This is a genomic window from Brevundimonas sp. GW456-12-10-14-LB3, from assembly GCF_059424365.1.
Genome location: NZ_JBWKZJ010000008.1, coordinates 28,207 through 84,295, shown reverse-complemented (window position 1 = coordinate 84,295; position 56,089 = coordinate 28,207). Strand labels below are relative to the sequence as shown.

The 56,089-nt window shown below is 65.1% G+C and carries 52 protein-coding genes and 4 tRNA genes (1 of these 56 cut by a window edge); 37 read left to right on the top strand and 19 right to left on the bottom strand.

The features are described from left to right. Positions 1-625, top strand: the final stretch of a protein-coding gene (locus AC07XS_RS05600) for an efflux RND transporter permease subunit (protein ID WP_221233607.1). The gene continues 2,582 nt to the left of window position 1, outside the view; only the last 625 of its 3,207 coding nucleotides appear in the window; its start codon lies beyond the left edge, outside the window; the stop codon is at positions 623-625. Positions 626-629: 4 nt separating this feature from the next. On the opposite strand, the gene AC07XS_RS05595 is transcribed toward AC07XS_RS05600, so the two are convergent. Further along, on the bottom strand, positions 630-1,133 hold the full coding sequence (locus AC07XS_RS05595; protein WP_182713833.1) for a c-type cytochrome: 504 nt from the start codon (positions 1,131-1,133) through the stop codon (positions 630-632). 165 nt (positions 1,134-1,298) lie between these two features. Here AC07XS_RS05595 and AC07XS_RS05590 point away from each other — a divergent pair, with 165 nt between their 5' ends. The 3 genes from AC07XS_RS05590 to AC07XS_RS05580 are packed head-to-tail and all read left to right on the top strand — an operon-like array spanning position 1,299 to position 4,246. Continuing rightward, positions 1,299-1,565, top strand: coding sequence for a FeoA family protein (locus tag AC07XS_RS05590; RefSeq protein ID WP_054766914.1), 267 nt, complete (start codon positions 1,299-1,301; stop codon positions 1,563-1,565). Further along, positions 1,565-3,448: a ferrous iron transporter B gene (gene feoB, locus AC07XS_RS05585; protein WP_182713832.1), complete on the top strand. Its 1,884-nt coding sequence runs from the start codon at positions 1,565-1,567 to the stop codon at positions 3,446-3,448. Before AC07XS_RS05590 ends, feoB begins: the two co-directional genes overlap by 1 nt. A 33-nt stretch (positions 3,449-3,481) precedes the next feature. Continuing rightward, positions 3,482-4,246 (top strand): prepilin peptidase, encoded by a 765-nt coding sequence (locus AC07XS_RS05580; RefSeq protein ID WP_182713831.1) that lies wholly within the window; start codon positions 3,482-3,484, stop codon positions 4,244-4,246. On the opposite strand, the gene AC07XS_RS05575 is transcribed toward AC07XS_RS05580, so the two are convergent. The 3 genes from AC07XS_RS05575 to AC07XS_RS05565 form a co-directional block, all read right to left on the bottom strand. Further along, positions 4,243-4,869, bottom strand: a complete 627-nt coding sequence (locus AC07XS_RS05575) for a TetR/AcrR family transcriptional regulator (protein WP_054765492.1) — start codon at positions 4,867-4,869, stop codon at positions 4,243-4,245. The genes AC07XS_RS05580 and AC07XS_RS05575 overlap by 4 nt on opposite strands. Before the next feature lie 140 nt (positions 4,870-5,009). Then, on the bottom strand, positions 5,010-5,228 hold the full coding sequence (locus AC07XS_RS05570; protein WP_054765493.1) for a hypothetical protein: 219 nt from the start codon (positions 5,226-5,228) through the stop codon (positions 5,010-5,012). Between the two features lie 141 nt (positions 5,229-5,369). Further along, positions 5,370-5,612: a DUF378 domain-containing protein gene (locus AC07XS_RS05565; protein ID WP_054765494.1), complete on the bottom strand. Its 243-nt coding sequence runs from the start codon at positions 5,610-5,612 to the stop codon at positions 5,370-5,372. 203 nt (positions 5,613-5,815) lie between these two features. On the opposite strand from AC07XS_RS05565, the gene AC07XS_RS05560 reads away from it, so the two are divergent. Next, on the top strand, positions 5,816-5,944 hold the full coding sequence (locus AC07XS_RS05560) for a hypothetical protein (RefSeq protein ID WP_257720131.1): 129 nt from the start codon (positions 5,816-5,818) through the stop codon (positions 5,942-5,944). Here the strand turns inward: AC07XS_RS05560 and AC07XS_RS05555 are convergent. Continuing rightward, positions 5,941-6,189, bottom strand: a complete 249-nt coding sequence (locus AC07XS_RS05555; protein ID WP_054765495.1) for a DUF6894 family protein — start codon at positions 6,187-6,189, stop codon at positions 5,941-5,943. The genes AC07XS_RS05560 and AC07XS_RS05555 overlap by 4 nt on opposite strands. 53 nt (positions 6,190-6,242) lie before the next feature. Here AC07XS_RS05555 and AC07XS_RS05550 point away from each other — a divergent pair, with 53 nt between their 5' ends. Then, positions 6,243-6,962 (top strand): helix-turn-helix domain-containing protein, encoded by a 720-nt coding sequence (locus AC07XS_RS05550; protein WP_182713830.1) that lies wholly within the window; start codon positions 6,243-6,245, stop codon positions 6,960-6,962. A gap of 3 nt (positions 6,963-6,965) precedes the next feature. On the opposite strand, the gene AC07XS_RS05545 is transcribed toward AC07XS_RS05550, so the two are convergent. Then, positions 6,966-7,772: an SDR family NAD(P)-dependent oxidoreductase gene (locus AC07XS_RS05545; RefSeq protein WP_054765497.1), complete on the bottom strand. Its 807-nt coding sequence runs from the start codon at positions 7,770-7,772 to the stop codon at positions 6,966-6,968. A gap of 122 nt (positions 7,773-7,894) precedes the next feature. On the opposite strand from AC07XS_RS05545, the gene AC07XS_RS05540 reads away from it, so the two are divergent. Both AC07XS_RS05540 and AC07XS_RS05535 read left to right on the top strand, forming a co-directional pair. Next, complete coding sequence (locus tag AC07XS_RS05540) at positions 7,895-8,464, top strand: SRPBCC family protein (RefSeq protein ID WP_054765498.1); 570 nt, start codon at positions 7,895-7,897, stop codon at positions 8,462-8,464. 28 nt (positions 8,465-8,492) lie between these two features. Then, positions 8,493-9,668 (top strand): zinc-dependent alcohol dehydrogenase, encoded by a 1,176-nt coding sequence (locus tag AC07XS_RS05535; protein WP_182713829.1) that lies wholly within the window; start codon positions 8,493-8,495, stop codon positions 9,666-9,668. 4 nt (positions 9,669-9,672) lie between these two features. Here AC07XS_RS05535 and AC07XS_RS05530 read toward each other — a convergent pair whose 3' ends face one another. After that, positions 9,673-10,365: a Crp/Fnr family transcriptional regulator gene (locus AC07XS_RS05530; RefSeq protein WP_182713828.1), complete on the bottom strand. Its 693-nt coding sequence runs from the start codon at positions 10,363-10,365 to the stop codon at positions 9,673-9,675. 289 nt (positions 10,366-10,654) lie between these two features. Between AC07XS_RS05530 and AC07XS_RS05525 the strand changes: the two genes are divergently transcribed. From AC07XS_RS05525 to AC07XS_RS05475, 11 genes are all read left to right on the top strand, one after another. Continuing rightward, complete coding sequence (locus tag AC07XS_RS05525; RefSeq protein ID WP_224762172.1) at positions 10,655-10,912, top strand: hypothetical protein; 258 nt, start codon at positions 10,655-10,657, stop codon at positions 10,910-10,912. Between the two features lie 215 nt (positions 10,913-11,127). Beyond that, positions 11,128-11,769, top strand: a complete 642-nt coding sequence (locus AC07XS_RS05520; RefSeq protein WP_156314188.1) for a helix-turn-helix domain-containing protein — start codon at positions 11,128-11,130, stop codon at positions 11,767-11,769. A 63-nt stretch (positions 11,770-11,832) separates the two neighbouring features. After that, positions 11,833-12,174 carry a hypothetical protein gene (locus AC07XS_RS05515; RefSeq protein ID WP_054765502.1) on the top strand — a complete coding sequence of 114 codons (342 nt, stop codon included), beginning with the start codon at positions 11,833-11,835 and terminating at the stop codon, positions 12,172-12,174. A gap of 48 nt (positions 12,175-12,222) precedes the next feature. Beyond that, entirely contained in the window at positions 12,223-12,669 is a 447-nt protein-coding gene (locus AC07XS_RS05510) for a hypothetical protein (RefSeq protein ID WP_182713827.1), read from the top strand. Further along, positions 12,635-12,892 carry a helix-turn-helix domain-containing protein gene (locus tag AC07XS_RS05505; protein ID WP_182713826.1) on the top strand — a complete coding sequence of 86 codons (258 nt, stop codon included), beginning with the start codon at positions 12,635-12,637 and terminating at the stop codon, positions 12,890-12,892. Before AC07XS_RS05510 ends, AC07XS_RS05505 begins: the two co-directional genes overlap by 35 nt. A gap of 398 nt (positions 12,893-13,290) precedes the next feature. Further along, a complete protein-coding gene (locus tag AC07XS_RS05500; protein ID WP_494732655.1) occupies positions 13,291-15,444 on the top strand; it encodes a type I secretion system permease/ATPase in 2,154 nt (717 codons plus the stop codon). Further along, positions 15,441-16,838, top strand: coding sequence for an HlyD family type I secretion periplasmic adaptor subunit (locus tag AC07XS_RS05495; RefSeq protein ID WP_182713825.1), 1,398 nt, complete (start codon positions 15,441-15,443; stop codon positions 16,836-16,838). Before AC07XS_RS05500 ends, AC07XS_RS05495 begins: the two co-directional genes overlap by 4 nt. Positions 16,839-16,961: 123 nt before the next feature. Then, positions 16,962-17,396, top strand: coding sequence for a hypothetical protein (locus tag AC07XS_RS05490; RefSeq protein WP_182713824.1), 435 nt, complete (start codon positions 16,962-16,964; stop codon positions 17,394-17,396). Positions 17,397-18,077: 681 nt separating this feature from the next. Continuing rightward, positions 18,078-25,136: an SPM autocatalytic domain-containing protein gene (locus tag AC07XS_RS05485; protein WP_182713823.1), complete on the top strand. Its 7,059-nt coding sequence runs from the start codon at positions 18,078-18,080 to the stop codon at positions 25,134-25,136. A gap of 21 nt (positions 25,137-25,157) precedes the next feature. After that, positions 25,158-25,601, top strand: a complete 444-nt coding sequence (locus AC07XS_RS05480) for a toxin-activating lysine-acyltransferase (RefSeq protein ID WP_182713822.1) — start codon at positions 25,158-25,160, stop codon at positions 25,599-25,601. Positions 25,602-25,674: 73 nt separating this feature from the next. Beyond that, positions 25,675-26,088: a hypothetical protein gene (locus tag AC07XS_RS05475; protein ID WP_444573039.1), complete on the top strand. Its 414-nt coding sequence runs from the start codon at positions 25,675-25,677 to the stop codon at positions 26,086-26,088. Between the two features lie 261 nt (positions 26,089-26,349). Here the strand turns inward: AC07XS_RS05475 and AC07XS_RS05470 are convergent, their stop codons facing one another. The 3 genes from AC07XS_RS05470 to AC07XS_RS05460 form a co-directional block, all read right to left on the bottom strand. Next, complete coding sequence (locus AC07XS_RS05470) at positions 26,350-26,739, bottom strand: hypothetical protein (RefSeq protein ID WP_182713820.1); 390 nt, start codon at positions 26,737-26,739, stop codon at positions 26,350-26,352. Continuing rightward, the gene (locus tag AC07XS_RS05465) at positions 26,740-27,300 is read right to left on the bottom strand and encodes a hypothetical protein (RefSeq protein ID WP_182713819.1); all 561 of its coding nucleotides are present in this window, start codon (positions 27,298-27,300) and stop codon (positions 26,740-26,742) included. Between the two features lie 501 nt (positions 27,301-27,801). Continuing rightward, positions 27,802-27,877 (bottom strand) — tRNA-Lys (locus AC07XS_RS05460). 156 nt (positions 27,878-28,033) lie between these two features. Here AC07XS_RS05460 and AC07XS_RS05455 point away from each other — a divergent pair. Then, the gene (locus tag AC07XS_RS05455; RefSeq protein ID WP_182713818.1) at positions 28,034-29,446 is read left to right on the top strand and encodes an amino acid permease; all 1,413 of its coding nucleotides are present in this window, start codon (positions 28,034-28,036) and stop codon (positions 29,444-29,446) included. Next, positions 29,446-29,799 (top strand): Hpt domain-containing protein, encoded by a 354-nt coding sequence (locus AC07XS_RS05450; RefSeq protein WP_182713817.1) that lies wholly within the window; start codon positions 29,446-29,448, stop codon positions 29,797-29,799. Before AC07XS_RS05455 ends, AC07XS_RS05450 begins: the two co-directional genes overlap by 1 nt. Here the strand turns inward: AC07XS_RS05450 and AC07XS_RS05445 are convergent. Then, entirely contained in the window at positions 29,796-30,128 is a 333-nt protein-coding gene (locus AC07XS_RS05445) for a chorismate mutase (RefSeq protein ID WP_152950036.1), read from the bottom strand. The two genes, AC07XS_RS05450 and AC07XS_RS05445, sit on opposite strands and share 4 nt — an antisense overlap. 40 nt (positions 30,129-30,168) lie before the next feature. Next, a complete protein-coding gene (locus tag AC07XS_RS05440; protein ID WP_182713816.1) occupies positions 30,169-30,984 on the bottom strand; it encodes a ferredoxin--NADP reductase in 816 nt (271 codons plus the stop codon). 109 nt (positions 30,985-31,093) lie between these two features. On the opposite strand from AC07XS_RS05440, the gene AC07XS_RS05435 reads away from it, so the two are divergent. From AC07XS_RS05435 to egtB, 6 genes are all read left to right on the top strand, one after another. Beyond that, the gene (locus AC07XS_RS05435; RefSeq protein WP_182713815.1) at positions 31,094-33,340 is read left to right on the top strand and encodes a S9 family peptidase; all 2,247 of its coding nucleotides are present in this window, start codon (positions 31,094-31,096) and stop codon (positions 33,338-33,340) included. 27 nt (positions 33,341-33,367) lie between these two features. Then, positions 33,368-35,011, top strand: coding sequence for an amidase (locus tag AC07XS_RS05430; RefSeq protein ID WP_182713814.1), 1,644 nt, complete (start codon positions 33,368-33,370; stop codon positions 35,009-35,011). A 47-nt stretch (positions 35,012-35,058) separates the two neighbouring features. Next, entirely contained in the window at positions 35,059-35,337 is a 279-nt protein-coding gene (locus tag AC07XS_RS05425) for a SemiSWEET transporter (protein WP_182713813.1), read from the top strand. A 274-nt stretch (positions 35,338-35,611) separates the two neighbouring features. After that, positions 35,612-35,917, top strand: coding sequence for an SCP2 sterol-binding domain-containing protein (locus AC07XS_RS05420; RefSeq protein ID WP_182713812.1), 306 nt, complete (start codon positions 35,612-35,614; stop codon positions 35,915-35,917). A 105-nt stretch (positions 35,918-36,022) separates the two neighbouring features. Then, positions 36,023-37,249 (top strand): acyl-CoA dehydrogenase family protein, encoded by a 1,227-nt coding sequence (locus AC07XS_RS05415; RefSeq protein ID WP_182713811.1) that lies wholly within the window; start codon positions 36,023-36,025, stop codon positions 37,247-37,249. A 114-nt stretch (positions 37,250-37,363) separates the two neighbouring features. After that, a complete protein-coding gene (gene egtB, locus AC07XS_RS05410; RefSeq protein ID WP_182713810.1) occupies positions 37,364-39,523 on the top strand; it encodes an ergothioneine biosynthesis protein EgtB in 2,160 nt (719 codons plus the stop codon). Positions 39,524-39,743: 220 nt separating this feature from the next. Here egtB and AC07XS_RS05405 read toward each other — a convergent pair whose 3' ends face one another. Both AC07XS_RS05405 and AC07XS_RS05400 read right to left on the bottom strand, forming a co-directional pair. Continuing rightward, on the bottom strand, positions 39,744-39,965 hold the full coding sequence (locus AC07XS_RS05405) for a con-10 family general stress protein (protein WP_152950050.1): 222 nt from the start codon (positions 39,963-39,965) through the stop codon (positions 39,744-39,746). A gap of 117 nt (positions 39,966-40,082) precedes the next feature. Continuing rightward, positions 40,083-40,247, bottom strand: a complete 165-nt coding sequence (locus tag AC07XS_RS05400) for a hypothetical protein (protein WP_182713809.1) — start codon at positions 40,245-40,247, stop codon at positions 40,083-40,085. 119 nt (positions 40,248-40,366) lie between these two features. Here AC07XS_RS05400 and AC07XS_RS05395 point away from each other — a divergent pair, with 119 nt between their 5' ends. Both AC07XS_RS05395 and AC07XS_RS05390 read left to right on the top strand, forming a co-directional pair. Continuing rightward, positions 40,367-40,660 (top strand): hypothetical protein, encoded by a 294-nt coding sequence (locus tag AC07XS_RS05395; protein WP_152950052.1) that lies wholly within the window; start codon positions 40,367-40,369, stop codon positions 40,658-40,660. Positions 40,661-40,876: 216 nt separating this feature from the next. Continuing rightward, positions 40,877-41,821: a LysR substrate-binding domain-containing protein gene (locus AC07XS_RS05390; RefSeq protein WP_182713808.1), complete on the top strand. Its 945-nt coding sequence runs from the start codon at positions 40,877-40,879 to the stop codon at positions 41,819-41,821. Here the strand turns inward: AC07XS_RS05390 and AC07XS_RS05385 are convergent. Continuing rightward, positions 41,818-42,519 (bottom strand): MBL fold metallo-hydrolase, encoded by a 702-nt coding sequence (locus tag AC07XS_RS05385; protein WP_321207978.1) that lies wholly within the window; start codon positions 42,517-42,519, stop codon positions 41,818-41,820. The two genes, AC07XS_RS05390 and AC07XS_RS05385, sit on opposite strands and share 4 nt — an antisense overlap. 192 nt (positions 42,520-42,711) lie before the next feature. Between AC07XS_RS05385 and tig the strand changes: the two genes are divergently transcribed. The 3 genes from tig (at position 42,712) to AC07XS_RS05370 (ending at position 45,255) form a co-directional block, all read left to right on the top strand. Then, entirely contained in the window at positions 42,712-44,055 is a 1,344-nt protein-coding gene (gene tig, locus AC07XS_RS05380; RefSeq protein ID WP_152950055.1) for a trigger factor, read from the top strand. Positions 44,056-44,213: 158 nt separating this feature from the next. Beyond that, entirely contained in the window at positions 44,214-44,861 is a 648-nt protein-coding gene (locus tag AC07XS_RS05375; RefSeq protein WP_054765520.1) for an ATP-dependent Clp protease proteolytic subunit, read from the top strand. Between the two features lie 73 nt (positions 44,862-44,934). Next, a complete protein-coding gene (locus AC07XS_RS05370) occupies positions 44,935-45,255 on the top strand; it encodes a hypothetical protein (protein WP_054765521.1) in 321 nt (106 codons plus the stop codon). Positions 45,256-45,261: 6 nt separating this feature from the next. On the opposite strand, the gene AC07XS_RS05365 is transcribed toward AC07XS_RS05370, so the two are convergent. Further along, positions 45,262-45,912 carry an HAD-IB family hydrolase gene (locus tag AC07XS_RS05365; RefSeq protein WP_182713807.1) on the bottom strand — a complete coding sequence of 217 codons (651 nt, stop codon included), beginning with the start codon at positions 45,910-45,912 and terminating at the stop codon, positions 45,262-45,264. A 194-nt stretch (positions 45,913-46,106) separates the two neighbouring features. Between AC07XS_RS05365 and clpX the strand changes: the two genes are divergently transcribed. From clpX to AC07XS_RS05345, 4 genes are all read left to right on the top strand, one after another. Further along, positions 46,107-47,375, top strand: a complete 1,269-nt coding sequence (gene clpX / locus AC07XS_RS05360; protein WP_054765523.1) for an ATP-dependent Clp protease ATP-binding subunit ClpX — start codon at positions 46,107-46,109, stop codon at positions 47,373-47,375. A gap of 512 nt (positions 47,376-47,887) precedes the next feature. Then, positions 47,888-50,284: an endopeptidase La gene (lon, locus tag AC07XS_RS05355; protein WP_152950057.1), complete on the top strand. Its 2,397-nt coding sequence runs from the start codon at positions 47,888-47,890 to the stop codon at positions 50,282-50,284. Positions 50,285-50,392: 108 nt separating this feature from the next. Beyond that, complete coding sequence (locus AC07XS_RS05350; RefSeq protein WP_054766918.1) at positions 50,393-50,668, top strand: HU family DNA-binding protein; 276 nt, start codon at positions 50,393-50,395, stop codon at positions 50,666-50,668. A gap of 34 nt (positions 50,669-50,702) precedes the next feature. Continuing rightward, positions 50,703-50,778 (top strand) — tRNA-Val (locus AC07XS_RS05345). Positions 50,779-50,835: 57 nt separating this feature from the next. Here AC07XS_RS05345 and AC07XS_RS05340 read toward each other — a convergent pair. Next, positions 50,836-54,135, bottom strand: coding sequence for an autotransporter outer membrane beta-barrel domain-containing protein (locus tag AC07XS_RS05340; protein WP_182713806.1), 3,300 nt, complete (start codon positions 54,133-54,135; stop codon positions 50,836-50,838). A gap of 326 nt (positions 54,136-54,461) precedes the next feature. Here AC07XS_RS05340 and AC07XS_RS05335 point away from each other — a divergent pair, with 326 nt between their 5' ends. Continuing rightward, a complete protein-coding gene (locus tag AC07XS_RS05335; RefSeq protein ID WP_082382674.1) occupies positions 54,462-55,712 on the top strand; it encodes a glycosyltransferase in 1,251 nt (416 codons plus the stop codon). 141 nt (positions 55,713-55,853) lie between these two features. On the opposite strand, the gene AC07XS_RS05330 is transcribed toward AC07XS_RS05335, so the two are convergent. After that, positions 55,854-55,930: transfer RNA gene (locus tag AC07XS_RS05330), tRNA-Asp, on the bottom strand. A gap of 82 nt (positions 55,931-56,012) precedes the next feature. Next, positions 56,013-56,089: transfer RNA gene (locus AC07XS_RS05325), tRNA-Asp, on the bottom strand.

Genomic DNA, 56,089 nt, shown 5'->3' with positions numbered 1-56,089 from the left:
GGTGGTGGTCCAGTGGGGCGGGGCCGCGCGCGATCAGCAGGAGGCGGGCGGCGCCGTCCTGGCCGCCTTCGGCCTGGCGCTTCTGCTGGTCTTCCTGGTTCTGGCGGCCCAGTTCGAAAGCTGGATCACCCCGGCGGTCATCATGCTGACCGTGCCCCTGGCGGCGGCGGGCGGTCTGTTCGGCCTGTTGATGGCCGGGTCCAGTCTGAACATCTACAGCCAGATCGGCCTGATCATCCTGATCGGGGTGGCGGCCAAGAACGGCATTCTGATCGTGGAATTCGCCAATCAGCTGCGCGATCAGGGCCGGTCGATCCGGGAGGCGATCATCGAATCCTCCTCCCTGCGCCTGCGCCCCATCATCATGACCTCCATCGCCACCGCCTTCGGCGCCCTGCCCTTGGTGCTGTGGCAGGGGGCGGGAGCCGGCAGCCGTCAGACGATCGGCGTCGTCATCTTCACCGGCGCCATCTTCGCCACCGTCCTGACCCTGTTCGTCGTGCCGGTGATCTACGGCCTACTGGCTCGCTTCACCAAATCGCCCGAATGGACCGCTCGCAAGATCGAGGAGTGGGAGGCCCAGGAACTGCGTGAGGGCGGACCCAAGCCGATCGCCGAAGGCTGACGCCTCAGGAGGCGGGGGACGTCGAGGCCGCAGGGCGGTAGCCCGTCTCCACCTTCAGGAAGGCGATCACGTCGCGCCGGTCCTTGGCGTCGGGCAGGCCGGCGAAGGTCATCTTGTTGCCGGGCAGGAAGCCGCGCGGATTCTGCAGCCAGCGGTCCAGCGCCTGGGCGTCCCAGACGAAATCGGCCGTCCGCAGGGTGTTGGAATAGTTGTAGCGCGGCCGCTCCCCCGCCTTGCGCCCGAACACGCCGTACAGATTCGGCCCCGCCATGTCCGGCCCGTCCCGGCCGATGGTGTGGCAGGCGCGGCAACGCGCGAAGACGCGACGTCCATTGTCCAGGTCTCCCGTATTGTAAGGGGCGGGAAGGGCGGCGAGCAGATCGGCCTTCTCCGTCTCCGTCAGGGCGGGCGGGGCCTTGGATTGAGGCGCACCGCCCTGATCTCCGTTCGGACCGCAGGCCGTGAGCGTCAAAACAAGGGGGACGGCGGCGAGGGTGAGGTGACGCATCGCAGGCTCCGATTTTGCAGCAGGTTAGGCCGCCGGATAGGGCAAATGTCCAGCGCGGCAATTGGTCAAGGTGTCCCGCTGGACGGACGGGGGGCGCACCTGATAATCACTGTCAAAGAAGATGCGCGACCCCTGGTGCGGTCGCCCGCCCGTGTGAGCCTAGATTTGACCGATACGATAAAGCTGAGCCAAGCCCGACGCGGCGACCGCGGCGTCATTGTCCAGGTGGGCGGCCATTGTCACCATAAGGAGCATGAGGTCGAGTTGGAGCGCCGCCTGCTCGAACTGGGCTTCGTCGAGGGCGCCGAGGTCGAGCTGCTGCACGAAGGCCTGTTCGGGCGCGACCCGATCGCGCTGAAGGTGGACGACATGCGCGTGGCCCTACGTCGGCGTGAGGCCGCCAGCCTGATCATCCGTCGGGTCGCCGCCTGATGGACATGGCCCTGAAGACCGCCCGTGTCGCCCTGGTCGGCAATCCGAACAGCGGCAAGACCGCCTTGTTCAACGCCCTCACCGGCGCGCACCAGAAGGTCGCCAACTACGCCGGCGTCACGGTTGAGCGGAAGGAGGGGCTGATCCGAGCCGCCTCCGGCCGGACGATGTCGGTGCTGGACCTGCCGGGCACCTACTCGCTGCGGGCCCGCAGCCCCGATGAGGAAGTGACCCGCGACGCCGTCCTTGGCCGTCTTGCCGGAGAGACCCCGCCGGATGTGGTGGTCTGCGTCGCCGACGCCACCAATCTGCGTCTGGTTCTGCGCCTGATCCTGGAGTTGAGGGCCGTCGGCCGGCCCATGGTCCTGGCGCTGAACATGTACGACATCGCCCAGCGCCAGGGGCTGCGCATCGACCTGGAGACCCTGTCCGCCGAACTGGGCGTGCCGATCATCACCACGGTGGCCACCCGCAAGCGCGGGATCGAGGACCTGATCGCGGCTGTCGAGGCGAAGGTCGAGGCGGCGGCGGTCGAGGGCGAAAACCGGTGGAGCAGCCCGGATTCCGCCGCCCTGCGCCATGCGGCCCGCGAAGCCGAGCGGATCATGAAGGCTTGCGTGCGCCCGCCCGAGCGGCCCGACACCCTGACCGGGAAGATCGACTCGGTTCTGCTGCATCCGGTCGCGGGGATGGCGATCCTGTTCGTCCTCCTCTTTGTGATGTTCCAGGCCGTCTTCAGCTGGGCGGCGCCCCTGATGGACGGCATCGAGGGCGGAATCGGCTGGATCGGCGGCCTGGTCGCGGCCCTCATCCCTGACCAGGGCGCGGGCGGACTGATCCAGAGCCTGATCGTCGATGGGATCATATCCGGCGTCGGCAGCGTGCTGGTCTTCCTGCCGCAGATCCTGATCCTGTTCCTGTTCATCATCGCCTTGGAAGACTTCGGCTATATGGCCCGCGCCGCCTTTCTGATGGACAAGATCATGGGCGGCGCCGGCCTGCACGGGCGGGCCTTCATCCCCCTCTTGAGTAGTTTCGCCTGCGCCATACCCGGCATCATGGCCGCGCGGGTGATCGACTCGCGCCGCGACCGGCTGACCACCATACTGGTCGCGCCCCTGATGACCTGCTCGGCCCGGATTCCCGTCTATACGCTGATCATCGCGGCCTTCATTCCCAGCCGGACCGTCTGGGGCGTCGTCAATCTGCAGGGACTGGTGATGTTCGGCCTCTACGCCGCAGGGATCGTCAGCGCCCTGATCGTGTCGCTTCTGATCCGCAAGGTGTTCTGGCGCGGCGCGGTCGAGCCCTTCATGATGGAGCTGCCCACCTATCGGTTGCCGGACCCCAAGAGCGTCGCCTTCAACCTTTGGCTACGCGCAAAGATCTTCATCAATCGCGCAGGCCGGATCATCTTGCCGCTGGTCATTCTGCTGTGGGTTCTGGCGACCTTCCCCTATCCGCCCGAGAACGCGACCCTGCCGGCCATCGACTATTCGTTCGCCGGCATGATCGGCCGGGCGCTGGAGCCGATCTTCGCCCCCATCGGCTTCAACTGGCAGATGGTCATCGCCCTGATCCCCGGCATGGCGGCGCGTGAAGTGGCGGTCGCGGCGCTCGGCACCACCTACGCCATCGCCGATGCGGAGAATGCGACCGGCCTTCTGGCCTCGACCCTGTCGGCCCAGTGGTCCCTGGCGACGGCCCTGTCCTTCCTGGCCTGGTACATCTTCGCGCCCCAGTGCGTCGCCACCCTGGGTGTGGTCAAGCGCGAAACCAACTCGACCAAATGGACCTGGATCATGATCGGCTACATGTTCGGACTGGCCTATCTGGCCTCCTTCGTGACCTATCATGTGGCGGTGGCCCTCGGAGGCGGCTAAGCGGGGGTGGTTCTTCACCGTCCGGACCCAGAGATGAGCCCTGTCCTCGCCGCCGTCGTCCTGGGCCTTCTAGGTCTGATCATCGGCAGTTTCCTGGCGGCCGTGAGTGTCCGCCTGCCGCGTGACGAGGACATCGTACTCGCCCGGTCGCGGTGCATGGGGTGCGACCAGATTCTGAGGCCGTGGGAACTCGTCCCCCTGTTCAGTTGGGTCGTGTTGCGCGCCCGCTGCGCCCGGTGCGCCGCGCCCATTTCTCCACGGTATCCTTTGATCGAGCTGGCGGCGGCCGCAATCGGCGTCTGGACGGGTCTCTGGGCCGGCCTCAACGGCGGATCGATCCTGATGACGGCGGCGACCGCGATCCTGGGATGGCAGCTGCTGCTGATCGCGATCGTCGACGGCGAGAACTTCTGGCTTCCCGACATCCTGACCTGGCCGCTGGCGGCGACGGGACTGATCGCGGCGGCGCTGTCGGGATGGGACCAGGCGATCGCCCATCTGATCGGCGCGATCGTCGGGTTCGGGGGGCTGTGGCTGGTCGCCTGGCTGTACAAGCGGGTCCGGGGACGAGACGGGCTGGGGGGCGGCGATCCCTTCCTCTTTGCGGGCGCCGGGGCCTGGGTCGGATGGATCGGCCTGCCCAGCGTTCTTCTCTGGGCCTCGGCGGCGGGCCTCAGCCTGGTGTTCGGCCTGCTGGTGGTGCGCCGCTCGGTCAGCGCGACGGACAAACTGCCCTTCGGCGTCTTTCTGGCCGTCGGAATCTGGCTGACCTGGCTTTACGGGCCGCTGGGGCTTTAGCGGCCGGTGGTCAGTTTGACGATGATGATGGCCGCCGTGTCCAGAATGGCCTCGGGCGTGTCGGCGCGGCGCAGCAGGTCGAAGCTGGCGGCGGTGGATTCGGCGATGGAGGCGATCTGGTAGGAGGCCAGTCGGGGATTGTAATCCTTGGGATGGAGGCCCGCCGCATGGGCCTGGGCCACCCGCCGTTCGATCGCCAGATGCAGGCGGCGCAGGCGGCGCACGCGGCTTTCGACAAAGGCCGCCTCGCCGTTGTCGGCCAACATATGCTCGACCCTCAAAACCTGTCCGTGATCGCGCCAGACCGCCATCACGTCCAGAATGAAGGCGCGGCCGATGGCGAAGGCCCTGTCGCCGGGCCAGTCCGTCTGGAAATGCGCGGCCAAACCCTGGAAATCGGCCGCCGCCGCTTCACACAGGGCCAGAACCGGTTCCTCGACCGACTTGAAATAGGTGTAGAAATTCGAAGGCGAGACGCCGGCGGCCGAAGCCACGTCCGCCACGCGAATCTCGCCGTAGTGCCGCGCGTTGAGCAGCGTCCGCGTGGCGTCCAACAGGGCCTGACGGGTCCGGCCGCCCCGCGCGCCGATCTTGTGCCCCAGCTTGTTGGTCGTGTCGCCCATATCCCCAATGGTCGAAAAGAGGTGCTATGCGGCGGCGGCCCCGAGGGCGGCGCCGACCGTGACGACACGGCCCGCATAATCGATACGGCGCAGCCTAGCCGACCGACTCGCAAAAGGCCAATGCCGGGAAGGTTTCGACCTCAGTCAAACGGCAGGATGAAGACGCCGTCGTATCCGGCGCCGGCGTCCTGGCGGGGCAGGGCCACGAATTCCCGCCCGGCGCTGGACAGGACCTCCCGCACCAGTTGATCGAAGGCGGCGGCGTCATCCCGTTCAGACTTCAAGATGGCGAAGCCTTCTTCTGTCGGTTCGACCCGGTACCCCGCGCCCTGCTTCAACTCTGTCAGCGACAAACCCATCGAACGCGTGGCTCCCCTATCCAGGATGCCTTCGCACAACCCTGATGTGTCGTAAACAACATGGGTTGGTTCGATACGGAAGAAGGGCCGTCCGACGGACGGCCCTTCGATGATCCCGAACAGAGATCCTTGAAAGGTGCATCAGCTGCGGACGGGCGCGCGCACGCCGGCTTCCGCTCGGGCCTCATCGGTCTTCAAGGCGGCGAGGAAGGGCATGATCTGCCAAAGGGCGGACAGGCCGACCAGCACATAGACGATGCGGGACAGGGCCGAGCCGTCGCCGAAGAGGGCGGCGACCAGATCGAAGTCGAAGGCGCCGACCAGACCCCAGTTGAGGCCGCCGACGATGACGAGGAGGAGGGTGACGAGGTTGAGGATTTTCATGAGCTTTCTCCGTGATTGTAAGGAAAGAAGCTTCGACCGGTCAGGCCGTTCCATCCTCGCCCTGTCCGCGTCGCCTCTGGCGGAAACCGGACAGACCGCAACCCTTGCGGTCGTCATTGTCCATTTGCCGACACGGGGCAACGCGGCCGCGCGGCGCCCATTGAGGCGGGGACGCCGACATTGGCGGTCCGGGATTCTCGCGCTTGCCGCCCTTCGACCCCACACCCCTCGTTCAGAACATAGAGAGCCTGTTTCGCCGGCTCCGCCTCGTGGGCGTTCTCGGCGGAGCGGCCGTTCTGGCGACCCTGTCCGCCCTGGCGATCCTGCGCTAATCGAGCGGCGGCAGAGGATCGTCCGGCGGGCCGGCCGCCACCCGGACTTCATAGATCGGCGGTCCCGCGTCGTGGAACAGGACGAGCGTGAACGCCGTCTGGTGTACCCCTTTCAGCGCATGGTCGCGGATCAGGTCGCCCACAGCCAGCAACGCTTCGCATCGGGCCGCGTTGTCATCCCCAGCCATAAGCTGAAGACGCTCCTCCATGCCGGCGACGCCGATTTTCAGGCGGTATTTCCTCATGGAGCCTATACGTGAGAGGCGGGGCTTGGATGTCGTTTAGCTCCATTTGTTCAATGCTGGACGTTCTCGTCCAGAAGTTCGAACGTCGTGACGATCTGTCGCCGGCTCAGAGGCGGGCCATTCTTCGACTGCCCGTCGAGCGTCTCCAGGCGAGCGCCGGGGAAACGATCGTGCGCGAGGAGCGGCGTCAAACCTCGAGCCTGCTGCTGCTGTCCGGTTACGCCGGACGGGTCGCCTTTGTTGGGGATGGCGGGCGGCAGTTCACCCAGATCGGCCTGCCCGGCGACTTTCTGGACCTGCACAGCCTGGTCATGAAGCGGATGGAAAACGGCGTCATGGCCATTTCCGACTGCGAATTAGCGGCCATCCCCCATTCCGCTCTTCGCCGACTGACCGCGCGCGATCCCCATCTGGCGCGAATGTTCTGGCTGGAAACGGTGGTGGATGCGGCCATCCACCGGGTCTGGCTGGTCGGCATGGGACGTCAGGACGCCCAGGCGCGCATGGCCCACTTCTTCTGCGAGATATTCACCCGGCTGGAGCCGGTGGGGCGAACCGCCGAAGGGAGCTTCGACTTTCCCCTTAACCAGAATGATCTGGCCGATGTTCTGGGCCTGTCGTCCGTTCATGTGAACCGAACCCTGATGGCGCTGAGGGCGGCCGATCTCCTCGACGTGCGCGACGGCCGCGCCGTCATCAAGGATTGGGACGGCCTGAGCCGCGTCGCAGAGTTCGACCCCCAATATCTGCGTCTCTGGAAGGAGGCGGTTTGAGCCTCAGGCGCCCGAGCCCGGCTCCGCCATCTTGCGATGCCTTTCGGCCAGGACGGTCTGGGGGGTGATCGCCGCCATCGCCGCCTGGACCTTGTTGCCGAGACCCGCCACCACGTCGCCGTCGCCTCGCTTCATCGCCGCATAGCCCGCCTTTGCGACATCCTCCGGGTTGGCCTTGTCGCCCTGGGCGACCTTGGTGTCCATCATGTCGGCGCGCTCGAAGAATCGGGTGTCGGTCGGGCCGGGCATCAGGACGGTGACCGACACCCCTGAGTCCTTCAGCTCATTGCGAAGGGCCAGGGAGAAGCTGTCCACGAAGGCCTTCGAACCATTGTAAACAGCCTGAAAACTGCCCGGCATCAGGCCGGCGATCGAGCCGGTGAACAGGATGCGGCCTTGGCCGCGCGCCCGCATGGTTCTGCCGATCAGATGGACCAGACGCACCGTCCCGGTGATGTTGGTGTTGATTACATGAAGGATCTCATCGAACGGCTGGTCCAGAAAGGCCCGGCCCAACCCGTGACCGGCGTTGGCGGCCAGGGCGTCGATCGGGCGCTCGCCGATCAGCTCTCTCAAGGACTGCACCCCCTCTTCAGAGGCCAGGTCGACCTGAAGGGCCTCGACATGGGCGCCCAATCCCTCAAGCGCCTGCATCGCCTCAGCCAATGGGGTGTCGGCGGCGATGACCAGGTCGTAGCCGTCCTGGGCGAACAGCTTGGCCAAGGCGTAGCCGATGCCCGATGAGGCCCCGGTGACCACGGCCAGCGGCCGAACGGTTTCTGCAGCGGTTTGATCCAGGGCGTCGGTCATTGATGAACTCCGGCTTTTCAGCCTGACCAACTCACGCCTGGGCCCTGTGTTCCGTCCAAGACTCGACGGAACGAAGCCGGCGCCGCTCGGTTCACCACGTTCAGCCGATCGGAGCTAAGTCCATGTCTTATAGTGACGTTTCAACCGACGCCGACGTCGGATCGACCGCCTTCCTTGAAGAGGATCGGCAAGAGGGCGACCATGACTCTTCAAGTCTGCGTGCGGCCCTGATCAACCGGCCGAGGCAGGAACTCTATGACTACTGGCGGGAGTTTCGAAACCTGCCCAGCTTCATGGAGAATGTGAAGGCCGTCGAAATTCTGGACGGGCGTCGCTCGCAATGGACCATAGCCGGCCCCGCCGGCGCCGACTTCGACCTGGTCTGCGAAATCACCGAGGATCGCCCTGGCGAGCGGATCGCCTGGACCTCTTCCGAGGGCTCCGACGTCGATCACGAGGGCTGGGTCGATTTCAAGGACAACCCCTTCGGCCGCGGCACGGAGGTCCGGGTCTTCATCAGCTATGATCCGCCTGCGGGGGTGGTGGGCAAGGTGGTCGCCAAGGTGATGCAGCGCGAGCCGCGGGTTCAGGCCCGGCGCGAGCTTCGCCGCTTCAAACAGCTGATGGAGACGGGGGAGGTTTCGACCTCCAAGGCGCCCGAGGCGGCGCCCCGCGCCTCGCGCCACCTCTGATCCTTTTCCCTCGAACCAAGGAGCCCCAATGCGCGCCCTCACATGGCACGGAAAACACAATGTCCAGGTGGATACGGTCCCTGACCCCCAGATCGTCAATCCCAGGGACGCCATCATCAAGATCACGGCGACCGCCATCTGCGGCTCGGACCTGCACCTCTACGACAGCATGATCCCCGGCATGTCCAACGGAGACATCCTGGGACATGAGTTCATGGGGGAGGTGGTGGAGGTCGGCCGAGGCAACACCAGCCTGAAGAAGGGCGATCGCGTCGTTGTTCCCTTCGTCATCGCCTGCGGCCAGTGCTTCTTCTGCGAACGGTCGATGCCGGCCGCCTGCGACAATTCCAATCCCGCCGACAAGGCCGACGCCACCGAGATCGCCTACGGCCATTCCGTCGCCGGCCTGTTCGGCTATTCGCACCTGACCGGCGGCTTCGCCGGGGGGCAGGCCGAATATGCGCGCGTGCCCTATTCCGACTACGGCCCGATCAAGATTCCCGACGGGATCGAAGACGAGAGGGTCCTGTTTCTGTCCGACATCTATCCCACCGGCTGGATGGCGGCGGAGAACGCCCAGATCCAGCCCGGCGACACCGTCGCGGTCTGGGGCTGTGGACCGGTCGGTCTGTTCGCCATCAAGAGCGCGATCCTTCAGGGCGCCGGCCGGGTGATCGCCATCGACCGTCACCCGAACCGATTGGCCCTCGCCAAGGCCAATGGCGCAGAGGTGCTGAACTATCACGAAGTCAAGGTGCGTGAGGCTCTGTTGGAGATGACGGCCGGCCTGGGCCCCGACAGCTGCATCGACGCCGTCGGCATGGAGAGTCACGGCTTCTCGCCAGACAATATCGTCGATGCGATCAAACAAGAGACCCGACTGGGGACGGACCGCCCCCACGTGCTGCGCGAAACCATCATGGCGGTGCGCAAGGGCGGAACGGTGTCGGTCCCAGGCGTTTACGGCGGGGTGGCGGACAAATGGCCTGTGGGCGCCTTCATGGAGAAGGGGCTGACGCTGAAGACCGGCCAGACCCATGTTCAGCGCTATCTGCCGCAACTGCTGCAACTGGTGCTGGACGGCAAGATCGACACCACCGACCTGATCAGCCATCGCCTGCCGCTGGAACAGGCCCCTGAAGGCTACAAGAACTTCAAGGAAAACCAGAACGAATGGACCAAGGTGGTCCTGAAGCCGCACTGAGGCTTCAGCAGCCGCAGGCGAAGCGATGAAGGCGCGCGGGGTCGGTGACGATCATCCGACCCCGCGACAGCTTCAGGGCGCCGTCCCTCTCCAGGGCCTTAACGGCCGCATTGACGCTGGTGCGTTGGACGCCCATGGCCTGGGCCAGGATGGACTGGGTGGTGCGCAGTTCAGGGCCCGAAGTCTCGTACAGACGGCGAATCCAATTGGCAGTGCGGTGGGGCACCTGGTGGACGGCGTTGCAGGCCGCCTCGGCCTGCACCCGCGACAGACGGTCCAAGGCATGGCGGGCGAAAACGTGTTCGACCCAGGCCTGCCCCATCAGGTCCGACAGATCGGCGGCCGGCGCCTCGATCCAGTGGGTGTCGATCAGAGGCAGAAAACGCACGGGATAGAAGGCGGAGGCCAACGAGGCTTCCCAACCGAACATCGCGCCTCGGCCATGAAGGCCGACGCAGGCCATGTTCTTGCGGTCGAAGGCCGCTAAGGCGCCGTCCAGCACAAAGCCCACCGCCGCACGCCCTTCCAGGCTTTCCCCGGCGCGGCCGCTCCGCATCTGACCCTTCCGTCGGACCAGATCCTGGACCTCGTCCGGCATCAGCCGCAGCACCGGGTGATCTCTCACACCTTGCGGACGATGGTCTTCCGAAATCGGATCCCGCGAGGAGACCGCGAGGGCTGAAGCGGCGTCATACATGCACCCACCCTGCACGGCGCGTAAGGCCAAGGCATTCACATGGGTTAAGCAAGGGCGGCGATCACCGCGCCTTGTGCGATTCTTTTTTTCCCGTTCGGACCGGACCGCCCGGCAAGGAGGTAGGGCGAACGCCGCCCAGCCTCGGATACGGGGGTCGAGGGGCGCGCGTTTCTTTCATTGGATCATCCGGCCGCCGTGTCTGAACCGAGCGGGGCATGGACGTCCCCGTGATCCGGCCGCGGAACCCGCCGCAGCGGCTGGCCTTTCCTTAGGAACAAGGAGCCGCACGATGACGATGAAGTTTTACCAGATAGACCTGGAGCAAGGCGGGGTGACGCGAACCGTGCGCGTTCCGTCCAAGACCGATGTCCAGGCGGCCGACGCGGCCGCGCCTCTGATGAAGGCGGGCGAGCGGATCATCGCCATTCGCCAGGTCGTCGATGACGGATTGCAGAAGGCCGACGCCCTGCCGCCGGTCTCCCAGGCGGAGTCGTTCGCCGAGATCACGCCGGGCGCGGCGGCCAAGGGGCCGCCTCCCACCAGCTGACGCCGCAGCCGGCGCCGGGTCGCGCTGAAGACTGACCTGGGTAAGCTGAGGCGTTGCGCTGAAGGAGGGTTGACGGCATTGTCGGGCGGCAGACGAGTGAACCATGGCCGACCAAACAACAAACATCGACGACGCCTCTCCGCAGTTGGGGCGAGACGATTTAGTGACGATGGTTCAGGCGGTTGTCGGCTAAGGTGTCCGAGACGACGACATCGGTGAACGTCGCCCAGCGCCTGACGCCTATGGAGGCGGCCTGTCTGCGCCGTGTGCGCGACGGTCTTCAGTCGAAGGAGATCGCGCTCGAATTGGGCCGCTCCGCCAAGACCATAGACAAGCATATCGAGAACGCCTGTCGCAAACTGGGCGTCAGCAGCCGCCGGCAAGCGGCGCGCCTCTATTTCGAACCTCTACGGGACGATTCCGTAGGGGCGTCATTCCCCCTGCCCACCGCTCCCGACGCCGTCTCTGATGACGGTCGGAAAGGAGGCTTGGATGCCGCACTCGGGATGTCATCTGCCGCCCGTCACATGGGAGGAGCTGGAGGCGATCTTCGAGGATTTGGCGGCGACGAACGAGGAACGCGAGACGGCTCTGCGGTTGCTGGATCTGACACGGACCCTTCAGCCCTATCTCTCGCCGCTCGATTTGATGCGCGAGATACTCTGCATCGCGCTCGTTCTCCCCAGCGAGAACGATCGGCCGCCAAGACGGCCCGCGTTGCCGAGCGAGTTCGTGAACTGGCGATGATCCCGATCTTCGCCGCCGTCGCACTCGCCGTTCTCGCCGCCATCCTCGGAGGCAGCGTGCAGCTTCAGCTCGCTGTGCAAGCGCTCGATCGTCTGCTGTCCGGCCGCTAGGTCTCTCTTTCCGCTGATCAACAGTTGATGCGGCGCCGACAGCTCGGCGTCGGGGAGCGGACAATGCAAAGACTTGAAATCGCGCAAACGATCGCGAACGCCCTGTTTCGGGCGGAGGACCAGGCCGACCAAGGTCTGATGGCGGCGAGCGCCCTCGTCAGCCTGATGGCGGAGACGCGGCTGGATCATCGCCTTTCGGCCGTCTTGGCCGCTCAGGCCGTTTCGGAGACCACCGAGGCCATTCGGGCTTTCGGCGAAGCGCGAGCCCGTCTGGTGGCGGCCCATGCGGCGCTGGAACAGGCCGCGCCGGCGCTCATTGGGCGCGAGACGCGACTGATGGGGCCGCTGACAGGCAAGCCCGAAACCGACCAGCCCAGGACCGCTCGTCTTCGGGCCGCCGCCTGATGGTGACGCTGGACTTGCAAGGTCGGACGGCGCGCGCCACGAAGACCTATGCAATCGCTACACACGCCGCTGCAAATCGGTCTGACCGTCGCCATGGCGGTCTGCCTTCTCGTCGCCCTCTGGAAGGGCGACGGGTCGGCGCGGCTGGCGGCCCTGGGCATGGTGGCGGGGTCGGTGCTCAGCGCCCTGGTGCAGGATCGCGCCAACCCCGACGCCGCCCAGTGGCTGATCATGGGGGTGGACGCGGCCTATCTGGGGCTGTTGGCGGCGATCGCTTGGCGCAGGCCCGCGCGCTGGTTGGTCTGGGCGGCGGCGTTCCAACTCGCCCAGGCGGTGACGCATCTCAGCTTCGCGCTCAATCCGGAGATTCTCGGCCGGGCCTATATCAGCACCTCCTATGTGCTGTTCGCGGGTCTGCTTTGCGCCCTGTTCGCCGGGCTTCTGCGATCGGAGGCCGCCCATGAGCATGACGGCCGAACCGATCGATGCGACTGACCGCTATGTAGGCGACCGCCTGTCGGAACTGCGCAGGGAGATGGGGCTGAACCTCGCCGAGCTGGCGAGGACCAGTGCGATTTCGATTGCGGAGCTGTCGGCCATCGAGGCGGGCAGGGGGAAGGTCTACAGCGCCACCCTCTGGCGTCTTTGCCGCGCCCTCCACGCCGACCTGGACGACGTCCTGCCGCCCCGCGACCTCACGGTCAGCGGTCGCGCCTGAAGGCGTCGGACAAGTCTTGATGGAGGAAGGCGACGATGGTGGGTGATCACAGGTTCGAACTGTGGACCCGCTGATTAAGAGGCGCGATGGGCCCACTTTGAGCGTCGCGAGTAATTTTCAAAACGATTGATTTCCAGGCTGGCGAAATCAATGCCTTACGAGAGGCCTGCAAAACGATCGCGCCGCATGAAATTGCGCCGTCTAGTTTTTGTGAGGTCCGCAGCTCGGCATAGGGCGATTATGGAAAACTCTTCTGATCCCCTGCGGAACAGGTCTTGTTCTGCTGCTTTTGAGAGGCTCTCGAGTGGCGACGAAATTGCTCATCGCGATTAATCTGCTTTCGTTTATTTCAAAGTCGCAATACACCGCTCGCGCGAGTGACGCGGGGGCTTTGAGTGGTGTTGGGTGAGTTGGGGGCTGAAGCGCCGGTCGCGCAGGATACGGGTCTGTCCTGCCTGACCCTGTTGCTCGGGTTCCACCAGATGCCGGCGGATCAGAGCCAGCTTCGGCATGACCTTGGACACGCCGCGCCGGCCGATGACGCCGATCTCGTCCGTCTCGCCAAACGCGTCGGGGCCAAGGCCAAGACCGCTACTCTGGATTTGGCCGCCCTTGAGAATTCGCCCCTGCCGGCGATCGTGCGGGATCGGCAGGGTCTGTATCTCCTCGTCGGCGCCTTCCGAAATGGTCAGGTTTTGATCCAGCGTCCGGCCGAGGCGCCGACCGCCCTAACGTTGGAGGCATTCCAGCAGCTGTGGTCCGGCAAGGCCGTCTTTATCACGACGCGGGTCTCAGGCGCGGCGTCCTCCAAGTTCGACGTAACCTGGTTTATCCCAGCCTTGGTCAAGTACCGCTGGATGTTGGGCGACGTGCTCGCGGCCTCGCTGGCGCTGCAACTGTTCGCCCTGGCGACACCGATGATCTTCCAGGTCGTCATCGACAAGGTGCTGGTGCACCAGGGGCTGACCACGCTGGATGTCCTGGCCATCGGCTTAATGACCGTCGTGGTGTTCGAGAGCTTCCTGGGCGGCCTGAGGGCCTATGTCTTCTCGCACACCACCAGCCGGGTCGATGTCGAGCTGGGCGCCAAGCTTTATCGCCACCTGCTCAACCTGCCGCTGGCCTATTTCGAATCCCGGCGGGTCGGCGACACCATCGCCCGGGTGCGCGAACTGGAGACGATCCGGGAGTTCCTGACCTCCTCGTCCGTGACCCTGTTCGTGGACCTGCTGTTCACCGTCATCTTCCTGGTGGTGATGTGGTTCTATTCGCCCTTCCTGCTGGCGATCGTGGTGGGGACCATCGTCCTCTACGCCATAATCTGTTTCGTCATCACGCCGCCGCTGCGTCGCCGGATCGAGGAGCGGTTCCAGCGCGGCGCCGAGAGCCAGGCCTTCCTGGTCGAGAGCGTGACCGGGGTTCAGACCCTTAAGGCCGCCGCCGTCGAGCCGCAGATGCAGAGCCGCTGGGAGAAGCTGCTGGCCGCCTACGTCAAGGCCGGCTTCAAGGCGGCCCAGCTGAATATCTGGGGCGGTCAGGCCATCCAGCTTGTCAACAAGGTCTCCACGGCCCTGATCCTCTATGTCGGGGCGCGGCTGGTGATCGGCGGGAACCTGTCCGTCGGCGAACTGGTCGCCTTCAACATGCTAGCGGGTCGGGTCGCCGAGCCGGTGCTGCGCCTCGCCGGGCTTTGGCAGCAGTTTCAGGAGGCCCGCGTCGGTGTCGACCGCCTGGGCGACGTGCTGAACGCCCCGACGGAATCCCAGTTCTCGGCCTCGCGTGCAGCCCTGCCGCCGGTGAAAGGGGCTGTAGCCTTCGATGACGTCACCTTCCGCTATCGTCCAGGCGGGCGCGAGGTTCTGCGGCGTGTGTCGCTGGACGTGAAGCCGGGCGAGATCATCGGCATCGTCGGCCCGTCGGGCTCGGGCAAATCGACCCTGACCAAGCTGGTCCAGCGCCTCTATGTGCCCGAGAGCGGGCGGGTCATGGTGGACGGCACAGACCTGTCCTTGGTCGATCCGGCCTGGCTGCGGCGTCAGGTCGGGGTGGTGCTGCAGGAGAACCTGCTGTTCAACCGCTCGGTCCGTGACAACATCGCCCTGGCCGACCCCGGCATGGCGACCGAACGGGTGATCGCCGCCGCCACCCTGGCCGGGGCGCACGAGTTCATCCTCGAACTGCCCGAGGCCTACGACACCCAGATCGAGGAGCGCGGCTCCAACCTTTCGGGCGGTCAGCGCCAGCGGGTCGCCATCGCCCGCGCCCTGGTCACCAATCCCCGCATCCTGATTCTGGACGAGGCGACCTCGGCCCTGGACGCCGAATCCGAGGCCATCATCCACCGCAATATGCGCGCCATCGCCAAGGGCCGCACGGTGATGATCATCGCCCACCGGCTGTCAGCGATCCGCATGGCCGACCGGATCATCACCATGGAGAACGGGGCCATCACCGAGATGGGCACGCACGACAGCCTGATGGCCGCCGGCGGTCGCTACGCCCAGCTGTGGCGCACCCAGATGCACGGCGACGTCGTGGAGGCCGAGGCATGAGCCTGAGACGCCACCTATCGGTCCTCAAGGATGCCTGGAAGGAAGAGAACGCCCGGCGCCGCGCCGGGGTGAAGGACTGGCGCGAGAAGGAGTTCCTGCCTGCTGCGCTGGAGATCTCCGAAACGCCGCCATCGCCGATCGGCCGGGCGATCCTGTGGACCATCATCGCGGCGGTCGTCGCCGCCCTGCTGTGGTCCATGCTCAGCTTCGTGGACGTGGTGGCGGTGGGCGAAGGGCGGCTGGTCCCGACGGGACGCCTACGCAGCGTCGAGGCGGCCGAGGCGGGCGTGATCCGCGCCATCGATGTGCGCGAGGGCCAGCACGTCACGGCCGGTCAGCCCCTGATCGAACTGGACCCCACCCTGGCCGACGCCGATGTGGACACGGCGCGGGCGGAACTGGCCTCGGCCCGCCTGACCCGCGCCCGCGCCGACGCCATCCTGGGCTTCCTGGCCACGGGCCGCATCCAGTTCGTCCCGCCCGAGGGCGCCGAGCCCGCCGCCGTCGCCGCCGAGCGTCAGGTGGTCGAGGCCCGTATCCGCGAACACCAGGCCAATCTGGCGGCCCTGGCTGCGCGCCGCTCAGGCGCAGTCTCGGCCGCCATGACCTCGGCCGAGAACATCGCCCGCTACGAGGAGGTTCAACCCCTGGCGCGTCAGCAACTGACCGCCCGCCAGGATCTGGAGCGCCGAGGCTATGGCGCCCGGCTGCGGGTGCTGGAGCAGGAGGAGCGGTATATCTCCGTCAGCCGCGAACTGGCGGCCGAACGCCACCGCGAGGCCGAAGCCCGCGCCCAGGCCCGGATGATCGACCGCGAACGCGCCCAGGCCCTGGAGCAGTTCCGCGGTCAGGCGGCCCAAGAGAAGGCCGAGGCCGAGGCCGTCGTCGCCACCCGCACCGAAAGCCTGACCAAGGCCGACCAGCGCCAGTCTTTACAACGGCTGAAAGCCCCGGTGTCCGGCACGGTCAATGAAGTGTCCGTCACCACCCTGGGCGAAGTGGCCGAGGCCGGCCAGGCTCTGGTCACATTGGTGCCGGACGGCGAAGACCTGATCGTCGAGGCCCTAATCCTGAACCGCGACGTCGGCTTCGTGCGACCGGGCATGCGGGCCGTGGTCAAGCTGGAGGCCTATCCCTTCACCCGCCACGGCAGTCTGACGGGTGTGGTCGAGCATATTTCCCCCGACGCCACGGTAGACGAAACGCGCGGACTGGTGTTCCCTGCACGCATACGACTGGTTGCGTCGCAGCTACGCACCGGAACGGGGGAACAAGCCGTGATGCAGCCAGGCATGGCCGCGACCGTGGAGATCGTCACCGGGCGCCGGCGGGTGATCGACTATGTGCTGTCGCCGATCGCGCGGGCAGTCGGGACGGCGGGGAGGGAGCGGTGAGCAGAATTAAGAGAGGGAGGTGTGCGATTTCGTCAGGTTTAAACGGCTCTCCGGGATCAGCGTATTTGATGGATTCAAGTACGTCTGAACGTCGTTTTGCCTTAATCTCCCTGTGAGGCCTTGATGGATATCAGCATTTCGGCTGGCTTGTTGTCTGTTGTTCTGATGCAGACCGGGTTGGCGAATCAATCTTCAGGCGATTTTTCACTTCCTGCGGCGTCCCGCCCGGAGCCACAAGTTTGCTCAGTCTCTCAACGGGATGAGGCGACACGCAAACGTCTGTGGTGCCCCCGAGAATTGATGGGGCGCGTCAATCGTGACGGTGTCTACGCCAGTTTCCCCGCAGAGCGCCCAGGGGCCGGGTGGGCTTTGCTCAAATGCGCAATCGGTGACGACGGCATTACCGAACACTGTGAGGTTGTTGACGAATCCGATCCGGGCTCAAAATTCGGGATTTGGGCGCAGCGCGTGCAAGAGCGGGCCGTCGTGATAGTTGGCGAAGGTGGTGCAGTCACCGGCGACAGCTATTTGACCATCTCGCGGTGGGCTGTCCTGTGAGGGGAGCTGTGGCGTGGCGAGACGGAGGGCTCCCGTGCTCAGGTTGTTGCCTGAGCGAATTTCGGTCGTCTCTCAATCGATATGTGTGGCGCTAGATGACAAAAGCGTCCCCCAGACGCAACCCGTGGGTCGTGATTTTAGGCTATATCATTGGCTTGAGCGCGATGGTTGTATTGATTTTTCTGGCTGGCAGCAGGCTCTCTAACTTGTTTCGGCTGCATGATCCTCAATCCATGGCATCAGATCAGGTGCATTCAACTATAAACATTCAGAAAAATGGTAGCACCTACTTTGCCTTTGCCCGCATCGATAATGAATGGGCGCGACTTAACTGTAGTTACAGTCATGGCAGTGATTTTTGCGTGCGGCGGCTGGTGAACCTAGGAGTGCAGAGCGGTGACCTACTAGATATTACGTACTACGTTGCAGAACGTGCTGGAGAGCCGGAGGTCTATATATTAAGATCCGCGAAACGTGACGGAAGAGTTCTTGTATCTAGCGAAGATACGGACAGCATGATATCGATGTCTCAAAGGCGAATGTTGTTTATAATGGCCGCCCTATCGTCTGTTACAGTGACTGTGATTTTTATATCGTTCCTTGTACGTCGGAAATCCAGACTAGCTTGAGGGGTGCGCGGTGAATAGTACTTATGACGCCTTCGTAAAAACGCAGAGCAGCTTGGCCAAGCTGGGCGCGTCCATGACCGGGCTGGGACTGGCGCTTCAGGCTCGCAACCGGACCACCCCTGGAACGCCACAGCGGGTCCAGGCCGACGCCAAGCTACAGCTCGCGGCCATAGCCTTGACTGGCGACGTGGCGGCGTTCGGCGCGGTATTGACGGATCTTTCCAGTAGTTCTTTGGCCGCCAAAATATTTACTGAGGCGACGAATGTCGTTGGGTTGGCCATAAGTATGGCCGAACTGGCGTCTTCACTGAATGAATATATAGATGCCGGATATAACTACGGATATGGATCTTCTCAGGCCAATGAAAAACTCACCGGCGTCGGATTAAAACTCGCGATTGCGTCGACTGATGTCGCCGGGATGATTATCCCCGCTCTCGGCATCACGAAACGCGTTGTCAAATATGCCCCCGACGTCGTGGGCGCGATACTCTCAACTGTTGATACTGGCGTTGAGATAAGCGGTCTGCCGGAGCTGAGGGGACGTTACGAATCGATGTCGACTGGCGTGCGGCTTCGCGACGTTGAAGTTCTGGTCATCCAGACGCAACCTTTGCCGGACGGTACGATAGTCAGGTTCTTTATTAATAGAGATCGAAGTTCTCCTGAATTTAATCAGGCTTTTAGGCTTCAGTACTATAAGAATGGAAAATACCACAGCGGCATCGACCTTCCAAAAGGGTTTTATGTCGACGCTGGTATGCCGTTCCCAGACAACTTACAGATTCCATACGGTAATGGAAACGCGCTGGTCGTCGGCCCCGATGGGATTCGAGCCGTAGAGAACGGGATTTCGGTCAACGTTCCATACGGCTACGACGTCAATGTAAGGTCCGGCCGGGCAGTGTTGCAGGCATCATCGAAGCTTGCGGATCTCCCAGCTGATGGTTCGGTCGCACGTCCTCAAGACGTTGAAGTCGACTACCTTGAAGAGGCTTACACTGCTGGCGCCATTGGGCGAACCGTCGGATCCTCGCTCGGGAGCGCTTTAGCGAAGGGGCGGGTCGAGGGGGTGCTCTATTCCTCTCTGCTAGGGGTAATCGGACAGCGGCTAGGTGTGGCTATCTCTACCGGCAATGTATCGGACCTCGTCATTGGTGACAGTGTGCACGAGGCTCTTGGCACTTTCGGGCATGAAGTTGCGGTCCAGGCGGGCGCCGCTGCCGTTGGCACGGTCAGCAGCTGGCTCACGATGGAACTCGGAGAAGCCTTGGGCCTCGAGGGTTTTGGCGCGGAGCTGTTTACGACTGTCGGCTCCACGGTGACGTCGCACGTTATTGGAAATCTGCTCACTCAGGGATCGAACTTCGCGTTCCTCGGCATCAGCACCCAAGAGATCGGTAGAGGCCTCGGCGGGATTGCGGGCGAGGGAGTGAACGCCCTTACCAACCTGCCGTCGGCTCTCGCAGGTGCTGTGGGTTCGTTCCTTGGGGCAAAGCTGGGCTCCATGGTGGTCAATCCCACGACCCAGGCTGGCGCGGTGTTGTCGTCCGTAGGCTCAGCGGTCGGAAGTCTATTGGCTCTCAAAGGCATTGGTGTAATTGGTAGCTTCTCTACCGCGATCACCCATTCGGCGGTGGCGGTCGCCTCGCAGCTGTTTGGCAACAAGATCGGCTCGGCAATTGGAGGCCTCTTACTGCCTGGGATCGGTGCCTTTGCCGGTTTCGTAATCGGCGCATTGATAGGCAATCTTTTTGGACGGAAGAAGCCAAAGACGCCGACCGCGAACGCCGAAGTCTATCTGGACTACACCTCCGACCAGTTCGAGTTGGGGGCGGCGACAGCGTCCAACGGAGGCAGCCTCCAACTCGTTCGCAATATGGCGGAGTCGGCGCGCGATACGCTGAATGGCTTCCTGACCGTTCTCGCCGGCGACATGCCCTATGAGGCGACCAGCTGGGGCAATGGGCTGTGGCGGAACGGCAAATACATCGCCTCGGACGCCGGTCTTCAGAGCTTCTACGGTCATACCGGCGGCCAACTCTGGGTGAAGCTGGGCAGTCCCAGTGCGTCGCAGCAGAACGTGGCCTCGGCCGACGACGCTGTGTCCAAGGGCGTCATGTGGTCGATCAAACAGACCCAGATCATCGGCGGCGACATCTTCGCCAAGCGGGCGCTGGCCAATTCGGCCGCGACGGACCTGACGGCCCTGCTGGGCGACCTGCAGATCGCCTCCGACTACCGCATCTATGCAGAGAACCGCGAGCTCATCAACGGCTACATCACCGGCGCCTACAACAGCCTGAACCAAGGCGAGAAGGACTACTACGCCGCCCACAAGGCCGTGATCGACAAGGCGCACACCCAGGGGCTGGATGCTCTGGATGGGAATGAGCGCGGTTTCTACGACGCCAACAAGGCGACGATCGACAAGATCATCTCGGCCCTGGAAGACCAGGCCATCGCCAACCCCTGGATCATCACCCTTCAGCGCATCAACGAACTGAAGCTGGACCAGTGGAACAGCGCCGACTTCAACGGCGGCCTTCAGGGCTTCCTGACCAGCATGGGTCTGGAAAGCTACGGCGCCTACATGGAGAACGTGCGGGTCACGGACCTTCTGGGCGGCATGACCCTGTCGGTGAAGGGGCCTACCGTCCAGGACGGCGTCTTCTCCATCCTGCCCCAGGCGCTGGACAAGCCGCTGGGCAATGATCTGCTGAACCCGCACTGGGCGCAGAATTCTGCGGGTTGGCAGATGGCGACTTGGCAGGCGCCTTCGGCCGAGCATGGCGTCAATCTGAACGGCGGCTGGTCGGGCTCGGGCAACGATGTCTTCTGGTCGCGAATGAACGGCGCGACAACGGCCGGGGCTATTCTGGACGTGCGCTCCGAGCTGATCGCCTCGGCCGCCGGCGCGACCTACGAGTTCAGCGTAAAGGCCGCGCAGCATCGCGGCACAGCGCAATTGTTCGCTGAGTTCTACGATGCCAACCAGAACTTGCTGGGATGGTACTACATTGACGGCGCGGCCCGCACCTATGGCGGCTGGCACGGAGATTTGGCCAACTTCGATACGATCAGCGGCCAGGTAACGGCGCCTCCCGGCACGGCCTATCGCCGGATGGGCTTGCGGCTTTGGTCCAATAACGGCGAGAATGACCCTTACGCCTTCTTCACCCAGCCCGTTACGCGACAGGTCGGCGGCGCCGCCATCGACTGGGAGGCGGACGGCAACGCCATCCGCATCGATGACCTAGCGAAGATCGGCTACACTAAGCTGACCGAGGGCAATACGGCGGGCCGCGACTTCCTTGACTTCTCCCAGCGCACGGCTGCGATCAGTTGGAGCGATTGGAGCCAGACCACACAGCTGGAATGGCGGACTGACTACGAGGGGTATCAGTACCAGGAAGAAGTCACCGTCACGGTCACCGGCGGCGACGACATCGTGGTCGGCAGTCGCTACGGCGACTATCTGGCCGGCGCGGCGGGCTGGGACTGGATCGATGGCGGCGAGGGCGACGACACCATCGAGGGCGGCGACGGCAATGACGTGCTGCTGGGGCGTCAGGGCCGGGACCGGCTGATCGGCGGCGCCGGCGACGACTATCTCTGGGGCGGCGCAGATGACGACAACCCCTGGGACGGCAATCCCAACAGCGGCATGTGGGGCGGAACGGGCGACGACACCTTCGTGCTCGTCGGCGGACGGGACGCCGGCTTCGGCGAGGATGGCGACGACACCTTCCTGATGGAGCAGGACGGCTATACGTCGGGGCTTGAAGCCAGCGGCAACCACGACTGGTCCAAAATGGACTTTGTCGATGCAGGCGCAGGCTCGGACACCGTTTCCTATGAGCGGTTTACGACACCCTACACCCACAATCTCGACGTCAACTTCTGGCCCTGGGCGACGAATACGAGCGCCATGCCCGTCGGCGGGATCAACGGCGTGGTCGTCTATCTGGGCAACCATCCGTCCAGCTGGAATAATGGCGACGCCTATTGGGCCGACGCCAAATACATCATGGGGGACTGGATCAAGGGCGTCGAAAACGTCACGGGCAGCAAGTTCAACGACTACCTCTGGGGCGATGCCGAGAACAACGTCCTCAAGGGCGGCGACGGCGACGACTTCCTCGACGGGCATGACGGCGCTGACATCCTGGAAGGCGGCGCAGGCGCCGACTATCTCACCGGCGGTGGCGGCGGCAATGATACGGCCTCTTACGAAAGCTCGAATGCCGGTGTGTACGTCGATTACACGGTTGGTGAAGCATTCGGCGGGCACGCCACGGGCGACAAGTTCCACAACATCCAAAACATCCGAGGCTCACGCTTCGCCGACGAGTTGAAGGGCGACGCCCAAGGCAATCGGATTGAAGGCTTGGCTGGCGACGATTGGATTGTCGCGACCAAGGGCTCTGACACCTATGACGGCGGCGAGGGTCTCGACACCGTCGACTATTCCGAAGGCTTTGTGACGGGAACCTCGACCTATCAGGTTCAGATGGGCGGCGGTCACTGGGAGTGGGACGATTGGCAGCAGCAAAACGTATGGGTCGATGAACCCGTCTATTATGAGACGGTCACCTCGACTCGTATCGGCCTGAATGTCATGGGCGGCGTGGCGGAATGGCGCGCCGTTGACGGGACGGCTGGCGCGCACAGCCTGGTCGGCGTTGAGCACATCATCGGAACAGCTGGCGACGATTACATCGCCATGACGGAAACCGACGACTACATCACCGGCGGCAAGGGCAATGATACGCTCGCAGGCGGCGGCGGCGGCGATACCTACTACTTCAACGTGGGCGACGGCGCTGACACGATCAATGACAACAACGTCGGTGGAAACGTCGTATCGTTCGGAGCCGGGATCGGTTTCAACCAGCTCACCTTCTCCGCCCAGGATGGAGCCGGAGGCCATCTGACGATCTACTACACCGCCACGGACTCGGTGCGCATCAACGGCAATATCCCGAGCGTGAACCAGGGCAAGCTGGCGTCAGCCGACGACAACCGCATCAAGACGATCGACATGAACGGCTCGGGACAGCTCGATGTCTCGCAATTCGAGATCTATCGTGGCGGTTCGGCCTGGGGTGAAACCATCAGCGGCATCCGGACACTGGGCGATTTCATTGCGAGCTTTGGTGGCAACGACACCATCTACGGCATGCAGCCCGGCCAGTGGGAAGACCACGGCAACATCATCATCGGCGGCGCCGGCGATGATACGATCTACACCTCGGCCGGCGACGACCAGTTCGCCTTCGAGCGCGGATCCGGCCGCGACACGATCAATGACACTGGCGGTGAGGACGTCCTCGTCTTCGGTCCGAACGTCGCCGCTGACGATGTGATCTACAAGGTGGTCGGCAACGACCTCTATATCGGTATCCGCGACGCCGCTTCGCCCAATCTGGAGGCGCATCAGGTCGCCGACTATGTCCGGGTGGTGAACGGCGGCGTGAAGTGGGAGGACGCCTACGGCGGCGGAGCCTCTTTCAGTACCGTGGAATTCATCAACGCGGGCGGAACCTGGATCGACCTTCGCAAGCTCGATCTCAACTGGACAGTTCAGAATACCTACAACGGCGGCGTCATGCCGATCGTCTTCGACCTGGGCGGAGAGGGTCTTGAGTTGACCGGAGTCGAGTCCTCGAACGTGGTGTCTCGCCTGGCTTCCGGACAGTACGCCCGCACCTCTTGGGTCGGTCCGACCAACGGCATCCTGGCCTACGACCGAAACGGCGACGGTCAGATCAACAATCTGGCGGAAATCTCGTTCGTCCAGGATCGCGAAGGCGCCAAGACGGATCTGGAAGGTCTGCAGGCTTGGGACACCAATGGCGACGGCAAGCTGAACGCTCTGGACGCGGGGTGGTCGAACCTGAAGATGTGGGTCGATCGCAACCAGAACGGTCGCTCGACCGAACAGGAACTTCGCACGCTTGAACAGGTCGGGATCACCGAGATCGATCTGAAGGGCGTAGCGACCGGCAACACCGCCGCCACGACGCGCGACAGCTTCGTGCACAACACCCTGTCGTTCACCTGGGCCTCCGGAGAGAAGGGAACGGCCTACGACGTCCAACTCGCGCGTCGTCTGCTCAACGAACTGGGTCTGTCCGCCGAGCAGGTCCGGGCGGCCTGGGGCGATGGATCGGCTACGGGCGAACTGGGTCGTTTGGCGTCCAACCCGACCGTCGCCGCGGCGGCTCGGGCGGTGTTGGGCGCTCCAACTGATCCGGTCAGCCCCCGGTCGAGCTTCGGATTGGATCGCCAGGACATGGCGGTGCTTCGCGACGATGCAGACTGGGGAGCAGGGTTCGTTGCCGACCATGCGCTGGATGACAGCGATCAGAGCGTCGACATCTCCGTCGATTTCAGCGACCACGACGGTCTTTACGCGGATGACGAAGTCCGTTGGTCTGACGTCCTGAACGGTATTGTCTCCAATGGCGGGACGATCAATGACACCGACGCGCGTGTTCGGGCGACGCTCGAAGTGCTGCAGCAGTCCGAGGGTCGCGGGGCATTTGGCCAGGCCTTTGGTCGCCCGGAGATCGAAGACCCGACCGCTGCGATGGTCCCGGTAAACGATCAGTCCGAGGGGCAGCGCACCTTCGCCGCCTCTTCTGTTTCGAGTGCTTGGATCGGCGCGGAGGAACGGATCGACGCCGTTGGCGTGGACGGGCGACCGTCGAACTATGGCCAACTCTTTGACGTGGACGAAGCGGCCAACCTGTTGAGCGCTGTATCGGATGCTGATGATGTCTGGGCGCCAGCGGAGTTCAGCCGGGCGTCGGTTGCACAGGGTCACGAGTGGTGGCGATCCGCTGTCGTGTCGCCAGAGGGCCTGCCGATGCTGACGCCCTTCGCAACCTTTGATCAGGCTCCCGAGATCGAAGGAGGAGGTCGCCCCTCGTCGGCGTCGCAGCACCAGCAACTTGTCCAGGCGCTGGCTGCGTTCGGTCCGAAGAACGGAGGAGGAAGCTCGGCGATCTGGAAACGTTCGGGTGAAGTCGATGCGGACGCCATGACCGGCGTTGCATCTGACAACCGCTGGCGGTTCGCCGGGCCGTCGCGTATCCAAGCCTAAGCCTTCTGTTCGAGTAGCTGTATGACCGACACCAACCCCGCCCCGAAAACCGTTGCTCAGATGCTGGGTGAGATCACCTGGCTGATGACCCAGTCGCCGATCCACAAGCAGTTGTTCATCGGCGATCTGGAATGGTTCGCCATGCCGGCCATATTGGTCGAGCAGTTCCGCATCTTCTACGGCCCCAACAGCCCGGCGGCCGTGGCGCTTTGGGCCATGGTGTCCGAGGACACCGAGGAGCGATTGAAGGCTGGAGCGAACAAGCTTCGCGCCGACGAATGGCAAGGCGGGGATCGGCCGTGGCTCATTGAGTTGGTCGCCCCCTTTGGCGCTCAGGACGAAATCCTCGCCGACCTCTCCAAGACCGTCTTCGGCGGCAAGCCGTTTAGCTTCCATACGACGACGCCGGACGGCCAACGTGTGGTGAAAGTCTATGAAGCCGCCGAACCATCGACGCTCAACTAGAGCTTGGGCCACCGTTTGGCTGACGGCAGCCACAGCCTTGGCCGCCTGCCAAAGCTTGGTCACGGCCGTCCCCTTGTCGGAACAGTTGGCGCCGCTCGACATGGCGCTGTCAGAGGATCCTGACGCTGTGGAAGCGCGCGCCAACAGCGGCGACGGACAGGCGCAGCTGGCGATGTCGATCGTGTCTATGTACGGCTTGCATGGTCGGACGCCGGATATCGTGGCTGCAGGCCGCTGGCGAGATCAGGCGCTGGCCAACCGGCGCGTCATGCCCATCACCCAGTACACGGCCGCCTTCAACGGGTCGCCGTCGCGAGTGAGCATCATCAACGTACCGGTCCAAACCATCTCGCCCGTGCAGTGGCAGGCAGTCGATCAGTGTCTGACGCTTCTGTCTCACGGGCTTGCGATGAATACGATTGTTTGCGGTTCTGCGGATGAATCAAGAATGCGCGCGACGCATTGGGCGCGGGTGGTCCGAAAATGAGGAAAGCTCGCCGAAGTCGTCGATCCTGATCTCTCGCCGACCAATAAGCAGGTTTATCACTGTCAACGTCTCGAACAGTGAGATTTTCCGAAATACAGCAGCGAAGTTTGACCTGCCGATCACGGTTCAACGGCTTAACCATCTGGATTCGGGCAGCAGGCCAACGTCTGCTCCTGGCGCGTGTCCGTCGTTCAGTGCACATTCGGAAAATCGCACTGAGCGGCGGACTTGAAATCGTCAGTTGTGCTGCAGCCTGACGCGCTACGTTCGCCGTTTGGCGAGAATACCGCTAAGCCGCACAAGTTGGCCGACCAGGTATATGCCGATAGCAATCTGAGCGAGCACGGTGAGGGCGAATGCGGCTTTGATAGCGTCATATTTGTATCGAGGATCAGAGGTGTGGCGTACAGTCTCGCTCACTACCGAAACGAGATCGGGCACAAAGATCGCGATCGATGCGATGACAAAGCAGGTGAGGGGAAGGACCTTCGTCCAAAACGCAGCACGGACAGTTTTGAGGGGCAGTTTGGCGTTGGCTTTTTGGGCGGGTATTTTCAGAGCTAGGGCCTGCTGAACTTCACCCGACCACAAAGCTACGAGCGCTGCGAGAGCCGCCAGGATGAGGCTTGAGGCCGAAAGCAGTGCTTCCATCTAGACCCCGAACTCGGCGCAGAGGATGGCGTACGATGCGGGGGCGATTTCGTAAATCGATACGCTGTCCTTCTGTTTGCGGACGCGACGTTGTGAACCGTCGCGGATCGCAAGCCGCTGGTTCAGCAGCTCGACAAGATTGATGCTGTTGATGGAGAGCGTGAAGTCCGCACCATCTTCTTCCTGCTGTGCCGTCTGTAGGAGTGCGCGGACGGAGCCGGATACGGCCTCTTGCAGTTGATACTGGAACTTTGCCAGCAGGGCTCGAAGCATGCCGCGGCTGGCTTGGGCAGAGGTCTGGAACAGCCGCGAGACGCGGGCCTCATCCGGGAGAGACCCGTCAAATGCATGTTCCGTCAAAAGTCGGAGGCGGAACTCCAGAAGGTCGCTCCCGCGAGTGAAGACGCCTCGGCCAAGAAACATCTCAGCATACTCACGTAGAGCGGCACTCGCGTATCCACTGAGTTCATCCGCCAACGCAGCACGATCGCACCCCAAAATCGCAGCAAGCGTCTGTTCGTCTTCGGCTGACAGTTCCAGAGAGGCAGCAACTTCGACCATTCATGTTCTCCCCCCCCGCCGATCAACCGAGGATAGTCCGAAAGACTGGCTTCTGCCACTGGCGATTACCCGCATCGACCGCCGGGTATCCGGAAAGTTGCGCTAACCGCACGTTTTGTTGACATAGGCTAGCCCCTAAGGAGCCCCTTGCTCGCCTGGATGAGGCACGAGGCTGTGAAGCCTACGCGGGGTTGGCAGCTATAAGGCGGGGATCTCCGATCTGACCTTTCACGACCTCAGGGGGACGGCGGTGACGCGCTTGGCGCTCGCCGGTTGCTCCGTACCCGAGATCGCGACCATCACCGGTCACAGCCTACGAGACGTCGGCGCCATTCTCGATTCCAACTACTTGAACCGCGATTATCGTCTCGCTGTCTCAGCCATCGAGAAGCTCGAAACGAGAACGAAATTGCAAAATGAACTGCAAAATGGCGGGCTTCATTCGCCATCTGTTCCGCCAGAGCGGAAGCGAAAACCACTTAAATTTCAGTAGCAAGACGATGGTGGGTGATCACAGGTTCGAACTGTGGACCCGCTGATTAAGAGTCAGCTGCTCTACCGACTGAGCTAATCACCCACACCGATCGTCGCGACTTCGGCGAAGACGAGCGCCTCGCCGAAGGGCGCTCCTACTACCCACCCGTTCCGGGCTTGGCAAGCGCTTTCGCAAACTTTCTTTGACGGGCATGGTCTCGGCCGAATCAGCCGCAAAGACGGTGGGGGAGTGAGCATCATGGCCTTTTGGAACCGGCGTCGTTCGATCGATGTCATGACGGCGCCGCACGACGGGCCGCGGCTGAAACCGACGCTCAGCTGGCCGCATCTGCTGGCCCTGGGCGTGGGCGCCATCGTCGGCACCGGCATTCTGACCCTGATCGGGGTCGGGGCGGGTCTGGCGGGGCCGGCGGTATTGATCAGCTTTGGCCTGGCGGGCCTGGTCTGCGTCTGCGCCGCCCTGGCCTATGCCGAACTGTCGACCATGATGCCGACGGCGGGCAGCGCCTACACCTATTCCTACGCCGTTCTGGGCGAGATGATCGCCTGGGTCGTCGGTTGGAGCCTGATCCTGGAATATTCCCTGGTGGTCTCGGCCGTGGCGGTGGGCTGGTCGGGCTATGCGGTTGGGTTTTTGACCGGCCTGGGTGTCGATCTGCCGGCGGTCCTGACGGCGGGGCCGCACGCCGGGGGAATCATCAACCTGCCGGCCGTCGCCATCATCGGGGTGGTGACCGGCCTGCTGCTGCTGGGCACCAAGGAGAGCGCAACCCTGAACGCCGTCCTGGTGGTCATCAAGATCGCCGCCTTGGTCGTCTTCGTCGCCATCGCCCTGCCGGCCTTCAAGCCCGAGAACTTCACCCCCTTCATGCCCAACGGCTTCGGCGCCCCCTTCGTCCAGACGGGGGTCATGGCGGCGGCGGCCATCATCTTCTTCGCCTTCTACGGCTTCGACGCCATCTCCACGGCGGCGGAGGAGACCAAGAAGCCTGAGCGGGACCTGGCCATCGGCATCATCGGCTCCATGCTGGTCTGCACGGCCCTGTATCTGGTGGTCGCCGCCGCCGCCATCGGCGCCCGGCCGGTCTCCGACTTCGCCGACAGCCCCGAGCCCCTAGCCCTGATCCTGCGCCAGATGGGGCAGGGGACGGCGGCCCAGTGGATCGCGGCGGCGGCGGTGATCGCCCTTCCGACCGTGCTGCTGGCCTTCCTGTTCGGCCAGAGCCGCATCTTCCTGGGCATGGCGCGCGACGGCCTGTTGCCGCGTCGGCTGGCCAAGGTCTCGGCGCGCGGCGTTCCGGCGGTGGTGACGGTCTTTACGGCTGTGGTGGTGGCGATCCTGGCTGGGCTGCTGCCGCTGGACGAGCTGGCCTCCCTGGCCAACGCCGGCACCCTGGCCGCCTTCTGCGCCGTAGGCGTCTGCCTGATCGTGCTGCGGATTCGCGAGCCGGGCCGACGCCGCGTGTTCAAGGCGCCCCTGTGGCCCCTGGTGGGCGCCGTCACCGTGATCGGCTGCGTCGTCTTCTTCCTCAGCCTGAAGCCGGTGACCCAGATCGGCTTCGTCGCCTGGAACGGGGTCGGCGTGCTCATCTATCTGGCCTGGTCGTCGCGGAACACCCGTCTGGCCAAGGGCGAGGAAGAGGCCGCCTGATGGCCCGTCGCGACCTGACCGGCGCCGTCGATTTCGGCGTGCTGGAGGACATGACCGGCGGTGATGCGGCGATTTCGGAAGAGGTGCTGGGTCTGTTCCTCGAACAGGCCGCCCTCTGGTCCGCCCTGCTGAACCCCAAGGTCGACGGTTGGCGCGACGGAGTCCACACCATCCGGGGCGCGGCCGCAGGGATCGGCGCCGGCGATCTGGCGGCGATCTGCGCCCAGGCGGAAACGGTCGAACAGGCTCTGGCGGCGCCGGCGCTGGAGCGGGTGCGCGACGCCCTGGACGCCGCGCTGGCCGACGTCGCGGCCTATCGCCACGAGCTGATGCTGCGGGGGCTTAAGGCCTAGCTTCGAGTCCGGTCGTAGACCGCGAACTCGTGCGCGATGCACCGGTCGATCAGCAGCCGCCAGACCGGTTCGGCGATCTCGGGCGACAGGTGGTGCGCTTGCGCGGCCGTCAGCACCTTGGCCACCACGTCGTCGATCCGGGCCTGGTCGAAGACGGCGTCGCGGTCGGGCTTGATGCGGGCGGCCGCCTCCATATAGCGCTGGCGTTCGGCCAGCAGGGCGACCAGGGCGCGGTCCAGGGCGTCGACGCCCTGGCGGACCTCGGCCATGGACTGGCATTCGGCGGGATCGACGCGAGGATCGACGGCGACAAGGGCAGGGTGGTGCATGGCGGTCGGGTTAGCCGGTCCGACCGCCCAAGCCAAGTCGTCAGCCGACGAAGGCCCGCTCCAGCACATAGTCGGCCGGTTCCGCGTTCGAGCCTTCCTTCAGGCCGTAGGTCTCCAGCAGTTCGCCGGCCTCCTTGATCATGGCCATGGAGCCGCACAGCATGACCCGGTCCTTGGCCGGATCGAAGCCTTCGGGCAGGCCCAGGTCGCGGAAGAAGTCGCCCGACTTGATCCGGTCGGTGATCCGGCCGGGCGTCTGGAATTCCTCGCGCGTGACCGTGGGATAATAGGTCAGCTGCGCCCTGGCCTCCTCGCCGATCAGCGGGTCGTCGTGGACCTCGCGGGTGAAGAAGTCGCGGTAAGCCAAGTCGGCGACGTTGCGCACCGTATGGATCACATAGACATGGCCGAAGCGGGAATAGGTCTCCGGATCGCGCGCCACGCTCAGCCAGGGCGCCAGACCCGTGCCGGTGCCGATCAGGAACAGCCGCTCGCCGCCGGTCAGGGCGTCCAGCACCAGGGTGCCGGTCGGCTTCTTGCCCATCAGCACGGTGTCCCCGGCCACGATCTTCTGCAGGCGCGAGGTCAGGGGGCCGTCGGCGACCTTGATCGAGAAGAACTCCAGCTCCTCGGCCCAGCAGGGGCTGGCGATGGAATAGGCGCGCAGGATCGGCTTTCCGCCGTCTTCGCCGGGCAGGCCGATCATCACGAACTCGCCCGAGCGGAATCGGAAGTCCTCGGGCCGTTTCACGCCGAAGCTGAACAGGCTGTCGGTCCAGTGGCGAACCCACAGGACCTCAAGCTCGTTGAACGGACTGGCTTTCACAGGGGCGGGGGAGAGGGCGGCGTCGGTCATGGTGCGGCCTCTCTAGTCTGAGAACCGGTCGCAGGGAAGAAAAAGCGCTCCGGGCGGCGACCACTTTTCCTAGTGACGGCTTGCAGAAGCGTCGCTAGCGTCGCCGACCATGCGCACCCTTCTTCTCGCCTCGACCATCCTCCTCTCGGCCGGTTCAGCGGTCGCCCAGGAGACCCCCTCCAACATTTTGACGCCCGAGCGCGTCTTCTCCAGCCCCAGCCTGAACGGCCCGGTGGCCAAGGGGGTCAGCCTGTCGCCCGACGGCCAGCTGGTGGCCTTCCTGCGCTCGCGTGAGGACAATGTGGACGTCCAGGACCTGTGGGCGGCCCCCACGGGCGAGGGCGAACCCTACAAGCTGATCGACGCCCGCGCCCTGGTTCCCGATGCGGGCGAACTGTCCGAGGCCGAAAAGGCGCGGCGCGAGCGGATGCGGATCAGCGCCCGCGGCGTGGTCGAATACGCCTGGGACCAGCAGGGCCGCTACATCCTTGCGCCGCTGGAGGGCGACATCTTCCTGGCCAGCCGCGCCGACGGCAAGGTGCGCCGCCTGACCGAGACCGAGGCCGACGAGATCGACGCCAAGGTCTCGCCCAAGGGCAACTATGTCTCCTGGGTCCGCGACCAGAACCTGGTCATCTATGATCTGGCCACGGGCAAGGAGACGCCGATCACCGACGACGGCGCCGGCCTGATCACCTGGGCCACGGCCGAGTTCATCGCCCAGGAGGAGATGGATCGCGACACCGGCTACTGGTGGAGCCCCGACGAACGCTACATCGCCCTGACCCGCGTCGACGAAAGCCCGGTAGACGTCGTGCCGCGCTTCGAGATCACTGGCGGAGGCGCCACCATGGTCGAGCAGCGCTATCCCCGCGCCGGCCGCCCCAACGCCCTGGTCGAACTCCATGTCCGCGATCTTCAGAGCGGCGCGCGGGTCAAGGTGGATCTGGGCGCGAACACCGACATCTATCTGGCGCGGGTGGATTGGTCGCATGACGGCAAGACCCTGTATGTCCAGCGTCAGTCGCGCGACCAGAAGACGCTCGACCTGCTCAGCGTCGATCCGGCCACCGGCGCCTCGCGCGTGATCCTCAGTCAGAAGGCCGAAGCCTGGGTCGATCTGAACAACGACTTCCACGTCCTGCCGGACGGCCGTTTCATCTGGTCGAACGAGGACAGCGGCTGGCGCCACCTGTATCTGTACGACCGTAACGGGCGTCAGCTGCGGGCGATCACGCACGGCGACTATCCGGTCAAACATCTGGACGGGGTAAACGAACAGACCGGCGAGGTCTATTTCACTGCCTCCATGCGCGACGGCAAGGAACTGCCCATCGAACAGCAGATGTTCCGCGCCAGCCTGAACCGCACGGTCGATCCGGTGGCGGTGACCCCCGCCGGCGGCTGGTGGAACGTCTCGGTCAACGGGCCGGCGACCGCCTATGTCGGCAACTATTCCGATCCCGCCACCCCGCCCCAGTCGGCCCTGTACCGGATCGACGGCACGCGAATCCGCTGGATCGAGGAAAACCGGCTCGACGCCGATCACCCCTTCGCGCCCTACGTCTCGCGTCTGCGGGCGCCCGAGTTCGGCACGATGCAGAGTCATGGGGAAACCCTGGTCTGGCGCATGACCACCCCCCCCGACTTCGATCCGTCGAAGAAGTACCCGGTGGTGATGCAGGTCTATGGCGGTCCCGGCACCGGCGCGGGCGTGCAGAAGAGCTGGCAGCCCCTGACCAACCAGCTGCTGACCGAGGCCGGCTATATCGTCTTCCGCGTGGACAACCGCGGCGAGGGCGACCGGTCCCAGGCGTTTGAGACCAGCATCTATCGCCGCCTGGGCATTCCTGCGGTCGAGGATCAGGCTTTGGCCGCCAAATGGCTGAAAACCCTGCCTTATGTTGATGGCGACCACATTGCGGTCATGGGCTGGAGCTTCGGCGGTTTCCTCAGCCTGCTGACCCTGACCGATCCGGACGCCGGACTGGCCTCGGCGCTTGCCGGCGCCGCCCCGACCGAGTGGAGCCTGTACGACACCCACTACACCGAACGCTACATGTCCACGCCCCAGGACAATCCGGACGGCTACGCCGCCACCGACGTCCTGCCGCGCCTGGATCATCTGACGGGGCGCCTGCTGATCCTGCACGGCATGGCCGACGACAATGTCATCTTCGGCAACGCCACCCGCGTGATCGACGCCCTCCAGGCCAAGAGCACGCCGTTCGAGATGATGCTCTATCCGGGCCAAAGGCATGGCGTGCGCGGCGAACCGCGGCAGCTTCAGCAATGGCGGACCTATCTCGACTTCCTGGACCGCACGATCGGCAAGAGGGCTGAGACGGCGGACTGACGACTGAACCAAGGCGCAGGGGCGAACATGTTGAAGACCAAGCTTTTGGCCGGTGTGTTCGCCGTCGTCCTGGCCGGCGTCGCGGCGCCGTTCGCCTCGGCGCAGACGCCGCCGCCCCCGCCGCCGCCGCCGAACGCCGACATCGCCTGGGTTCAGCGCGAGCGGACGCCCTACGGCTCCTGGGAGCAGATGGCGCGCTTCTTCCTCAGCCAGATTCGCACCTATGACGTCGAAGGCCGGTTCGGCGAGCCCGGTCCCGCGATCAACAGCCTGATCGCGATCAACCCCGATGCGCCCGAGGACGCCCGCGCCTCCGACGCCCGCCGCCTCGCCGGACAGGCCCTGCCGCTGGACGGCGTGCCCCTGGTCATCAAGGACAATGTCGAGGCGCGCGGCATGCCAACCACGGCGGGCTCCCTGGCCCTGGCCGCGAACCAGCCGGACCGCGACGCGCCGATCACGGCCCGGCTGCGCGCGGCGGGGGCGGTGCTGATCGGCAAGTCCAATCTGTCGGAATGGGCCAATATCCGCTCGTCCCACTCCATCAGCGGCTGGAGCGCCGTGGGCGGCCTGACCCGCAATCCCCACGCCCGCGACCGCAACACCTGCGGCTCATCCTCGGGCTCGGGAGCGGCGGTGGCGGCGGGCTTCGCCATCGTGGCCATCGGCACCGAGACGGACGGGTCGATCACCTGTCCGGCGGCGATGAACGGCCTGGTCGGGTTCAAGCCCACCGTCGGCCTGGTGTCGCGCACGGGGATCGTCCCCATCAGCCACAGCCAGGACACCGCCGGGCCGATGACCCGGACCGTCCGGGACGCCGCCCTGGTGCTGACCGTCATCGCCGGGACCGATCCCGCCGATCCGGCGACGGCCGAGGCCGACGCCCGCAAGACCGACTATGCGGCGGCTCTGGAGGGGGCCAGTCTCCGCGGGGTTCGCATCGGCGTCGCCCGCTTCCTGACCGGCTATTCCGACGGTACGGACGCCGTCTTCGACGCCAATCTGGAGCGGTTGCGCCAGGCAGGCGCCGTCCTCGTCGAGATCAAGGACGGACCGGACATGGACGCTGTCGGCGGCGCGGAATTCACCGTCCTGCTGACCGAGTTGAAGGCGGACTTGAACGCCTATCTCGCCACCACCGATCCGGCTCAGGTTCAGACGCGCACCCTGGCCGACGTCATCGCCTTCAACCGCGCGACCCCGCGCGAGCTGGCCCTTTTCGACCAGGACCTGTTCGAAGCCGCCGAGGCGACCGGCGGCCTGTCCGACTCCGCCTATGTGGCCGCGCGCGAGACCTCGCTGCGTCTGGCCGGGGCCGAGGGGATCGATCGACTGCTGAAGGACAATGACGTCGCCGTCCTGATCGCGCCGACGACCGGCCCGGCCTGGATGACCGACGTCGTCAACGGCGACCACTATCTGGGCTCGGCCTCGACGCTGCCGGCTGTGGCGGGCTATCCCCACCTGACCGTGCCCATGGGGCAGGTGGGCGGGCTTCCGGTGGGGCTCAGCTTCATCGGCGGCCAGTGGCAGGATGCGCGGGTGCTCGCGCTCGGCTATGCCTTTGAACAGTTGGGACCGCAGCGGGTCGCGCCGGCCTTTTCAGCCTCGTTGAACAGCACGCGCGCCGTCGCGCCTGTGCTCGCGCCCATCCATCAGGAACCTTGATCGGCGGTCCGCTGTTGGGCCTTCATGACAAAGCCGATCCTCCCCGAATGAGCGACCTGATCGCCAATATCGTCGGCTCGGCCGCAGCGGTCTGTTCCGTCACCAGTTTCGCACCCCAGGCGCTCAAGATCTGGAAGGAGAGGGACGCCTCCTCCGTCAGTCTGAGGACCTATTCCCTGACCGTGACCTGTTTCGCCTTGTGGGTGGTCTATGGGGTGATGATCCAGGCCTGGCCCGTCACCTTGGCCAATTCCTGCGCCCTGGTCATGGCGTCCTGGGTTTTGGTGATGAAATGGCGGTTCCGCGACGGCGATCCCGAAGCCTGACGGCCCGATTCTGCAGGTTTGATCCGGATCAAGGCGAGGCGGCGGAGGCGGCGCGAGGGTGGGGCTGAGGAGATTTCCCATGCCCCATGACGCCGTCCCCTTCGTCGCCGCCATCGTCGCGGCCTTCGTCTTCTTCATGGCCGCCCTTGGTCTGGCCAGTCTCTATTCGGGCTCTTCACCGGACAAGTGACGAGAGCTTTACCCGACGTGATCTTGGCGCCCCGCGCGATGCGGGCTACGGCAGGAGCCTCAACGTCCAAGGGAGACGCCCCCAATGCCTGATCTCGCCCAAGTCACCGAACACATCCGCGCCGCCGTCGGCGACAACTCCGGCCTCGGCAAGACCGTGAAGCTCGACCTCGGCGACGAGGGCAAGATCTTCATCGACGGCGCCTCCGTGCCGAACACCGTCACCAACGAAGACAAGCCCGCCGACGCCACCGTCTCGATCAAGTGGGACGACTTCATGGCCCTGTCGGAAGGCAAGCTGGACCCGATGATGGCCTTCATGCAGGGCAAGCTGAAGATCGCCGGCGACATGATGATCGCCCAGAAGCTGGCCCCGCTGCTGAAGCGCTGATGGCTCGCTGATCAATACTTGTCTGCGGCGCGGCTCCCCTCGGGGGCCGCGCCGTTTTCGTCTTCAGCGTCCGTCAGAGGCGCGACCGAAAAACGAGGAAACGACATGGACTTCAGACATTCCGACCGCGCCCTGGACTGGCACGCCCGCGTGCGCCGTTTTCTCGACGAACAGGTCATCCCGCGCGAGGCCGACTATTTCGCCCAGGTGCGCGAAAACCCGAACCGCCAGCCTCCGGTCATGGAGGCCATGAAGGCCGCCGCGCGTGAGGCGGGCCTGTGGAACATGTTCCTGCCGGGCGGCCATGACGGAGAGAACGGGGGCGCCGGCCTGACGAACCTGGAATACGCCCCCCTCGCCGAGATGATGGGCCGCCACCTGTGGACGGCCGAGGTGTTCAACTGCAACGCCCCCGACACCGGCAATATGGAGGTGCTCCATATGTACGGAAACGCGGCCCAGCAGGACCGCTGGCTGAAGCCGCTGATGGCGGGCGAGATCCGCTCCGCCTTCCTGATGACCGAGCCCGAGGTCGCCTCGTCCGACGCCACCAATATCCGGACCCGGATCGAGCGCGACGGCGATCACTATGTCATCAACGGCCGCAAATGGTGGTCGACCAACATGGCCCATCCGAACGTCGCCGTGACCATCGTCATGGGCAAGACCGATCCGGACGCCGCTGCGCACGCCCAGCAGTCCCAGATCATCGTCCCCGTCGATACGCCCGGCTTCCGGGTCGAGCGGATGCTGTCGGTCTTCGGCTATGACGAAAAGCCCATCGGCCACGCCGAGGTGGTGCTGGAGAACGTCCGCGTGCCGGTCGAGAACCTGATCGCGGGCGAGGGCCGGGGATTCGAGATCGCTCAGGGGCGCCTCGGCCCGGGCCGTATCCACCACTGTATGCGCGTGATCGGCGCGGCCGAGCGGGCGCTGGAGCTGATGGTGACCCGCCTTCTGAACCGCACCGCCTTCAGAAAACAGCTGGCCGAACATTCGGTGTGGGAGCAGCGGGTCGCCGAGGCCCGCACCAATATCGAGATGTGTCGCCTGCTGGTGCTGAAGGCCGCCTGGATGATGGACGAGGCGGGGGCCAAGAACGCCCGCTCCGAGATCGCCCAGATCAAGGTCGCAGCCCCGCGCATGGCGCTTCAGGTCATTGACGACGCCATCCAGGCCTTCGGCGGCGCCGGCGTCTCGGCCGACACCCCCCTGGCCGAACTCTACGCCACGGTGCGCACCCTGCGGATCGCCGACGGCCCGGACGAGGTGCACAACCGCGCCATCGCCCGGCTGGAGTACGCCAAACACGGCGGCAGACCCTCGGCCTGAGAAACGGCGTCACGCCGTCCGCTTCCGAGGGAACCCCTGGCGGCGCCTGACGTTTTCCGGACAGGACGACGCGAGGCCAGCCGGGGCGTCGCAAGCGGGGACGGAACGGCTGAGATGAATGCGCGCTTGGAGCCCGATACGCGGGCGGCGTCCGACGTGACCCGTTTCAGGGCGATCCGGGGCGCCATGCCCGCCCTGGCGGAAGGCCTGTCGCCCGAGGATCTGGCGGCCCAGTCCATGCCGGACTGCAGCCCCGGCAAATGGCACCTGGCCCACACCAGCTGGTTCTTCGAGGCGATGATCCTGTCGGCCGACCCGGACTATGCTCCGGTCGATCCGCGCTTCCAGCAGCTGTTCAACTCCTACTACGAGGCCCTGGGCGAGCGGGTGCCCCGGCCCCAGCGCGGCCTGATGACCCGGCCCTCGGTGAACGAGGTCCTGGCCTATCGGCGCGAGATCGACCGCCGCATGGCCGCCTGGCTGGCCTCGGGGCCGTCCAGCGGCCATCAGCGCTATCTGTTCGAACTGGGCCTGCACCACGACCAGCAGCATCAGGAGCTGTTCCTGATGGACCTGCTGAACCTGATGGCCTGTTCGCCGCTGGACCCGGCCGCCTATGCGGTCGAGCCGCGACAGGCCCCGCCTGAGGCCGCGCGCGGCGGCGCCGTCGTCTTCGAGGGCGGCCTGGTCTCGATCGGTCATGGCGGCGCCGGCTTCGCCTTCGACAATGAGGGGCCGTCGCACCGGGTCTGGCTGGAACCCTTCGCCCTGGCCGCCGACCTGGTGACCAACGGCGACTGGCTGGGCTTCATCGCCGACGGCGGCTACGCCCGGCCCGAGCTGTGGCTGTCCGATGGCTGGGCCACAGTCAAGGCCGAGGCCTGGACCGCGCCCCTCTACTGGCGCCGCGACGGCGACGACTGGACGGTCCTGAGCCTGATCGGCCGCGCCCCGGTCGATCCGACCGCCCCGGTGCGGCATGTCAGCTTCTATGAGGCTGACGCCTACGCCCGCTGGGCCGGCAAGCGCCTGCCGTCCGAGGCGGAGTGGGAGCATGCCGCGACCACGGCGCCCGACGCCTTCTCAAACCTGTCGGGCGAGGTCTGGCAGTGGACGTCCAGCGCCTACGCCCCTTACCCCGGCTTCCAGCCGACGCCTGGCACGGCGGCTGAGTACAACGGCAAGTTCATGGCCAATCAGATGGTCTTGCGCGGCGGCGCCTTCGCCTCGCCGCCCGGCCACGCCCGCGTCACCTATCGCAACTTCTTCTATCCCCAACAGAGGTGGGCCTTCATGGGTCTGAGACTGGCCGAAGACGCCCCGCGCGGGCGCACGAGTTTCATTGAGGACGCCCAGACGGCCGCCTTCCGGCGCGACCTGGTCCAGGGCCTGTCCCGCGACCAGAAGGCCGTGCCGCCCAAGTGGTTCTATGACGCCGAGGGCTCGCGCCTGTTCGAAGAGATCACGGCCCTGCCGGAATATTATCCGACCCGTCAGGAGACGGCCCTGCTGCGCGACCGGGCCGCCGCCCTGACCGCCGACTTCGGCCCCGAGGCCGTCCTGGTCGAGTTCGGTTCGGGCGCCAGCGAAAAGACCCGCATCCTGCTGGACGCCGCGCCCGACCTCGGCGCCTATGTGCCGCTGGACATCAGCGAGACGGCCCTGCTGGACGCCGTCGCCCGCCTGTCCGCCGACTATCCGGCCCTGCGGGTCCAGCCGGTTCTGGGCGATTTCGAACATCTGTCGCCCTTGCCGGACGATTTGCCGCAGGGCCGGCGCATCGGTTTCTTCCCCGGCTCGACCATCGGCAATCTGGAGCCCGAGGAGGCGGTGCGGTTCCTGGCCTCGGCGCGTCGGATGCTGGGGGAGGGGGCGCTGTTCATCCTCGGCGTCGATCTGGTCAAAGACCCTGCGACCCTGGTCGCCGCCTATGACGACAGCCGGGGCGTCACCGCGGCCTTCAACCTGAACCTCCTGGTCCGCGCCAACGCCGAACTGGACGCCGATTTCGACCTGGACGCCTTCGCCCACCGCGCCGTCTGGAACCCGGATCACTCGCGCATGGAAATGCACCTTCAGGCGCTGCGTCAAACCGCCGCCCGCGTCGGCGACAGGGCCTTCACCTTCATGGCCGGAGAGACCCTCCACACCGAAAGCTCGCGCAAGTTCACGCCGGATTCGGTCGAGGCCCTGGCCAAGGAGTCCGGCTGGTCCATGGCCGGTTTCGAGGTTTCGCCCGAACCCCGCGTGGCCCTGGCCTTGCTGCGGGGGTGAGGGGGCCACTTCCTTTCTGTCTATACAGATAAGATCGTCATCCTCGGCCTTGTGCCGAGGATCCATAATCCCGGCGCCGGGCGTCGTGCCCCCTGCAAGACCGAGCCTATGGATCCTCGGCACAAGGCCGAGGATGACGGCCATGGGGGCGAGTGCATGGAAAAGAAAAAGGGCGGCGCATCCTCGACGCGCCGCCCTGCAGACTCTCACTGAAGCCGTGTCACTCGGCTTCGTTCGAAGCCGCGTCCTTCTTCGGCCCGTGCGAGGCCTCGCCGCCCTTGCGTCCGGCCTGGGCGGCCAGGCTGCGGTCTTGGGAGAAGCTTCGTTTTTCGCTGGGGACGCTTGCGCCCCCCTTGCGTGCGATTTCGCGCTGACGTTCGGGATCCATGGAGGCGAAGCCTCGCTTGGAAACGCCGGAGGGTCGCGAGGTCTGGCCGTCCATCGGTGTTCCTTTCAGTGCTGCCGTTGCGCTTGCCGAAATGAACCCTGTGACTCCGTGACGGTTCCGTAGGTAACTTCGTTTTACCAGCCGTGATCTGAACGTCTTTGTGGTTTGACTTCAAACGGCTGCATAGGGGCGGGAATCGCCTTCGCCGCCGCCGCCGGGCTCCATCGGCGGCATTTCGTCCGGAGCGTCGGCCGGGTCGATCTCGGGTTGTGGCGTCGGCTCGGGCTGGATTTCCGGTTGCGGCGTTCCGGGTGGCGTGGGTTCGACATAGGTCATGACGGTCTCCTCTGGCTTGAGAACGCTGTGTGACCCGCAATGTTCACTGTCCGACCTCGATGGGCGGGGGGAACTCGATTGAGGCGCGCCGGTTCAGTGTCCGAACCCCGGAGATCCCCATGACCCAGACCCCTATCGCCCCCACGTCCCCCGACGACATCGCCCTGGAAGACGACACCCTGACTCAGCGTCTGGACCGTCAGGCTGACGCCATCCTGGCCGAAGGCGAAGCCCGCAGCTTCGAGGACACCACCTCGATCCGCCAAGCCCTGCGCGAAGACGCCGAATTGATCCGCAGCAAGGTGATCAGCCGCGTCGAGACGGCCCGCGAGGGCATTCGCGACGAACCGATGAAGACCACCCTCTACGCCCTGGGCATAGGGGTGATCATCGGCATGCTGATGCGTCGCTGATCTTCCTATCGGTTTGATCGACATCGGATGCCGCCGCCTGGGCGGATGGCTTTGCTTGTCGCAGCTGCGCGAGGATCACGCCGATCCATCCCCACGCGGGTTCCTTATGAGTGCGGTGCAGCTCTTCCATCTCTGATCCCCAAAGGCCGCCTTTTCTTGGGACTTGACGGGGAGACGAGCAAACGAGAATTGGGAGAGCATTCATAAGGAGGGCTCGTGGCTGACATTCTGTCGCGAATACCCGTCGACGCCTTGCGTGTCTTTGAGGCGGCGGCGCGTCGATTGAGTTTCACCCTCGCTGCGGCCGAACTCGGCATGTCGCAGGCTGCGGTGAGTTGGCGGATTCGCGACTTAGAACAACGCCTCGGCCTGGCTGTCTTCGCAAGGTCGGGACGCGGTGTTCGCCTCACTGTGGAGGGGGAACGCCTGGCGGCGGCCTCGAGCGAAGCCTTCAGTCTTCTGCGGTGCGCGGCCCTGTCGGCGATGGAAGACAACGCCGGCGTCCTCTCTATCACGACCCTTCATTCCCTCGCCGTCCAGTGGCTGGGCCCGCGCGTGGGTCAGTTTCAGTTGTCCAACGCGGATCTGGCCGTTCGCATCGACACAAGCAGCGGGCTGTCCGTCCTGGGCGACGGGGGGTTTGACGTCGCCTTACGGTGCGGTCGGGGGCGCTGGCCGGGGCTTGAGAGCCTCTATCTGATGCCCGCGATTTTGACGCCTCTCTGCACGCCTGCTCTGCGGGATCGCTTTGCGCTGCGCACGCCGGCGGACCTGAAACATGCGCCTCTGGTCGGCGAAGCTTCGGAGTGGGATGCGTGGCTGGCCGCCGCCGACGTCGCGACAGAAGACAAGGCCATTGCGCCGAAACTGGCGGCGAGCAGCCAAGCTCTGGAAGTCGCCTCGGCCCTGGGCGGGCATAGCGTCGCCCTGGGGTCGCCTCTTCTCTACGCATCGGAGATAAGAAGCGGACTGCTGGTCCAGCCGTTTCCCCAGATTGTTCCTCTGACCGAGGGCTTCTGGCTGTGTTATCCCGCCAAAAATCGGTGTAGGGCCAAGATCGCTCGTTTCAGGGATTGGGTGCTGGCCCAGGCCAGCGCCGATCCCGATGTCGTCGCCGCTACGGAACGAGCGGGACGGACATTGGGCGAACCGCCTGACTAAGCCGGTCCCGTCGGCTCTCTCTGGATCGGCGCCTTCTGCAACGCCGCATCCGACACGAACGGATTGGTCCGCCGCTCCTCGCCGAAGGTCGAGATCGGTCCGTGGCCCGGCACGAAGGTCACGTCGTCGCCCAGGGGCCACAGCTTCTCCACCACGCTGCGGATCAGGGCGGGCGGATCGCTCATCGGGAAGTCGGTGCGGCCGACCGAGCCCTTGAACAGCACGTCGCCCACCTGGGCGAACCGGGCCGGCCGGTTGAAGAAGATCACATGGCCCGGCGTATGGCCCGGGCAGTGGCGCACTTCCCAGCTCGTCTCGCCCAGGCTGACGGTATCCCCATCCTCCAGCCAGCGATCGGGCGTAAAGGGTCTGGCCTCGGGCAGGCCGTACATCCGGCCGGTCTCCACGATCCGGTCGATCCAGAACTGGTCGGCCTTCTGCGGTCCGGTGATCTGGACCCCGGTCTTCTCCTGCATCTCGGCCGCGCCGCCGGCGTGATCCAGATGGCCGTGGGTGATCCAGATCTGGTCGAGAACCAGGCCGCGCCGCGTCACCTCGCCCAGAATCGCATCCACCGACCCGCCGGGGTCGATCACGGCGGCCTTTTTGGTCACCGTGCACCAGACAGTGGTGCAGTTCTGCTGGAGCGGCGTGACGGGCGTCACAAAGACGCCGATGGGGGAGGCGGGCTGGGTCATGACGCCTTCTTAGCCGCCCCCGTGACGCGAAACCACCGCTGCGGGCCACGCCCGCGTTGACCTTTGGAGCCCTTCTCGACATAAGGGCGGGCTTCGAGGCGCCGCTCCAAACGGGGCGGCCTTCTTGCTTTATCCATTCCGCGCCGGCCGTTCCGACGGTTCACGCGCCCCAGAGCGTCAGAAATCCCGACCATGCAAGTCGTCGAAAAGTCGAACGAAGGCCTCAGCCGCGTGATCGCGGTCACCATTCCCGTCGCGGAGCTGAACGAGAAGCTTGAAGCCCGCGTCAAGGAAGTCGCCCCTCAGATGAAGCTGAAGGGCTTCCGTCCGGGCAAGGTGCCGGTCGCCCACGTCAAGAAGACTTTCGGCCGCGACTTCATGGGCGAGATCATCAACGCCCAGCTGAACGAGACCAGCCAGAAGGCTCTGGACGAGGCCAAGATCCGTCCGGCCGCCCCGGCCGAGATGAAGCTGACCTCCGACATGGACAAGGTCATCGCCGGTCAGGAAGACCTGGCCTATGAGATGTCGCTGGAGATCATGCCGGACTTCACCCCGGTCGATCCCAAGACCCTGAAGCTGGAACGCCCCACCTATGAGGCGTCTGACGCCGATCTGGACGAGGCCCTGACCGAACTGGCCGGCCAGGCCAAGTCCTACGAGGACAAGAAGGGCAAGACCGTCAAGGCCGCCGAGGGCGACCAACTGACCATCGACTTCCTGGGCAAGCTGGACGGCGAACCCTTCGAAGGCGGCGCCGCCGAGGACGCGGACCTTGTGATCGGCTCGGGCCGCTTCATCCCCGGCTTCGAAGAGCAGCTGACCGGCGCCAAGGTCGGCGAGGAAAAGACCATCGAGGTCACCTTCCCCGAGAACTATCAGGCCGCCCATCTGGCCGGCAAACTGGCCACCTTCGACATCAAGGTGAAGGCCATCAAGTCCGAGGTCGAAGCCAAGGTGGACGATGAGTTCGCCAAGCGCATCGGCCTGGAATCGCTGGATCGCCTGAAGGAGCTGCTCAGCCAGAACCTGAACCAGCAATACGCCGGCGCCGCTCGCTTCAAGCTGAAGCGCGCCCTGCTGGACCAGCTGGACGAAGCCCACGACTTCCCCCTGCCGCCCAAGATGGTCGAAGCCGAGTTTGAAGGCATCTGGCAACAGGTCGAGGCCGACAAGGCCGCCGGCCGCCTGCCGGAAGAAGACGCCAAGAAGTCCGACGACGACCTGAAGGCCGAATACAAGAAGATCGCCGAGCGCCGCGTGCGCCTGGGTCTGGTCCTGGCCGAGATCGGCCGCGCCCACAATGTCCAGGTGACCGACCAGGAGCTGAACGCCGCCCTGCTGCAGGAAGCCCGCAACTATCCGGGCCAGGAGCAGGCCGTCCTGAACTTCTACCGCCAGAATCCCAACGCGGCCGCCCAGATGCGCGCCCCGATCTATGAGGAAAAGGTCGTCGACCTGATCGTCGGCCTGGCCGAAGTCACCGACAAGCCCATCAGCAAGGAAGAGCTGCTGAAGGAAGACGAAGAGGGCTGATCGCCTCCTTCATCGGATCGTGAAGAGGCGGGGGTAGAGGCCCCCGCCTTTTTCGTATGCGGGCCCCACCTTGTAAGGCGGCCTTCATAACGCGATATGCAGAACAACAAGGCGAGCGACCGCGAGTCGCGCGCTCCCCGCATTCTTGAGAAGGCTCCATGCGCGATCCGATCGAACTGATGAACATGAACCTCGTCCCCATGGTGGTCGAGCAGTCCAGCCGGGGCGAGCGCTCCTTCGACATCTTCTCGCGCCTGCTGCGCGAGCGGATCATCTTCCTGACGGGGCCGTTCGAGGACGGCATGGCCTCCTTGATCTGCGCCCAGCTGCTGTTCCTGGAGTCGGAGAACCCCAAGAAGGAAATCTCCATGTACATCAACAGCCCCGGCGGTCAGGTGACCTCGGCGCTCGCGATCTACGACACCATGCAATACATCAAGAGCCCGGTCTCGACCGTGGTCATGGGCATGGCGGCCTCGGCCGGCTCCCTGATCCTGACGGCCGGCGAGGCGGGCCAGCGGATCGCCCTGCCGAACGCCCGGGTCATGGTGCACCAGCCCTCCGGCGGCTTCCGCGGCCAGGCCTCGGACATCGAGCGCCACGCCGAGGACATCCGCTACACCAAGAAGCGGCTGAACGAGATCTATGTCCATCATACCGGCCGCACCTATGAGGAGGTGGAGCGCACCCTGGACCGCGACCACTTCATGTCGGCCGAAGAGGCCAAGGCCTGGGGCATCGTCGACCACGTCTATGACCGGCGCGAACAGGCGGACGCCGACGGCATAAAGACGCCCGGCGCCTGAGCCCCGTTTTCAGCTAGAATGAGGGGGCGCGTCCTGGCGGCGCGCCCCTTTCTTTTCGTCCATCGGAACCGAGATGCAGTTCACAAGAGACCCCTCAGGCACGATCGAGGTGGAGGGCGAGACCTACGCCTGGGAAATCCGACGCCAGCCACGCCCCGTCGGCGGCGCGGTGTGGGAGGGGATGGCCGTCTCCCTTCGCCATGTGGATTTCAAGCGCGAGGCCATCATCCAGTTTCCGCCGCCCTTGCGTCCCAACGGCCGGCCCGACGTGGAGAAGCAGCGGGTCAATGTCGATGCGGTGCGCAACGCCGTCACCGCCGCCATCGAGGCGGGCTGGGACCCGACCTCGCGGGGCAAGGCCATGGTTTTCGACGTGGACGCCGACGGCCGCTGAAGCGGTTCAGGGCCGCTGGGTGAAGACCCGGAACCCCGGCGACTGGGCGATGGCCAGCATTTCGGCGTCGCCGGAGGTGTCGCCATAGGCGGCCGTCAAGACCAGATCCTCGCCATAGGCGGCCTTCAGACGCCGCACCTTCTCCTCGCCCCGGCAGTTGGCGCCGTCGAAGGCGCCGGTCACCCGGCCTTCAGCGTCGAAGGTCAGGGGCGTTCCCAAGAGGGCCTCGGCGCCCAGCCGGCGGGCGAAGGGCTCAACCGTCGTCTCGGGCGAGGCGGTCACGATCACGCGATGGGCGCCCCGTTCGCCCCATTCGTTCCAGACCTTCAGCGCGTCCGGCCGCATGAAGCGGTCCCAGACCAGATCGGCGAACCGTTCCGCCTCGGCCTCCAGGCTTTCGCGGTCCATGCCGGCCAGAAATTCCTTGACCGAGGCGGCCTTGATCCGCCCCCGATCACGATCCCGCCCATAGGCCGCCAGGGCCGGCGCCAGCTTGACCAGGCCCAAGGCCCAGCCGCCCGGACCGGCCTTCCACCGCAGAAACTGCGTGAAACTGTCGCGAATCGTCAGGGTGCCGTCGAAGTCGAAGGCGACGAGCGGCTGTTCCGAATTGATCCGGGACTGGCGTAATTCCTGCAGGCTTCCCATGTCAGACATTCGCCGTGATCCCCAACGACACTGATCCATCCCCTTTCCGTGACCTCGCCCCTCCGCCTTCGGGGTTGTCGTGGAACGTGGGATGGGTGATTGTCATTTTTTGAAGACCTTTGCGTCCAGAGTGCTGGAATCAACGCGGAGGAAGCGCGTATCGGGCCATTTCGGTCCGCTCCGCGGGAGTGAGATAAGGGTCTATGACCAAAGCAGCCGGCTCTGACGCCAAAAGCACCCTGTACTGCTCGTTCTGCGGAAAGAGCCAGCACGAAGTCCGCAAACTCATTGCGGGACCGACCGTCTTCATCTGCGATGAATGTGTCGAACTGTGCATGGACATCATCCGTGAAGAGCACAAGATCGGCTTCAAGAAGACGAGCGACGGCGTCCCCACGCCCAAGGAGATTCGCGACGTCCTGGACGATTACGTCATCGGCCAGTCGCACGCCAAGAAGGTCCTCTCGGTCGCCGTCCACAACCATTACAAGCGTCTGAACCACGCGACGAAGAACAACGACGTCGAACTGGCCAAGTCGAACATCATGCTGATCGGCCCGACCGGTTCGGGCAAGACGCTGTTGGCCCAGACCCTGGCCCGCATCATCGACGTGCCCTTCACCATGGCCGACGCCACGACCCTGACCGAGGCCGGCTATGTGGGCGAGGACGTCGAGAACATCATCCTGAAGCTGCTCCAGGCGTCGGATTACAATGTCGAACGGGCCCAGCGCGGCATCGTCTACATCGACGAAATCGACAAGATCAGCCGCAAGTCGGACAATCCCTCGATCACCCGCGACGTCTCGGGCGAGGGCGTGCAGCAGGCCCTGCTGAAGATCATGGAAGGCACCGTCGCCTCCGTGCCTCCGCAAGGCGGCCGCAAACATCCGCAGCAGGAGTTCTTGCAGGTCGACACCGCCAACATCCTCTTCATCGTGGGCGGCGCCTTCGCCGGGCTGGAGAAGGTGATTTCGGCGCGCGGCGAGGGGGCCTCGATCGGCTTCGGCGCCAAGGTCAAGGAAATCGACGAGCGCCGCACCGGCGACATCCTCAAGGGGGTGGAGCCTGACGACCTGATGCGTTTCGGCCTGATCCCCGAGTTCATCGGCCGTCTGCCTGTCCTGGCGACGCTGGAGGATCTGGACGAAACGGCCCTGGTCACCATCCTGACCGAGCCCAAGAACGCCCTGGTCAAACAGTACAAGCGTCTGTTCGAGATGGAGAATGTCGAACTGACCTTCACCGACGACGCCCTGATCGCCGTCGCCAAGAAGGCCATCACCCGCAAGACCGGCGCGCGCGGCCTGCGTTCGATCCTGGAAGGCATTCTGCTGGAAACCATGTTCGAACTGCCGACCTTCGAAGGCGTCGAGGAGGTGGTGGTCAATGCTGAAGTCATCGACGGCAAGGCCCAGCCCCTGCTGATCTATTCCGAAGCCTCCAAGAAGAAGGCCGACGGCGCCGCCTGAACGGGCTGCGGCTGAACGTCACAAGGGCCGGAGCGACGCCGCTCCGGCCCTTTTCTTTGAAGACCCTCCCTTGCAAGCGGGGGAAGATTTCCCATTCCGAGCCCGCGTCGGCCGCGCATTTCTGCAACTCGCCCCGTTGAAAATCAGAGCTTTGTCGATCCCAGGCGCTGATCTCCCGTCGCGTCGCCGGGGCGCCTTATGCTGGCGGATCAGCCGAGGCGGCGCAGAGGCGTAACGGAGGTGACTTTCAAATCGGACACATCGGACACATCGGACACTGTTTTTCTGTGTCCGACAGCCGCGCGCCGACCGGCCGCAGATCCCGGCGGCGTGGGCGGAAAGACACGTGCATGTGGGCGGATGGGCGGCCACGCTTGAACCGCAGGTCTTTCAAACCACATACTCATCCGAACGCCGTCGGAATCGACGGGCCGTCACGCGCTGGTCGGGCCTCTTGCCCGGGCGACCGTGGCGGCGGGCCGGCGATCACCAATGGCCCAGGAGTACGCATCATGACTGACACCAAGATCCTGCCCGTCCTGCCGTTGAGAGACATCGTGGTCTTTCCGCACATGGTCGTGCCGCTCTTCGTGGGCCGCGAAAAATCGGTGAAGGCCCTCGACGAGATCATGAAGGGCGAAAAGCAGATCCTTCTGGCGACCCAGAAGAACAGCGTTGACGACGACCCGTCGCCCGACGCCATCTATCCCATCGGCGTCCTGGCCAGCGTCCTGCAGCTGCTGAAGCTGCCGGACGGCACGGTCAAGGTCCTGGTCGAGGGCAAGGGCCGCGCCCGCCTGACCCGCTTCACCGACCGCACCGACTATTTCGAAGCCGAGGCCGTCGAGATCGAGGACGAGCCGGGTGAGACCTCTCAGGCCGAGGCCATGCTGCGCGCCGTGGTCGAGCAGTTCGAAAACTATGTGAAGCTGAACAAGAAGGTGCCGCCCGAGGCCCTCAGCTCCATCCCCCAGATCACCGACGCCTCCAAACTGGCGGACTCGGTCGCGGCCCATCTGTCGGTCAAGATCATCGACAAACAGGGTCTGCTGGAAACCATCGACGTGCCCAAGCGGCTGGAGAAGGTCTATGGCCTGATGGAGGGGGAAATCTCCGTCCTGCAGGTCGAGAAGAAGATCCGCTCGCGCGTGAAGCGTCAGATGGAGAAGACCCAGCGCGAATATTATCTGAACGAGCAGATGAAGGCGATCCAGCGCGAGCTGGGCGAGACCGACGACGCGCGCGACGAAATCATGGACCTGGAGAAGCGCATCCGTAAGACGCGCCTGTCCAAGGAGGCCCGGACCAAGGCCGAGGCCGAGGTCAAGAAGCTGCGCAACATGTCGCCGATGTCGGCCGAATCGACGGTGGTGCGCAACTACCTCGACTGGCTGCTGTCCGTGCCGTGGGGCAAGGCCAAGCAGAAGCCGATCGACCTGGTGCGGGCGGAAGAGATCCTCGAGGAGGACCACTTCGGCCTGGAGAAGGTCAAGGAACGGATCATCGAATATCTGGCCGTCCAGGCCCGCACCGGCAGCCTGAAGGGGCCGATCCTGTGCCTCGTCGGTCCTCCCGGCGTCGGCAAGACCTCTCTGGCCAAGTCCATCGCCAAGGCCACGGGCCGTGAATATGTCCGCATGTCGCTGGGCGGCGTGCGCGACGAGAGCGAAATCCGCGGCCACCGCCGGACCTATATCGGCTCCATGCCCGGCAAGATCATCCAGTCGATGAAGAAGGCCAAGACCACCAACGCCTTCGTCCTGCTGGACGAGATCGACAAACTGGGCGCCGACTGGCGCGGCGATCCGTCCTCGGCCCTGCTGGAAGTGCTGGACCCGGCCCAGAACTCGACCTTCGGCGACCACTATCTGGAGGTGGACTACGACCTGTCCCAGGTCATGTTCGTGACCACCGCGAACAGCCTGAACATGCCGCAGCCCCTGATGGACCGGATGGAGATCATCCGGGTGTCGGGCTACACCGAGGACGAGAAGGTCGAGATCGCCAAGCGTCACGTCCTGCCCAAACAGATGAAGGACCACGGCCTGAAGGACGGCGAACTGGTCGTTCCGGAAGAGACCATCCGCGACCTGATCCGCTACTATACCCGTGAGGCCGGGGTGCGGTCGCTGGAGCGGGCCCTGGGCGGTCTGGCCCGCAAGGCCGTTCGCGAAATGGCCAAGACTGGGGCCGCCTCGATCACCGTCGATGCGGAAAAACTGGCCGAATACGCCGGGGTGAAGAAGTTCCGCTACGGCGAGACGGATGAGGAGGATCAGGTCGGCATCGTCACCGGCCTGGCCTGGACCGAGTTCGGCGGCGACATCCTGACCATCGAGGCGATCAAGATGCCCGGTCGCGGCCGCATGACCGTGACCGGCAACCTCAAGGACGTGATGAAGGAGTCGATCTCGGCGGCGGCCTCCTATGTCCGTTCGCGGGCTCTGGACTTCGGCGTCAAGCCGCCGGTGTTCGAGAAAACCGACATCCACGTCCACGTGCCGGACGGCGCCACGCCCAAGGATGGTCCGTCCGCCGGCGTCGCCATGACGGTGGCCATGGTCTCGGTCCTGACGGGGATCCCGATCCGCAAGGACATCGCCATGACCGGCGAAATCACCCTGCGCGGCCGGGTCACCGCCATCGGCGGTCTGAAGGAGAAGCTGCTCGCGGCCCTGCGTTCCGGGGTCAAGACGGTGCTGATCCCCCAGGAGAACGAAAAGGACCTCGCCGACGTGCCGGACAATGTGAAGTCAGGTCTGGAGATCGTGCCGATTTCCACAGCGGACGAGGCCCTGAAATGGGCCCTGGTCGGCGCCCTGACCCCGGTCGAATGGGACGAGACGGCTGAACCCCTGCCGACGCCCGTTCCCCCCGCGGAGGGCGCCACGGCGGCTGTCAGCCACTGAACGCGACTTAAGTCGCACGCCGGAACGCCGCCGACAGCCCGTCGGCGGCGTTTTCGCTTTTGACGCGAGCGCCTATCGGACGTTTACTGACCGTTTGGAGGGATGACGATGACGAAAGCGGAACTCATCGGTCGCATGGCGACGGCGGCGAACATCAGTCGGGACCAGGCCAAGGCGGCGCTGGAGGCCTTCACCGACGGTGTTGTCGAGGCCCTGTCTCACGGTCACGACGTCAAGCTGATCGGCTTCGGCAGCTTCACCACGATCGAGCGCAAGGCGGGGGTGGCGCGCAATCCTCAAACCGGCCAGGCCATAGCGCGGGCCGCCTCCCGCACCGCCCGCTTCCGCGCCGGCGAAGGCCTGAAAAGCGCCTTGAACGCCTGACGCCCAGAGGGCATAAGCCCCGCTCTGGTTTCAAGGGCGGCTAGCTCAGCTGGAAGAGCATCTCGTTTACACCGAGAGGGTCGGCGGTTCGAGCCCGTCGCCGCCTACCAATCAAAAAGGCCGCCGGATTGCTCCGGCGGCCTTTCGCATTGGGTCTGAGGCTCCGATCAGAACCGGAAGCTGGCCCGCAGCAGCAGCGAATAGCGGACATAGTCCTCCAGCAGCTCGGCGTCGCCCGTCAGGGACAGCATGCCCAGCTCGTTGCCCAGGTTCATGCGGAAGCCCAGCAGCAGGCCGCCGCCCTCGACGGCGTCCGGCGACAGGATGAAGTCCGGCCCGCCGCTGGCGAAGCGGGCGATGGTCTCCCCGGCGTCGACCGACAGGTTCTGGCGATAGCCGATCCGCAGTTCGGGGCGGATCCAGCCGTCGCGGCCGAAGCCGTAGCCGACGTTCATCGCCGCCACTGCCGAGAAGATGTGGCTGTCGCGGGAATCGATGTCCAGATCGAAGCCGTCGCCGCCGCCCTTTTCGGATCGGGCGTCTTCCGACAGGCGGAAGTATTCAGCGTAGATTTCGGGACGGACGTTCAGCCGGCCGTAGTTGCGCTCATAGGAGGCGCCCCCGGCGGCGGCGGCGGTCCAGCCGTGCCAGTCGGAGGTATTGTTCAGATAGACGCCGCCGGCGACCAGCGAGCGGTCGGCGCTGAAGCTGGCGTAGCCGCCGGCCGCCCGAGCCCAGGTGGTCCAGTACTGGCCCTGGGCGCGCCAATAGAGGCCCAGCTCCAGAAGATTGGCGGACAGGACCTCTTCGGCCTCCGCTTCCGGATCCTTGATGTCCGAGGAGGTGAAGGCCGCCGTCACGCCGAAAGCGCCCAGGCTAGAGCCCTTCTCGACGCCGCCGGCCACGCCGAATCCTTCAGAACGGAAGCCGTAGGAGTCGGTCTTGTCCTTGTCTGCGTAGAAGTTGATCTCCTGCAGCCAGGCGCTGGTCTCGCCGGGCGCGGCGGAGGCGTTGCGACCGGTCAGGGCGCGGGTCACCGCGTCCACCCCGGCCGACAGCGACATCAGCGGACCGCCCGAATGGTCCGGCAGCATCTGCTCATAGGCGTCGATGAAGCCGTCGCGGCCCGTCTGGGACAGGAACAGGTTACGAACCGTCTCATTGGCGCCCAGGGCGGCGTAGACGGCGTCATAGGCCGAGGCCTCGACCGGGATCAGCCCGGCCTCCTGGGCGGTGCGCCGGCGCGCGTCGATATAGAGGCTGTTGGCGCCCTGATCGACGCCCGCTTCGACGACATAGAGATAGGGCGAGTTTTCGGCGAGCAGCTGCTTGTCGATCTGGCCGACGTTCAGCGTGCCGGCCTTGATGATGTCGAACCGCTCCGGTCCCTCCAGCAGGGAGGAGAAGCGCACGCCCAGCTGCGCGCCCGTCGCCAGGGTGGCGGCGCCGCTGACGTTGAAGCCGCCGGCGCGATCGGCCTTGGGGTCCAGGGTCGTGATCAGGACGCCGTCGGCCCCCACGTTCAGGCTGGAGATGTTGGTGGCGGTCGTCTGGGTCGCGTTCAGCGTGCCCTTGGAGACGTTGATGTCCAAGGCGCCGTCGCTGTCGGTTATCGCGCCCTGCACCACGGCGCCGCCGCTGATCGCCAGCCGGTCCGCGCCGGCGCCGAAGGCGATGTCCCCGACGACCGTGCCGTTCTCGACATTGAAGGTGTCGGCGCCCGAGCCGAGCTTGATTGCGCCCACGATCTGGGGCTCGCTGGCGTCCGGCACTCCGTCCTTGTCGGTGTCTGTCGCAGTGCTGTCGGCCGCGGCGGGAATACCGTACTGGCGCAGGGTGACGCCGCTGGTGTTGGCCGACAGGTCGATGGCCGTGACCGTGCCGGAGACGTCCGCCAGACTGCTGGAGCTGGCGGTCAGGGAGCCGGCGATCACGCCCGCATTGTTCAGCTGGGTCAGGGAGCCCGACTGATCGCGGATCACGGTCGCCGAACCGTCGTCGCCGCCGTAGGAGGCGATCATTGTTCCGGTGTTGGTCAGGCTGCCGACGTTCGCGCCGGCGCCGATCAGAACGCCCGTGGCGACCTCGGTTCCCTTGCCGGCCACGACGGCCTGGATGGTCCCGGTGTTGACCAAGGCGGGGGCAGAGACGCCGGCGCCGACCTGGATGGCGGTGGCGTTGGCGTCGACGGCCGAGGCGGCGATCGAGCCTTCGTTGCGCACGCCGCCCGCAATCGTCACGGCCTGTCCGCCGTCCACGCCGAGTTGAAGCCCGCGTCCCTGAATGCCGGAATAGACGCCCGATCCGGTGATGGCGCCCCGGTTGATCAGGCCATAGGCGGCGTCGCCCGTTCCCACCGCGCCCAAGTTCACAGTGTTGGCGGTGGAGCCGATCAGCAGGGCCGGCGCGGCGCCCAGAGAGGTGAGGGCGGCCGTTGTCTCGCTGGCGTCGGGCACGCCGTCGCCGTCGCGGTCCAGATCATCGCGGTTCTTGACGCCGTCGCCGTCGTCGTCCTCGTCGCCGTTCTTGACGCCGTCCTTGTCGTCGTCGCCGTCGATGCCGGCGGCCGAATAGGCCAGGGCCTTGTCCAGCAGGACGCCGCCCGCGACATCGGCGCCGACGCGCACGGCCGGTCCGCCCTGAAGCAGGTCATCGGCGTCCAACTCATCCAGGAACAGGGTGGTGGCGTTGTCGAAGGTCCCGGTGGAGGGGCGCGCCGGAGGCGGGGTGGTGTAGCGATAGCCGGTGGTGGCGATGGTGGAATGGATCTTCAGAGCGCCGCCCACGGCGCCTTCGACCGAGACCCCGGTCGCGCCCGCGCCGGTGGCCGAGATGGAGCCCGCTAGATCCACATTGCCCGAGACCGGAGCCGTGGTGCGGACGCCCGCCGTGTTGTCGCCCACGACCCGGATGGTGCCCAGGCTCTGAACCTTGCCGTTCACCGCCGATTCGACGCCGAGCCCGTAGGAATTATTGCCTTCGACCGTAATGGAGCCGCTGGATTCGACCAGGACGTTGCCGGTGAAGGGCGATGCCCCGGTCACCCGCACGCCATAGCGGCCGGTTCCCGTGGCGAAGGGGCCGTCCAGATCGCCGTCGCCGTCTGTGTCCTTGATGTCAGCCGTTTCCTGGCTGTCGGTGATGGAGATCGTCCCGCCGACCGTGACCGACCCGGTGTTGCCGCCGTTGACCAGGATGCCGGTGGCGCCGTCGGCGGCCTTGTCCATGGTGATGGAGCTGCCGCTGTCCAGATCGACCGTGTTGTTGGAATCAAGCGTCACGGCCGCGCCCGAGTTGACGGCGACCGAGCCGCCGCTGGCCAGACGGACGTTGTCCGCCGCCGTTCCGGTGGCGTTCGCCGTGCGGATCGGGGTGGTCCGGGCGGTCGAGACGACGACCTCGGCCTGAGCGCCGCTTACGGCCATCAAGGGGGCGATCGCCACGGCGGTCGCGAGCAGAATACGCATTCGGAAGAAAACCCCTGGTGGTCACGCGATCACGATGCAGGCGACCCTTTAGCAGGGTCCGGGCCAGCCTTCCCCAACTTTATCGAATTTGAGGCGAATGCAAGGCCGCGCTCCATCTGCTGCGGCGCCGAAAGGGCGGGGTGGTCGGGCCAAGGTCCTGATTTTCAGTCGTGATGGGCGGGGTTCGGAGGGTTTTTCTCGCTCCCTATTGAGCTTTGCCGCAGCCGGGTCTAGGGGCGAAGATCATGGTCAACCGCCTCTGAGGATGAGGCATCCATTCCGCGCCTTTCGGCGTTTGCGAGCGCAGACCTGACGAGAACCCCCGAATGACCCTGACTGATCTCGACGTCCACGAAAGCGAACTTCGTCTGATTCCCGGACTGGACGTGGAGGTGGCGGACACCTTGAGGGCGTTGAAACAGGCGTCGCAGGACGAGCGGCCGCGGCTGTTGGACACCACCATGCTGTACGCGCCCCGGTCCGGCGGCGTGAAGCGATACCTGCTGTCGAAGAAGGCGTGGATCGAGGCCAATCGGCCGGGGGTCAGCCATTCCCTCATCGTGCCGGGCGCCCGACACAGGGCGCGGGCGGACGGGATCGTTCAGCTGCGCGCCACGCGACTGCCGTTCGGAGACGGCTATCGTTGGCCCAGTTCGGTCAAGCGCTGGAGCGCCTGGGTCGCGGCCATGAAGCCGTCGATCATTGAGGCGGGCGACCCCTATACGCCGGGACAGGGCGCCCTGGAGGCCGGCCAGAGGGTCGGCTGTCCCGTCGTCGGCTTCTGCCATTCGGACCCAGCCGGCCTGGCGGCGCTTCATTTCGGCGAGTGGGCCAAGAAGCCCGTCGAAAAGCGCTGGGCCCGTCTGTTCTCCCAGTTCGACCGCGTCGTTTCGCCCAGCCGCTTCATCGCGCGGCGGCTTGAGGAGGCGGGGGTGGACAATATCGTCATTCGTCCGCTGGGCGTCGAGGTCGACACCTTCCGGCCCGACCGCCGCGATCGGTCCTGGCTGCTGAAGGAACTGGGCCTCGGCCCAGACGCACGCCTTCTGTGTTTTGCCGGCCGTCCCGCCAAGGAGAAGAACGTCGATGTTCTGATCGAGGCGGTCCAAAAGCTGGGCGCCCCTTATTATCTGGTCCTGGTCGGCGCTGGTTCGGGCATGCCCGCCGAGGACCGGGTGATCTCCCTGCCTTATGAGAAGGACCCGCGGGCGGTGGCCAAGATCATCGCCAGCTGCGACGCCTTCGTTCACGCCAATGACAAGGAGCCCTTCGGTCTGATCGTGCTGGAGGCCATGGCCTGCGGTCGGCCCGTGGTGGGCGTAAACGCCGGGGGCGTGGCCGAGACGGTCGATTCGACCGTGGGCCAGTTGGCCGCCAGCGCCGAGGCCGACGACTACGCCCAGGCGATCGAGGCCTTGTTCGCCCGCGACATCGAGGCCATCGGCCGCGCCGCCCGCGAAAAGGCGGTCAGCCGGTTCGCCTGGAACCGCGTCTTTGAAGACCTGTGCATGGTCTATGGAGAGCTGACCGGAGAGGCCGCCTTCGTTCAGCCCGAGGCGGCGTTCGCCGTCCACTGATCCGAAGCGGGCGCCGCCCGTCTCCGGGGACGGTATTGCGGTCAGCGCCGATCATACCCCGGAAGGGGATGATGTTTTTCCAAGAAATAGGGGATTTGCGCGCTTGCGGGGCGGCGCGCCGCTTCCTCGTTACAGAAGAAGTGGCGCGAGTGACGGGGCTCGAACCCGCGACCTCCGGCGTGACAGGCCGGCACTCTAACCAACTGAGCTACACCCGCGTACCTGGGTCGAAACTTTAGAGTTGTTTCGAAAACTGTGTGGGAAGGCGGTGTGCGCCACTCCATCTATTTCTAGAGAGAGTGGCGCGAGTGACGGGGCTCGAACCCGCGACCTCCGGCGTGACAGGCCGGCACTCTAACCAACTGAGCTACACCCGC

What these genes read in the sequence shown, in the direction of transcription:
- clpX (WP_054765523.1), top strand. Translation starts at nt 46,107, where the DNA reads ATGACCAAAGCAGCCGGCTCTGACGCCAAAAGCACCCTGTACTGCTCG.
- AC07XS_RS05445 (WP_152950036.1), bottom strand. Translation starts at nt 30,128, where the DNA reads ATGCACCACCCTGCCCTTGTCGCCGTCGATCCTCGCGTCGATCCCGCC.
- AC07XS_RS05550 (WP_182713830.1), top strand. Translation starts at nt 6,243, where the DNA reads ATGCTGGACGTTCTCGTCCAGAAGTTCGAACGTCGTGACGATCTGTCG.
- AC07XS_RS05515 (WP_054765502.1), top strand. Translation starts at nt 11,833, where the DNA reads ATGCAAAGACTTGAAATCGCGCAAACGATCGCGAACGCCCTGTTTCGG.
- AC07XS_RS05565 (WP_054765494.1), bottom strand. Translation starts at nt 5,612, where the DNA reads ATGAAAATCCTCAACCTCGTCACCCTCCTCCTCGTCATCGTCGGCGGC.
- AC07XS_RS05480 (WP_182713822.1), top strand. Translation starts at nt 25,158, where the DNA reads ATGACCGACACCAACCCCGCCCCGAAAACCGTTGCTCAGATGCTGGGT.
- AC07XS_RS05575 (WP_054765492.1), bottom strand. Translation starts at nt 4,869, where the DNA reads ATGGGCGACACGACCAACAAGCTGGGGCACAAGATCGGCGCGCGGGGC.
- AC07XS_RS05430 (WP_182713814.1), top strand. Translation starts at nt 33,368, where the DNA reads ATGTTGAAGACCAAGCTTTTGGCCGGTGTGTTCGCCGTCGTCCTGGCC.
- AC07XS_RS05415 (WP_182713811.1), top strand. Translation starts at nt 36,023, where the DNA reads ATGGACTTCAGACATTCCGACCGCGCCCTGGACTGGCACGCCCGCGTG.
- AC07XS_RS05375 (WP_054765520.1), top strand. Translation starts at nt 44,214, where the DNA reads ATGCGCGATCCGATCGAACTGATGAACATGAACCTCGTCCCCATGGTG.
- AC07XS_RS05535 (WP_182713829.1), top strand. Translation starts at nt 8,493, where the DNA reads ATGCGCGCCCTCACATGGCACGGAAAACACAATGTCCAGGTGGATACG.
- AC07XS_RS05530 (WP_182713828.1), bottom strand. Translation starts at nt 10,365, where the DNA reads ATGTATGACGCCGCTTCAGCCCTCGCGGTCTCCTCGCGGGATCCGATT.
- AC07XS_RS05450 (WP_182713817.1), top strand. Translation starts at nt 29,446, where the DNA reads ATGGCCCGTCGCGACCTGACCGGCGCCGTCGATTTCGGCGTGCTGGAG.
- AC07XS_RS05510 (WP_182713827.1), top strand. Translation starts at nt 12,223, where the DNA reads ATGCAATCGCTACACACGCCGCTGCAAATCGGTCTGACCGTCGCCATG.
- AC07XS_RS05555 (WP_054765495.1), bottom strand. Translation starts at nt 6,189, where the DNA reads ATGAGGAAATACCGCCTGAAAATCGGCGTCGCCGGCATGGAGGAGCGT.
- AC07XS_RS05440 (WP_182713816.1), bottom strand. Translation starts at nt 30,984, where the DNA reads ATGACCGACGCCGCCCTCTCCCCCGCCCCTGTGAAAGCCAGTCCGTTC.
- AC07XS_RS05545 (WP_054765497.1), bottom strand. Translation starts at nt 7,772, where the DNA reads ATGACCGACGCCCTGGATCAAACCGCTGCAGAAACCGTTCGGCCGCTG.
- AC07XS_RS05365 (WP_182713807.1), bottom strand. Translation starts at nt 45,912, where the DNA reads ATGTCTGACATGGGAAGCCTGCAGGAATTACGCCAGTCCCGGATCAAT.
- AC07XS_RS05570 (WP_054765493.1), bottom strand. Translation starts at nt 5,228, where the DNA reads ATGGGTTTGTCGCTGACAGAGTTGAAGCAGGGCGCGGGGTACCGGGTC.
- AC07XS_RS05420 (WP_182713812.1), top strand. Translation starts at nt 35,612, where the DNA reads ATGCCTGATCTCGCCCAAGTCACCGAACACATCCGCGCCGCCGTCGGC.
- AC07XS_RS05335 (WP_082382674.1), top strand. Translation starts at nt 54,462, where the DNA reads ATGACCCTGACTGATCTCGACGTCCACGAAAGCGAACTTCGTCTGATT.
- AC07XS_RS05595 (WP_182713833.1), bottom strand. Translation starts at nt 1,133, where the DNA reads ATGCGTCACCTCACCCTCGCCGCCGTCCCCCTTGTTTTGACGCTCACG.
- AC07XS_RS05395 (WP_152950052.1), top strand. Translation starts at nt 40,367, where the DNA reads ATGACCCAGACCCCTATCGCCCCCACGTCCCCCGACGACATCGCCCTG.
- AC07XS_RS05350 (WP_054766918.1), top strand. Translation starts at nt 50,393, where the DNA reads ATGACGAAAGCGGAACTCATCGGTCGCATGGCGACGGCGGCGAACATC.
- AC07XS_RS05495 (WP_182713825.1), top strand. Translation starts at nt 15,441, where the DNA reads ATGAGCCTGAGACGCCACCTATCGGTCCTCAAGGATGCCTGGAAGGAA.
- AC07XS_RS05540 (WP_054765498.1), top strand. Translation starts at nt 7,895, where the DNA reads ATGTCTTATAGTGACGTTTCAACCGACGCCGACGTCGGATCGACCGCC.
- tig (WP_152950055.1), top strand. Translation starts at nt 42,712, where the DNA reads ATGCAAGTCGTCGAAAAGTCGAACGAAGGCCTCAGCCGCGTGATCGCG.
- lon (WP_152950057.1), top strand. Translation starts at nt 47,888, where the DNA reads ATGACTGACACCAAGATCCTGCCCGTCCTGCCGTTGAGAGACATCGTG.
- AC07XS_RS05490 (WP_182713824.1), top strand. Translation starts at nt 16,962, where the DNA reads ATGGATATCAGCATTTCGGCTGGCTTGTTGTCTGTTGTTCTGATGCAG.
- AC07XS_RS05455 (WP_182713818.1), top strand. Translation starts at nt 28,034, where the DNA reads ATGGCCTTTTGGAACCGGCGTCGTTCGATCGATGTCATGACGGCGCCG.
- AC07XS_RS05385 (WP_321207978.1), bottom strand. Translation starts at nt 42,519, where the DNA reads ATGACCCAGCCCGCCTCCCCCATCGGCGTCTTTGTGACGCCCGTCACG.
- AC07XS_RS05525 (WP_224762172.1), top strand. Translation starts at nt 10,655, where the DNA reads ATGACGATGAAGTTTTACCAGATAGACCTGGAGCAAGGCGGGGTGACG.
- AC07XS_RS05580 (WP_182713831.1), top strand. Translation starts at nt 3,482, where the DNA reads ATGAGCCCTGTCCTCGCCGCCGTCGTCCTGGGCCTTCTAGGTCTGATC.
- AC07XS_RS05370 (WP_054765521.1), top strand. Translation starts at nt 44,935, where the DNA reads ATGCAGTTCACAAGAGACCCCTCAGGCACGATCGAGGTGGAGGGCGAG.
- AC07XS_RS05400 (WP_182713809.1), bottom strand. Translation starts at nt 40,247, where the DNA reads ATGACCTATGTCGAACCCACGCCACCCGGAACGCCGCAACCGGAAATC.
- AC07XS_RS05435 (WP_182713815.1), top strand. Translation starts at nt 31,094, where the DNA reads ATGCGCACCCTTCTTCTCGCCTCGACCATCCTCCTCTCGGCCGGTTCA.
- AC07XS_RS05405 (WP_152950050.1), bottom strand. Translation starts at nt 39,965, where the DNA reads ATGGACGGCCAGACCTCGCGACCCTCCGGCGTTTCCAAGCGAGGCTTC.
- feoB (WP_182713832.1), top strand. Translation starts at nt 1,565, where the DNA reads ATGGACATGGCCCTGAAGACCGCCCGTGTCGCCCTGGTCGGCAATCCG.
- egtB (WP_182713810.1), top strand. Translation starts at nt 37,364, where the DNA reads ATGAATGCGCGCTTGGAGCCCGATACGCGGGCGGCGTCCGACGTGACC.
- AC07XS_RS05470 (WP_182713820.1), bottom strand. Translation starts at nt 26,739, where the DNA reads ATGGAAGCACTGCTTTCGGCCTCAAGCCTCATCCTGGCGGCTCTCGCA.
- AC07XS_RS05465 (WP_182713819.1), bottom strand. Translation starts at nt 27,300, where the DNA reads ATGGTCGAAGTTGCTGCCTCTCTGGAACTGTCAGCCGAAGACGAACAG.
- AC07XS_RS05340 (WP_182713806.1), bottom strand. Translation starts at nt 54,135, where the DNA reads ATGCGTATTCTGCTCGCGACCGCCGTGGCGATCGCCCCCTTGATGGCC.
- AC07XS_RS05425 (WP_182713813.1), top strand. Translation starts at nt 35,059, where the DNA reads ATGAGCGACCTGATCGCCAATATCGTCGGCTCGGCCGCAGCGGTCTGT.
- AC07XS_RS05505 (WP_182713826.1), top strand. Translation starts at nt 12,635, where the DNA reads ATGAGCATGACGGCCGAACCGATCGATGCGACTGACCGCTATGTAGGC.